Origin of the sequence: Rhodoblastus sp. 17X3 (genome assembly GCF_030056575.1) — a bacterium.
In the GTDB taxonomy this organism is placed as follows: domain Bacteria; phylum Pseudomonadota; class Alphaproteobacteria; order Rhizobiales; family Beijerinckiaceae; genus Rhodoblastus.
Window position 1 is genome coordinate 1 of record NZ_JASHHX010000023.1, and the last position, 57671, is coordinate 57671.

Consider the following 57671-nt stretch of genomic DNA (forward strand, 5'->3'; position numbering starts at 1 on the left):
GATGTCAAAGCCGAGATTTGCGATCAAACCCCAGTGGAAGGCCCAGTTTTCGCGCAACAATGGCGAGGAGTCGATATTCACCTGAACGGCGTAGCGCCCCATATGGCCGGGCAGATCGCCAAGCGGCGGGATTTTCGCAAACAGGAACGGAACAAAATAAATCAGCACGAACAGAACAAAGGCGATGTTGATGTTACGTCTGCCGAACAATGACAATTTGGACCCAGCCACATTTTCAGCCATGTCGACGCCCTGTCCTGCCGACGCGGACGCGGTATCCGCACGCTGCGATTCGCTCCCGAAAGCAGGGATCGAAGCCGCGCTTTCGGGCGGGATTTATTTCACGGACAGGGTTCCAATTCCCTTAAATTGATCGGGCTTTGCGACATCTGAAGCCAGAACCGAGCGCCTCGCGTCAATTCGCGGCCGCCTTGGCATGACGCCGGGCGCCCTGCCGGCCTGTGGTCAGATAGATCGCCATGCCGATGGCGAGCCAGACCACCAGACGGGCCCAGGTCTGCCAAGGCAGGCCCGCCATCAGGATGAGACAGGCCAGCACCCCGAGAATCGGCAAGGCCGGCTCCAACGGGACGCGAAACGGCCGCGGCAATTCGGGATGCCGGCGGCGCAAATGCATCACGGCCACGCAAACCAGCGCGAAAGCGGCCAGCGTTCCGATGCTGACCATTTCGCCGAGCAGGTCGATCGGCAGCAGGCCGGCGGTCGCGGCCACGGCAAGGCCGATGACCGCCTGACTGGCCGCTGGCGTGTGGAAACGCGGATGCAGGCGAGCGAAGACGTCCGGCAGCAGCCCGTCGCGCGCCATCGCGAACAGGATGCGCGCCTGTCCGAACAAAAGAACGAGAATGACCGTCGTCAGACCCGCCAGAGCGGCGATCTTGACCGCGACCGCCAGCGCCGGCATGCCGACCGCATCGATCACGGCGGAAATGGGATCGGGACGGTCGAGCGCGGCGAAGGGTACGACGCCGGTCAGCACCGCCGAGACCGCGATGTAAAGCGCGGTGCAGATCGTCAGCGAGCCGATGAGCCCGATCGGCAGGTCGCGCTGCGGATCGCGCGCCTCCTGCGCGGCGGTTGAGACGGCGTCGAAGCCGATATAGGCGAAAAACACCACCGCCGCCGCGCGCAACACGCCGCTATAGCCGAAATGGCCAAAATCGCCGGTGTTCGCCGGCACGAAAGGCGTCCAGTTCGCCGGCGCGATATGCAGCCCGCCGACCACAATCACGACCCCGACCACGGCGAGCTTGAATCCGACCATCAGATTATTGACCCGGGCCGATTCCCGCGTGCCCATCACGAGCAAGCCAGTGACCGCGAGGACAATGGCCGCCGCAGGGACATTGAACAGCCCGACCACGCCGGGCGCGGCTGTAGCCCCGCCATAGGAGGCGGTGAACTGCGGCGGCGGACTTAGGCCGAAGCTCGCCAGCATGGAGACGAGATAGCCGGACCAGCCGACGGCGACGGTTGCCGCGCCCATGGCGTATTCGAGCACCAGGTCCCAGCCGATGATCCAGGCGAAAACCTCGCCCAGCGTCGCATAAACATAGCTATAGGTGCTGCCGGACACTGGAATCAGGGTCGCCAGCTCCGCATAGCACAAGGCGACAATGGCGCAGGCGCAGCCCGCCAGCGCGAAGGAAAGCACCACCGCAGGCCCCGCGTAACGCGCCGCCGCCGCGCCGGTAAGGACGAAAATGCCCGCGCCGATGATCGCCCCGACGCCGAGCGCCATGAGCGAGAACGGCCCGAGCGCGCGGCGCAGGGCCGGCTCGCCGTCGGCGGAGACCTGGGAAAGCCGCAGGTCTTCGATCGTCTTGCGCGTGAAAATGCTCCGGCTCAATGAATCGTCGCCCTTCGCCTGCTCAGACCGACATGCTAGCGTCATTTTGCATCGCAAGAAAGCAGCGCCGCGCCAGCGTCGACGCCGCCGCTTGCCCGCGACAGGCTCAATCCCCATCTGCGTGGGAGGCCCTCGACAGGAAGCCCCAGAATATGCGCATCAACGATGATCTGAACATCCGGGCGGCCATTCACGCCGCAAAGATGGATTGGACACCGAGCCCCGCCAAGGGGGTCGACCGGCGCATGCTCTACCGCGTCGGCGACGAGGTGGCGCGTGCGACCTCACTGGTCCGCTTCGCGCCCGGCAGCAAGTTTCCGCTCCACACCCACGGCGGCGGCGAGGAAATCCTGGTTCTGGAAGGCGTTTTCACGGACGAGACCGGCGATTACGGGCCCGGCTCCTATTTGCGCAATCCGCCCGGCACGGCCCATGCCCCCTCCTCCGAACCCGGCTGCGTCCTTTTCGTCAAGCTGTGGCAGTTCAACGCGGACGACGACATCAGCGTCACCCGCCGCCCCGGCGAAACAGCCCTTGCGCCGGAGGCTGGCCGGACCGCCTCGGTCATTCTGTTCGAAAGCCCCTCCGAACGGGTGCAAATCCAAAGCTGGCCGCCGCATGCGGATATCGCGCCGCCCAATCGAGACGGATTGGAGCTGCTGGTTCTCTCTGGTTCTTTCAAGCAAGGGGGCGAGACATTCAATCCCCTGTCCTGGCTGCGGCTGCCTCCCTCACAGCCGCTGCGCGCGCGCTCGGGTCCCGCGGGCGTTCGGCTCTGGACCAAGGCTGGCCCCCTGATGCAGCCCAGAGCCTGCGTTTTGTAAGGGCCGCAGCCGGCGCGCCGGCCTGCGCGGCGCTTTACCCGTGGTTAACCCCGACCGCATCCTTCGGAAGCGTCGCAAATTCTTTAGCAAAGACCTTAATGAGTCAGCCAGCTTCGCCCGCTAGGTTGCTCCAGACGCACCCAGGCGCAAACCCGTCTTGGAGCAACGACTTTCCAAATGGAGTCTGCGATGAAATCGATTTTCACGCGCCTGATTCGAGATGAGTCCGGCACCACTGCAATCGAATATGCCGTGATCGCGACAGTCATTTCGGTTTTCTGCCTGACGGTGCCCACCTTGCTCGGCGGGAAGATGAATTTGAAATTCACCTCCGTCTCTAACGCATTGAACTGATTCCGAGCGATCTGCGGCAAGGCGACGCCCGCACCGGGGAACGGGGTGCGGGCGTCGCCTTGCGTTTGGACTGCAAGCGCCAGCGCCGCGCTTCCATCCGGCGGGCGTCAGCCCAGCCTCTTCCTGGCTTTCGGCGCCGGCTTGGCGCGCCCCTCCGCATCCGTCCCGGCCAAACCCATTCGCCACAGCATCAGCAGCGCGCCGAGCGAAGCCGCCAGACAGATGAATGACGCATAGATTGTTCCGCTTTCGCTTTCCGCGAATATCAGGTTCTTGGTGTTCATGCCGAAAAAGCCGGTGACGAAGGTCGCGGGCAAAATCAGAGCGGTGATGACGGTCAGCGTATAGAGACGATCATTGGTCTCGGTCGTCAGGATCGCGTTGATCTCGTCATGGAGCATCCGCGCGCGGTCCTGCAGGTTGGCGGCGTCGCGGGCGAGCGAATCGGCCCTTTGGCCGAGACTGGTCGCGACCTCGGCGAAATCCTTGTGATCGAACGCCTCGCTTGCCTCTTCGAGACGCTCCAGCGTGGATTGAAGCCCGTTGACCTGCCGCGCCAGCCGCACGGCGCTGCGCCGCGCATGGCCAAGGCCCGCACGCTGGTCGCGCCCGCGCCCCTCGATCACCACATTGTCCTCGATCCTGTCGAGCGACACGGAGATGTCCCGCATCATGCTGGCGGAGCATTTGCACAGATTCGTCACGATCAATTCGAACAGAGCGATCGGGCTATTGGCCTTCACGCCGTCCGCCAGGGCCCGCCGCGTCGCCTGGGCCGAGTAGATCGGGATGCGCCGGGCGGTGATGAGAAACCCCGGCCCGCAAGCGAAGCGAAGAAAATCCGTGTCTTCCTTCGGCCCGTCGATGGCGTGCTGATGATCGACGATGGCGCCGCAGATGGTATGGTCCGCATGTTCCACGAACTGGTGATTGGCGTCTCCGGCAAGCGCCTCGCGCGCTTCCGCAGTCAGCGTTTTCAAGTGGCGCAGGACATCGATGAAGCGGCGGTCGATGCAATCGAGATGCAGCCAGACATGGCCCGGCCCTGGATTGTCGATCTGGTCGAGGTCCGCCGCGGAACCCGCCTCGGCGTGGCCGTCCTCATCGAAACGCACGATCCAGTTGCAGCCCGGGACGCCGCTTTCGAACGCGGCCTTGAGACGATCGGTGGACATGGGATCCGCCATCGGAAAATTGGAAAAGACAAAAGCCCTTAAACGACGGTTAGTTTACGTTTTTTTGACAAGGCGCGAAGCGGCGACACAGTCCGACCGATAAGAGGGCGGCGATCCATCGGCCGCCGCGCAATTCGGTCAGCCTTCGAGTTTCCATTCGGGGCAAGGGAACGGCTCGCGCCAGCGCTTGTTATCCTTGGCGGGTGGGCTGACGAGGACGCGGAAATGGCCAGGAAAGAGAAATCCGAGACCGACGAAAAGCGGAAGCATGACGAGGAGAGCGATGAGCTTGATCGGGAGCTCGAGGATTCCTTCCCGGCAAGCGATCCTCCATCCTTGACCCAACCGAGCGAGTCCGGCTCGCCCGATCACAAGGGCGACAAGGCGAAATAGCCGCGCCATTTCTTATTGCGATCGCGCGGCTGGCCGCCTCGCATTGGTCCAGAGATCGCGCCCGCGCCGGGCCGCCGCTTTGTCGCGAAAAGCAGCAAGCGCCATCGCCGCTGGAGATCGGCCAAGGTTCCGCGGGGAGCCAAAACAGGTGCGGCCTGCCCGAGGTGACTCGGAACAGGCCGCTCCCCGTGGCGGCCCGTCCTTTTCAGGATCGGCTGGCGTTCTTTCGAACGCCATTGCGCCACTGGTGTAACAATGCGCCACGCCGATGAAAGTTCTGCTCGTTCGCAGATTTTTTTATGCGAGCCGCTCATCCGCGCGTCGGCCCCTCAATGATCGAAATCGACCTTAGATCTGATACCTTCCGACTAGGGGAAAGCCCTTAAGGGCGAGTGCGATCTTACCGAAAGCGGTTGCGGCTGGTACTGAAATCCAGGCGCCCCAGGCGGGCGGGCGCCCGTCTTGACCGCATCTCGATTTGGAGGAATCCATGGCCCTGAATGACGATCTCCAGTCTGTCTTCAACAACCAGTTTGATACCGCGGCGTCGCTCGCCGGCAAGCTCGCCGGAAACGCCAGCAAGATCGTCAGTGAAGTCCAGGATATCGCCGCGACCTCTGTGCAGGCTCAGGCTGCATTCCTCAGCAAGCTCGCAAGCGCCCGGAGCCCCGGCGATCTGATCCAGATCCAGGCCGATTATGCTCAGGCGGCCTTCGAGGCGACGCTCGAACGTTCGAAAAAATTCCGCGAACTGTTCGCCGAGCTTTCCCGCGATACGGTCATTTCCGTGACGGCGGGCGCGCAGCCGGCAAAGACCCCTGCGAAAACGCTCTCGATCGCCAGGAAGCTCCAGGCCGCAGAATAAAGCGCATCTTTTTGGTCGTCAGGCCATCGGCGCAGGTCAAGCCCTTCGACCTGCGCCGATACCGCAAGCTGAGCCCAGCGTTGCGCTTACGGCATGAACTTCAAGGAAAGCTGGAGACTTCGAACGAGCACAGGTTGGCGCTGTGGAAAATTACTTTTTCAAATTGCTGAAAGACGATGGCGCCATATTAGCCGTTCATTCGGCCACGCATCGCGAATTGAGGGCTGTCTGGACGCAGATCGCCCGTCTCGCCCGCCGCCCGGATATGATCGGCGGGCGGATCGTCGTCACCGATCAATCGGGAGAGATGGTCATTCTTGTCGGCGCGGCGACCGCCCGCTCATATCCCGTGGAGTCGAGAGACGCGAAAGCCGCCGCCACGCCCGGCCATTCGGCGCTCTCCGGACAGGCGCGCCCGGCAAAGGGCCGCCTGTTTGCGCAGGGTGTGAGCGCCGAACGGCGTGCTGGACGATTTCGCCAGGAGGGGAGCAATGGGCGCCAATAAACACAGAGACTTTCCGGAAGCTCTTGTTCCACCCTGGGGCGATGGAATTCCATCATGCGAGAAATGCAATCGCCCCGTCGATAGCATTGAGGTGGAGACGCCCTTCGAAAGCATCGACAACTCGCCTGCCGCGCCGATCCTGGTTCATACAGGGGAGCGAATTTACACGATCGGTTGTCATGGCGAATATTGGCGGTGGTCTAATTTCAGGGGCCGCCTTTAAAGTCCATCCACAAAAAACGCCGGCGTCGCGGCCCAGCGGCCTTCAGCTGAAATCCGGTCATGAAAGGCGGTCCTGGACGGAAATCGCCATCCGCACCAGTTCGGGCAGGCTGCTGGCCTGGGTTTTCTTCATGAGGTTGGCGCGATAGATCTCGACCGTCCGGAAGCTGATGCCGAGTTCGTTGGCGATGCTTTTGTTCGACTTTCCGACGACGAGCCCTTCGAGCACATCGCGTTCGCGCGAGGTCAGGGTCGCGAGTCGCGCCCGAACTTCATGCGGGGCCGCATCCTTCCCCGGGGCGGTGAAATTGCGCTGCAAAGCCTTGCGAACGGAGGCGACCAGTACGGCGTCCCCGAAGGGCTTCTCCAGGAAATCGACGGCGCCTTGCTTCATCGCATGCACCGCAAGCGGAACGTCGGCCTGGCCCGTTATGACGATGACCGGAAAATTCAGGCCTCGCGCCGCAATAAGCGCCAAAAGATCGACGCCGCTCATCCCCGGCAGCCGGACGTCGGTGACCACACATCCGCAATCGTGCGGCCCGATCGCGCTGAGGAAATCAGCCGCCGAGAAATAAGTCTTCGCTTCAATTCCCTCTATCTCTAACAGTAGCCGGATTGAATTGCAGACAACAGGATCATCATCAATAATATGAACTATCTTGGACATGGTCTTTACTATAGTTTCAAACTCACGGATCGCAAGCTGAACTTAAGTTTTCCGCGCGCCTTTGGACGTTGCGCGAGGCTTCGCCAATGTTATCGCCGTCTCGCTTGAACGACGGGCGCGCGGAGGCGATCGAGCAATGGGCCTGCGTCCCTAACCACCAAAAGCTGAGCCTTGTTCCGCAATTTCGTGAGGCAGGGGCATAAATTTATGTTCGCGTCCGCCAATCTCAAAATGCCTTTGCGCTTCCGCCCTTCGATGAAGCCAGCAGACATTTTATGGAAAATGGAGCGTGTTATAGTGGCGCTCGATCGGCAGAGATCCATGGAGCGCCCATGACGCGGGGCCGGGACGGCGACAAAGGCGGAGAAAAGCTCAGGCTTCGCATGACGGAGGATTCGCTGCGCGAAAGCGAGCAGCGCAGCCGATTGGCGACCGAGGCGACCGGCGTCGGAATTTGGGAATGGAACGTCAAAACCAACGATATCCGGTGGGATCGGCAGATGTTCGCCATTTATGGCATTCCGCCGACCCCGGACGGGTTCGTGAACTACGATATCTGGGCGGCCTCGGTCTTGCCGGAAGATCTGGCCGAGCAGGCTGAGCTGCTTCAAAGGCATGCGCGAGAGGGCGGCATCAACCGCCGCGAGTTTCGGCTGCGGCGGCGGGACAATCAGGAAATCCGGATCGTCCAGGCCGTCGAGACAGTTCGCGCCGACAGTTCGGGAGAGGTGGAATGGGTCGTCGGAACCAATCTCGACGTCACCGAGCGCAAGCGCGCGGAAGAGGCGCTGCACGAAAGCGACAAGCGCCTTCGCCTCGCGCTCAGCGGAGCGAAAGCGACGGCGTGGCAGTGGAATATTCCAGCCAACGAAATCGCCTGGGCGCCCGAACACTCTCAAATTTACGGGCGCGATCCCGAGCGCGAGCTGGCGCGATATGAAAACTGGCGCGATTGCCTCCATCCCGACGATCTGGAACGGATCGAGCGCCTGATCCGCGACCTAATTCGGCAAGGCGCGCCGGACTTCAGGGCCGAATATCGCGTTTTGCTGCCATCGGGAGAAATTCGCTGGCTCGCGTCCCTGGCCAGGATCGATTACGCCGCTGGCGGGGCGCCCTTGCAAATGTACGGCATTGATCTGGACATCACCGGGCAGAAGCAGGCGGAGCAGAAGCTCACCGAGAGCGAAACGCGATTCCGCGCGGCGCAGGAGGCTTCCCTCGACGGATTCCTGATTTTCGATCCCATCCGGGACGACGAGGGGCGGATCGCCGACCTCATGGTGGTCTATGTCAATCCGATGGCGGCGCAATATTGTCACAGCACGCCGGAGCGGATGGAAGGACGGCTGCTGAGCGAGACGTTGCCGGGCGCCAAACTTCCCGGCGGCATCATAGAAACGCACGGGCGCATCATCGAGAGCGGGCGACCGCAGGAATATGTTCTCGAATACGACGCCGATGGCGTAAAGGGCCATTTCCGCAATCTCGTCGCGCCGTTCGGGCGTTATACCGCGACGACCTTTCGCGACATCACGGCGCTGGTCGAAGGCAACAAGGCGCTCGCCACCGCGAAGGCCGAGGCTGAACGCGCAAATCTGTCCAAATCCCGATTTCTCGCGGCCGCCAGCCATGATCTGCGCCAGCCGGTGCAGTCGCTGCTGCTGCTGCTTGCCGTCATCGAGCGGCAAGTCGCCGACCAACCGAAGATCATCGAGGTCGCGAGAATGATGCGGATGGCGGTCGATGGCCTGCATGGTCTGCTGAACAGCGTTCTCGACATCTCCCGCCTCGACGCCGGCGTGGTGGCGCCGCTCGCCGAATGCGTGGATCTCGGCGAGATCGTCAGCAAACTCACGGCCGAATACGAACCGAAAGCCGTGAGCATGGCGCTCGAATTGCGTTGCGTCCCAAGGAATTTGCAAGTGCGCACGGACCCCGCGCTATTGGGCCGCGCGTTGCGCAATCTGATCGAAAACGCCCTGCGCTATACGCTGACAGGCGGCGTCCTTTTAGCCGTCAGGCGGCGGGGCTTTTTTGCCCGGATTGACGTCATTGACAGCGGCATTGGCATCCCCGCGGACAAGGTCTCGGAAATTTTTGAAGAATTTCATCAATTGCACAATCCCGGGCGCAATCTCGAGCAGGGGCTTGGCCTGGGGCTGGCCATCGTCCGTCGCCTTGCGGAACTGCTGGGCGCCGAGGTCGAGGTGACGTCGCGGCTCGGCCGGGGGTCTCGCTTTTCGCTGACCCTCCCACTGTATCAGCAGGCGGCGCCGCTCGCCGCAAGCAAGACGGGCGTCGACGATCCCGGCGGCCGCGTCCTCGTCATCGAAGACAACGCCATCGTGCGCCGTGGTCTTGAAATCCTTCTGGATCAACTCGGCTACGAGACGTTCCTCGCCAATTCCAGCGAACAGGCGCTCGAACTTGCTGCTGAGGAAAGATTGCGCTTCGACGCCATCGTCACCGACCAGCGCCTGGGCGACGGCCTCACCGGCATCGAAACGGCGCGGGAGATCCATCGCCGCGCCGCCCGCGCCATCCCCACTCTGGTGCTCACCGGCGACACCGGCCGCGAGCGCATCGCCGAGATCGAAGCCAGCGGTTTCCCAATCCTGCACAAGCCTGTCGCCGCAGAAGACCTGCGCCGTCATCTGGCGCGGCTCATTGGAAGGGCGGGCGTTGGCGTGTGAAGGATTTCAGGGGTCGGACAAAACAGCTGCAGTGGCGCGGCTCCGCGGACGGGCGCGTTGAGGCCGCCTTGCTGGCGACAGCCGACGGGTTCAAATGATGCAACGGATCCTCGTGATCGAAGACGAATTTTTCGTCGCCGCGCATATGGAACATGTCCTGCGGGCTGAAGGCGTCGAAGTCGTCGGGCCGGTGGGGTCGCTGAACGAGGCCAGGCATTTTGGCCAGCCATGAGGCGATCGACGGCGCGCTGCTTGACGTGAACATTGAGGGCGGCCGGATTGATGACGTTGCCGCAATCCTGGCTCGGAAGCACATCCCCTTCATTTTCGTGACGGGCTATGGTCAGGACAGCCTTCCCGCAGCCCATCGCCGGGCCGTCGTCATCGACAAGCTATTCAGGGACCAAGACCTGATCCGCGAGGTGCGACGGTTCGGACGGCGCCCATGACCGCAGCGTTCGCGCCGCCGAAGAGGCTATCTTCGCCCTCGTTCAGGCAAAGAAAGACTGGAACGCAATCGAGGCGGCGGACCCGAAATCCTGACGCTGACGGACCTGTCTTCACCGCGCAAATTCAGCCGGCGACATCCGCCGCCACTTTGCTGCGCTCCGCAAAGGCGGCGACAATCGCCTCGGCGACATCGACGAAACGGCTGCCCGGACCCTGCGGGCCAACCGTTTGCCAGCTGACGCGCGCGCCTTCCACCAGCAATGTCAAGGCGTCTGCAAGCAATTCCGGGTCCGTGAAGCCGGCGTCGCGGCAGATTCTCGCCAGACGGTCGCGGTGCGCGGACTTGACCTGGGCGATGACCTTGCGCGCAGGATGATCGGGTTCGGTGATCTCGATGGCGGCGTTCGCGATGTCGCAACCGCGAGGGTCTTCGATCGCGCAGGACACGGCGCAACCGATCCATTCATGCAGCTGGTTCATGGGAGCGTTGGGAAATTCCGCGTCCCATTCGTCCCATTCCTGCGCCGCCTCCTTGCCCGCTTCCGAAAGGCAGGCGGCGATCAGGTCGTCCTTCGAGCCGAAGTGGCGATAAAGCGTCATCTTGTTGGTGCCCGCCGCTTCGGCGATGGCGTCGACGCCGACGCCGCGCAGGCCATGCTTGCGAAAGAGATCGCGGGCAGTCTCTATGATGCGGTCCCGCGGCGGCGTCCGGGAGAGTCCGCCTTCCTTGCCGCCTTCCTTGGACATTTTCGCTTTTCCTCGAAATCGTTAACCAGCCACTTGACAGGGTGTTACCAGTCTGTAACATTCAAATGGTACTTACCGGTAACACCGCAATGGGCGCCGGTCAAGAAACAAGCTTTGAACCGCTACACGCTGAACTCAAGCGCTGCCGGTTTCAAGCGGAAAGGACCTGACCATGGACACGCAGACGCTGGACCGTCGCATCGACACACTGCTCAACGATCCCCTGGTTTCCCTGATGATCCGCGCCGATGGCGTCGATCGCGCCAAGCTCGCGAACCAGATGCGGCGCCTCGGCCGCCCCGTCGAGAAGCGGCAGGTCCGCGACGAAAGGCCGCAAGGCTTCTTCAGCCGCATGATGCCCGTCGCTTGCGCGGGCTGCGCCCTGTGATCGGCTTCTTCACCCTCCGCCCGGTCTTCGCCTCCGCCGTCGCCATCATCATGGTGATGGCGGGCGCGATTTGCTATTTCCTGCTGCCGGTTTCGCAATTCCCCGACATCACGCCTCCCCAGGTCGTCGTTCAGGCGATCTATCCCGGCGCCAGCGCGCAGGTGGTGGCGGATACGGTGACGACGCCGCTTGAACAGCAGATCAATGGCGTCGCGGGCATGGCCTACATGTCGTCGACCAGTTCGAACGACGGCTCCTCGACGATCACCATCACCTTCCAGGTCGGCTATCCGCTCGCCATCGCGGCGGTGGACGTGCAGAACCGGGTTTCGCAGGCGTCCTCCTCGCTGCCGGCGATCGTCAATCAGGCCGGCGTGACGATCAAGAAACAGAATCCGAACTTCGTACTCATCGTCAACCTGACCTCGCCTGATCATTCAGTCGATCCGATCGCCCTGAGCAATTACGCCACATTGCAGATCGTCGATCCCTTGAAGCGCCTGCCCGGCGTGGGCGACGTCCAGATCTTCGGCGAGCGCCGCTATTCCATGCGCGTCTGGCTCGATCCCGATCGGCTCGCCAATCTCGGCGTCACCGCCGTGGACGTCCAGAACGCCCTTGCCGAACAAAATGTCCAGGTCGCGGCGGGAAAGATCGGCCAGTCGCCCGCCCCCGCTGGCACGGCCTTCGAAATGCAGGTCAACGCCCTTGGGCGCCTTGGCAACGCCGAGCAATTCGGCGACATCGTCCTGCGCGCCGAGCCCTCGGCGGGCAAGGTCGTGCGGCTGCGCGACGTCGCGCGCATCGAGCTGGGCGCCTTGCAATATTCCTCCACCGCCTTTTTCGGCGAGGAGCCGACCGTCGTGCTCGGCGTGTTCCAGATGCCGGGCTCCAACGCCCTCGACCTGCAGAAAAGCGTGCAGGACGAGATGGAGCAATTGTCAAAGCATTTCCCCAAGGGGATCGCCTACGCCATGCATTACGACACCACGCGCTTCGTCGCGGCGGCCATGCATGACGTGCTGATCACTCTGGGCGAAGCGCTGGTCCTCGTCGTCGCGGTCGTCTTCATCTTCCTGCAAAGCTGGCGCGCGACGCTCATTCCGACGATCGCCATTCCTGTCTCGCTGATCGCCACGCTCGTGGTGATGCAGGTGCTGGGCTTTTCCTTGAATATGCTGAGCCTGCTCGGCATGGTCCTGGCCATCGGCCTCGTCGTGGACGACGCCATCGTCGTGGTGGAAAATGTCGAGCGCCAGCTCGAGGCCGGGCTGCCGCCTTTGCAGGCCGTGCGCAAGGCCATGGCCGAGGTCACAGGGCCGATCATCGCCACCACCGCCGTGCTGATGGCGGTTTTCATTCCCGTGGCGTTCATCCCCGGCGTCGCGGGGCGGCTCTATAACCAGTTCGCCCTCACTGTCGCCATTTCGGTCGGCATTTCCGCGTTCAATTCGCTGACGCTGAGCCCGGCCCTCGCCGCCGTGTTCCTGAAACATCGGCCCTCGGGCGAGTTCATCCTGTTCCGCTGGTTCAACGCCGGTTTCGAGCGGCTGCAGAACGCCTATGCCCGGCTGGTGCGTCGACTGATCCGGCTGCGTTGGGCCATGCTTGCGCTTTTCGCGGCCTCCATCGCCGGAACCTTCGTGGTCTGGCGGACCATTCCGTCCACCTTCCTGCCGGTGGAGGACCAGGGCTATTTCTTCGTCATCGTCCAGTTGCCGGACGGCGCCTCGCTGGAGCGCACCGACGCCGCGGCCAGGAAGGTCCGCGACGTGCTGCAATCCACGCCCGGCGTCGAGATCGTCGGCTCGATCAGCGGTCTCAACTTCCTGACCAATGCGGCGCAGAGCAATTCGGCGGTTGAATTCGCCATTCTCAAGCCGTGGGACGAGCGGCCGCCCGAACAGAACGCCTCGCGCATCGTCGCCGAGGTGCGGCCAAAGCTGCTTTCGATCCCTGACGCCGTCGCGCTGAGCTTCGATCCTCCGTCGATTCCCGGCCTCGGCGCGACCGGCGGGTTCGAATTCCAGGTCGAGGACCTGACGGGACGCGGCGCCCAGGCGCTGAACGATGTGACGCAGGCCCTTCTGGCGGAGGCGCGCAAGCAGCCCGAACTCAATCCGCATCAGCTGTTCTCGGCCTTCAGCACGTCGACGCCGCAATATAATTACGACCTCGACCGCACCAAGGCGAAATTGCTGGGGCTGAATCTGCCCGACGTGTTCAACACCTTGCAGATCTATCTCGGCTCGCTCTACGTCAATGACATCAACCTGTTCGGCCGCACCTTCCGCGTGACCTTGCAGGCGGACGAGGCCGCTCGCGCCAATCCGACCGATATTTCGCGCTTCTATGTGCGCAACGCCAGCGGCGGCATGGTCCCGCTCTCGACCCTCGGCTCGCTGCGAAACATCGTCGGCCCTGAGACGGTGACCCATTACAACAATTACGGCTCGGCGCTCATCAATGGCGGCGCGGCGCCGGGCTACAGCTCCGGCCAGGCCGTGGCGGCGATGCAGCGCGCGGCTGCGGCGGTTCTGCCGCGCGACTATTCCTATGAATGGACCGGCGTGACCCTGCAGGAACTCAAGGCCGGTTCGATCGCCTCGCTGATTTTCGGGCTGGCGATCGTCTTCGTGTTCCTGATTCTCGCCGCGCAATATGAAAGCTGGACCATGCCGTTCATCGTCCTGATGGCGGTGCCTCTGGCCCTTCTCGGCGCGGTGCTGGCGATCTGGACGCGGCAGTTGCAGATCGACGTCTATTCGCAGATCGGCTTCGTCATGCTGATCGGCCTCGCCGCGAAGAACGCCATCCTGATCGTCGAATTCGCGCGGCGGCGCCGCGAGGAGGGTCTCGAAATCATCGACGCGGCGATGGAGGCGGGCCGCCTGCGCCTGCGTCCGATCCTGATGACCGCCTTCGCCTTCATCCTCGGCGTCACGCCGCTGATGGTCGCGACCGGCGCGGGCGCAGCGAGCCGGCAGTCGATCGGCACGACGGTCTTCGGCGGCATGCTCGCCGCGACCATCCTGACGCTGCTCTTCGTGCCGGTCTTTTACTACATGATCGAGCGGCTGCGCGAGCGCGGCGCGCAAAGCGCCCGCGTCGAGGGCGAACAATATCCCCGGCCCAGCGCCGCAGAATAATCTGGAGATCAGACGTGAAGGCTCAAAAGCTCATTCCGGGCGCATTGGCGCTCATCGCGGTCGGCGCCGGCCTTTCCATTCTCGCCCATCAGCCTGGGTTGAAACTGGGCGAGGGCGCGGCTCATGCGGCGGCGCCCCCGCCGGCCATGCCTGTGCCGGTTTCGCCCGTGGTGAAAATGACGATTCCGGTCACGCTCGATTATTCGGCGCGCACGGAATCCCTGCAGAACGTCACGTTGCAAACCAGGGTCGCGGGCTATCTGATGCAGCAGGTCGCCGCCGACGGCTCCGACGTCAGGGCGGGAGACCTGCTCTACCGGATCGACCCGCGCGATTATCAGGCCGCGCTCGATCAGGCGCAGGCGCAGGCCCAGCGCGAGAGCGCGGCGCTCGACTATGCGCGCGCCAATCTCGACCGCGGCGGCAAGCTGGCGCAGACCGGCTTCCTGGCCAAGGATTCGCTCGATCAGCGCCAGAGCGCGCTCCAGCAAGCCACGGCCGCGCTCGCCGCCGACAGGGCCGCTGTCCGGGCCGCGCAGCTCAATCTGGAATATACCGAAATCCGCGCGCCCTTTTCAGGCCGAATCGGCCGCAATCAGGCCGCCATCGGCACGATGGTCAGCGTCGGCGGCACGATTCTGAACACCCTCGTGCAACTCGACCCCATTTACGTGACGTTCAACCCGAGCGAGACCGATCTTGTCGCCATCGAAGAGGCGCGCAAGGCCGGGCCGGTCAAGGCGGAGATCTTTGTCGCGGGCCAGGCGCAATCCGGGCATCCGGGCAAGCTCAGCTTCCTGAACAATATCGTCGACCAGTCGACCGGCACGATCACCGCCCGGGCCATGATCGACAATCATGATTTCTCGCTGCTGCCGGGCCAATATGTCCGCATCAGGCTGCATCTGCGCGACGATCCCGACGCGCTGATGGTTCCGCAGGCCGCGCTCGGATCGAGCCAGCTTGGGAAATTCCTTTATGTCGTCGGCAAGGATAATGTCGTCGAACAGCGCATCGTTTCGCTCGGCCCGGTCCATGACGGCCTCGTGACGATCGAAAAGGGCGTGACCGAAGGCGATCAGGTCATCGACGGCAATCTGCAGAAGATCGGCCCCGGAATGCCGGTCAAGCCCCTGCCCCATTCATAAAGGCAGGGCGGCGGATTCTTGTCTGTTCTAGGGTAAAACAACGCCCGCCGGAGCTATGCTGGCGGGCGTATTTTTCAAAGATTTCCGACACCCAGTCCTTATTCCGCAGCCATCGGCGTCACATTGGCGAGCAGGGCGTCATAGACATGGCGCGGCAGGCGGAAAAATCCGCGAGCGCCGGCAAAGGTCTGATAATAGCGGCCCGCCTCATTGAGAAGCAGATCGCGCCATTCCTGTGCGGTCAATTGAGGAGGGCATTTATCGATGGTCATGACTTGTCCGCCAGATAAATGCCGAACATGAATCAGAACTTCACTGCCAACCTGGCTATTTCGATCGTCAGACTGCACAAGTTTCAACATGGAGTTTCTCTCGCTCAATTTTAGTTTGCGCCGATGAAGCCTCTTTCAAATCTCATAGCCGAGCATGAATCATTTATAGTTTTGTTATTTTGCTTGATAAAGTTCGCAGTGAGGCCCATCAACTCAACTTAGTTTCAACAGAATTGTGATTATGTAATTGATTTATATCAATTCAATTGTCGTAATAAGATAAGGCCGCGGTGTCGGCCAAGGCCGCTTCGGCGAACAACGCGCGCCCGGGCCGGCGAGCCTTGAACCCGCGCCCTTGCAACGCCGCCCGGGAAGGATCAAATTTATCGGCGTTCGGTCGGTAGCCCGGGTAGGTCGCCATGCCGTATTCTCCGCGAGAATTTTGCATTTCGCTTCTGGCGATGGCGGCGATCGCGTCGCCGGGCCATTGTCAGGAGAGCATCGCCAAGAGTTTCGGCAGCGGCGCCGATCAGGGGAGCGTCGGCTTGTCGGCCGATGCGGGCGATGACGCCGAACTGGAAGGGCCGCAAGCGATTTATGCCGGTGACAGCGGGGAGATCTACCTTCTCGACCAGTTGAACGGCCGGGTGTTGAAATTCGACCCAGCCAAACCGGACGACAAGCCGCAATCGCTGGAGCTTCCCGAGGGCCTGGCGCCGACGGATCTCATCGTTTCCGACAGCGATATTCACGTCTGGGACGGAAAGGTCGTCACCTTGCAGGCGACGGGCCGGGAGGATGCGCCGGTCCGAGGGCTGTCGATCACCCGTTCCGCCGAACCGCCGGATGAAGCGATCACATCGACTTTCGCACAAATGGGCTCGACCGACCTGGCCGATGCGCCCGACCCCGCTTCTGGCGCGCCGCGCAGCCTGCAATCGACCGATCGCAACAAGCAGGTCATCGCCTCGCATGGGCGCGGCCCCGTCGTCGCCAGCTTTTCGGCGCTGGGCGGCGAATCCGGCGTGAAGATCGAAGTCGCCCCGCGCAAGGCGGGCGAGTCTCTGGGGCGGTTGGAGCTTCAGGTGCGCGACCGCCTCGGCGCGGTCGAATTGCTCGACATCGACCGACGGGGACGGTTTTTTGTCTTCGCGGAAAATATCCCGACAGTTGGATCAGATGCGCCAAATGTCTTCGTTGCGCGATTTTCGCCCGCCGGCCGGATCGAGGGCGTCTATGAATTGCCGCTGACGCAAAATGTCGGGCTGTCCCGCCGTTTCGTGGCGATCTCCCCGGACGGCGACGTCTATTTTCTTCGGAACAAAAAAGGCTCCAGCGACGTGCTTGGCGTCGGGTTCCGGCAAATTTCGAAGGGCAAGATCATCGACCTCGGCGGCGGAAGCGCCGGCTTCGACCTGAACGACGTTCCGAAGATCAAGGCGGCCCATGCGGGCGTCAGGCCGCTGACGCGCGAGCAGGTCATTCAGACCGGCATGGAATTCGCCAATGTGCGCTGGCGCGTCAATCCTTCCTCTTATGGAAACGATCCCGACACGTCCTGCTCAGGCTTCAATCGCATCCGCCGTCCGGGCTATCTACATGGGAAGGTCAATCAGCAGGTCGTCGGCGTGCCCTATTGCTGGGGATGCCACGGCAGCCTGGCCAATTTCGCCTCTTCGATCGGGCGAGGGAGGCTCGCCGGAAACGTCTGCACGCGCAACGACCCCCGCCCCGATGTCGCGGGTGTGGATTGTTCGGCGTTCGTCAGCGCGGCCTGGGGCCTGTCGACGCATTTCACAACAATCGCCATCCCCGCGATCACCCGGCAACTGCCGAGCGGCTGGGACATGCTGCCCGGCGATGCGCTGAACAAGCCCGGTTCGCATGTCATGCTGTTCGTGCGCTTCACACCCGACAAGAAGGCGGAGGTGCTGGAATCATCGACCGGCGGCTGCAATGGCAAGGTCTGCCGCAACGTCTATCCATTGGGGTCGCTTCTCGCCCGCGGCTATGCGCCGGTCCGCTATCGGGGGTTGATGGCCGATACGTCGGCCGCGACCGACGCCTCGAAACTTGACGCCGCCACGCCGCAGGGCAAGACGAAGGGGCGGTAAATGACGAATTCGTGATCGCGAATAGTGGCGCGGAGGCTTCAGGCCGCGCTATCAACATCGTTTTTCATTGTGTTTTCGCCCGGTTCGATTATCATTTCTGCTTGTACTCGAACTTACTTTTCAATGAGGGAATGAGATGCTCAGACCTCATTTGTTGCGTAGTTTCATTTGCGTCTTTTGCCTGTCCTTCCCGGGTTTTCTTGCGCTTGCGCAAGAACAGCAGCATAAGCGCGAACACGCTCCGCCGAACGCCAAAGTATTCTTCACCGGAATAGCCGACGGAGCGACAGTTCCGTCGCATTTCACGGTTCATTTTGGCGCGGAAAACATCGAGATTTCACCCTCCGGAACGGACAAGCCCAACTCCGGCCACCACCATGTTCTGATCGATAGCCCCCTGCCCGCGCTCGACGCCCCAATCCCGAGCGATCCCAACCACCTGCATTTTGGCCGGGGGCAATCGGAAGGCGAAATCATCCTTTCGGCCGGCGACCACACCTTGCAGCTTCTGCTCGGCGATAGGGCCCATTTCCCGCATGATCCGCCCGTGGCGTCGGAGGTCCTGCATGTGCATGTCGACGCCGCCTCCGTCGAGAAAGCGCGCACGCCCTCGCCGCCCAACGCCAGCGTCTTTTTTGTCGGCCTCGAAGATGGCGCGACAATTCCGACCAAATCCGTCGTGAAATTCGGCATTGCCGGCATTGGCCTGGCGCCTGCGGGAACGGACAGCCCGGGGACCGGCCACCATCATCTCATCATCGACGCGCCGCTGCCGCCGCTCGATCGCGAGATCCCGAGCGATCTCAATTACATGCATTTTGGCCGCGCGCAGACCGAAACGATGTTGACCCTCGCGCCCGGGCCTCACACGTTGCAATTGCTGCTGGGCGACTATCAGCATGTTCCTCATGATCCGCCGGTCATGTCGAAGGTCATTCACGTCATCGCCTCCGATCAGGGCGGCGCTGCGGGCGCGTCGCCAACCGACGCTGGCCGGACACCCTCGCCCCCGGACGCCGCCGTCTATTTCATTTATCCGAGGAATGGCGAAACGATTTACCCCTCATCGACGATCCGTTTCGGATTGCGCAACATGGGCGTTGCGCCCGCAGGCGTGATCAAGCCGAACACCGGCCATCATCATCTCTTGATCGACGCGCCGCCGCCGGCGCTCGACCAGGCGATCCCCAGCGATCTCAATCACTTGCACTTCGGGGCCGGCCAAACCGAGAAGAAGATCGCCCTGAAGCCAGGCAAACATACGCTCCAACTGGTCCTCGGCGACTATCGGCATGTTCCGCACGACCCGCCGGTCGTGTCGGAACGGATCGAAGTGATTGTCATGGGGCCAAAGCACAAAAAGCATCGGCGGAGATAATTTCTGGCCGCTACCCCGGTTCAGGAGCCAATTTCATGAACTTGCCAAGAATGAACTTGCCAAGGATTACAGCGCTCGCGATCGGCGTCTCAGCTATTTGCGCCTGCTCGGCCGTTTCATCGAACGCTGTCGCGGAAACGCCGTCCCCTCCGGGAGCGATCGCCTATTTCCATTATCCGCTCGACGGCATTCATGTGCCACAGCGATTCACTGTCCGCATCGGCCTGAAGGAAATGGGCGTGGCGCCAGCGGGCGTCGACAAGCCCAACACGGGACATCATCATCTGCTGGTCGATACGGAGATGGTCGACCTCACCAAGCCCATTCCATCGGATTACAATCACATTCACCTTGGCAACGGACAAACGGAAGTCGTGTTGACCTTGCCTCCGGGGCCACACACACTGCAATTGCTGTTGGCGGATCAACATCACATCCCGCATAAGCCCCCCGTCATGTCGAAGAAGATCACAATCTATGTGCGTTAGTTCGTCGGCGTTCATGAGGAACGTCATCATGGCGCTCCTTGCTCACATCCTGATTGCCGCCACCCTTGCGTCGACGTCTTGCGCTGCAGCGCCGCTTTCCGTCGCGGCCGGCAAGGCCCCGCACTCCGCCATTTTGTTGGCGCAGGCCAAGCCGGAAGATTCGCTGGAGGTTCGCTTCTGGAAAAACATCAAGGGGAGCGAATCCGCCGATGATTTCCGGATCTATCTCGACGCCTATCCCGACGGTCTCTTTGCGGTGCAAGCCCGGGCCCGTTTGCAGGAACTCCAGAAGAAGGGCCGCCGCCCGCCGGCTCAGACTACCCCTGCCAAACAGGAGCCGGAACCCACGGCGCCGCGAGCCGACGCGTCCTCTCCGTCCGCCATCGTCAGCGACTGCCCGCAATGCCCGCAACTCGTGCTCATCCCGCCCGGCGCCTTCAACATGGGGTCGACGGAGATGTTCCCGTTCGAGGGCCCGGTCCATCAGGTGACGATTCACAAGGCGTTTTATATCGGTCAGCGCGAGATCACGATCGACGAATGGGGCGCGTGCGTCGCGGATGGCGGCTGCGCCTATACGCCGCCACGCCAGGGCGGGACGTCGGGTTCGCTTCCGGTGACCAATCTCGACTGGAACGACGCCCAGAAATATGTCGCATGGCTGAAGCAGAAGACTGGCAAGGCCTATCGCTTGCCGAGTGAAAGCGAATGGGAATACGCCGCGCGCGCGGGAACGCGGACGACCTATCCCTGGGGCGACAAGATGGAGCCGAACCGGGCCAATTGCTCCGGCTGCAACGACCCGAAGAACAATGGCGTCGTTCCAACCGGCTCTTTCCCCGCAAATGGCTTCAATCTTTACGACATGGCCGGAAATGCGGCCGAATGGGTCGAGGATTGCTGGAACGATTCCTATAAATCCGCACCGACGGACGGTTCCGCCTGGACCAGGCCGCAATGCCAGGAGCGTGTGCTGCGCGGAGGCTCATTCAATAATGATCCGCGCTATCTGCGATCCGCCTCGCGTTTCAAATATGATTTTGACGTGCGTTATTACACCAATGGATTTCGCGTGGTGCGCGAGAAATAGCATCGCCGCGACTGGCGGACCGGGCCGGTAACCTTCCGAACAAAGCTCGCGCGACGCGAAATCATGGCGGCTATGCCGCGATCGGCTTTGGTAGTATTCTGAAACGTTTTCAATTCATCAGAATTTGAGGCGGAAACGGGACATTTGGGGACATGAAAGCGGGATTCAAAATCGCGCTGGCTGCCTGGAGCGTCCTGCTTTGGTCGCTTTTCAGCCTTTCGGCTTTCGCCGACAAGCGCGTCGCGCTCGTTCTCGGCAATTCCGCCTACGCCCACGTCACCAAGCTCTCCAACCCGGCCAACGACGCCCACGATCTCGCGGAGACGCTGCGCGGGCTGGATTTCGACGTCATTTCCCAGACCAACGCCGACATGCGCGCTCTGGACTCCGCGCTGGAGGAATTCGAGCGGAAGTCCCAGGGCGCCGACGTGGCGTTGTTTTTTTTCGCCGGGCACGGTCTGCAATTCAAGGGACAGAACTATCTTCTGCCGATCGACGCCAATCTCGAAGACGAAGTCAGCTTGAGATATAATACGTTGTCGATTGAGAAGGTGCGTGACGCGCTCGGCGCGGCAAGCGGCGTCAAGATCATGATTCTCGACGCCTGCCGCAACAATCCGCTGTCCGACAAACTGATCGTTCGTTCCGCCGGCTTGACCAGAGCCGTCGAGCTGACCCGCGGTCTGGCGCGGCTGGATCGCACCGAGGGAATGGTCGTCGCCTACGCCACCCAGGCGGATCAGGTCGCGCAAGACGGGTCCGGCCGAAATAGCCCCTTCTCATCGGCCCTCATTCGCCGCCTGAAGGAGCCGAATCTTGAAATCGCAACGCTTTTCCGTCGGGTCGCCCAAGACGTCTATGAACAGACCGGCGGCAAACAAAGGCCGGAATTGTCGATTTCGTTGCTGCAGGACTTTTACCTGAATACGCGCGACGACGATGCGCGATTTTGGCGTCGCATCGGCGCTAATGCGAGCGAATCCGAACTCCATGACTTCATTACGAAATTTCCGTCGTCGCCTTTTGTGAACGACGCCCAGAACCGTATCTACGCGCTCGAAGGCGTGCGGCGGGAACGCGAAGAGATGAACCGGCAGATCGCCGCTCTCGAGGCAGAGCGCCGGCGCTTCCAGGAAGTCGAAGCGAAAAGGCAGGCGGCGGAAAAGCGAGATCAGGAACAAGCCGAGCTCGACCGCCTGGCGATCGCCCGGCAGGGACAGGAGCGCCTTGAAGCGGAACGGCGGCAGGCCGAGGCGCAACAGGCGAAAAAGCGCGAACAGGAAGAGCTCGAAAAAGCGCGCCAGGCGGCTCAAGTTCTCGCGAACGAACGAAAGGAAGTCGAAAGAGTCGCCGCCGAACAGCTGGTCAAGCAGCGCCTGGCCGCGCTGAAACTTGAGGAAGACAAGAAGGAGGCCGAGCGCCTCGCCGCCGAGGCGCAGGAGCGGAAGCGGATCGACGCCGAACAGCGCGCCACGGACGAACGCGAGCGCGTTCGTCAGGAGGTGGAGCGCCTCGCCGTCGAGAAGCGCGCGGCGGAAGCCCAGGCCGCTGAACGCCTTTCCGGTCAGAAACCCGAAGCTGACAACCTCGAAAAAGTTCGCACGAGGCTGGCCGCGCTCGAACAGGAAAAGCGGCAGCAGGTCGAACAGGATGCGGCGCGGGAGAAACAGGATGAAAACTGCGCCCGCGAGACAGCTGATTTCCATCGCCTTTCGGCCAGGAAGCAGAAGGATGGCCTCGAAAAACTGAAAGCGCAGACCACCTGCCCCGGTCTCGCGCAATCGATCGACAAGATCCTCGCGGAGCTGGCGCCCACGGAGGCGAAGATGTGCGCGAACGAAAGTCAGGCCCTGGCCAGGATCGACAAGAACGACCTCGCCGCGTTGAAGGACTTCGCGTTGAAAGCGACCTGCGCAACCGCGCGCAAGAGCGCGGCCGAGCAGGTCGTCAAGCTCCAGGCGACCGGCGGCGGATTGCGCCCGTAACGGCGAGCCGCCACCGGCGCATGAAGCGCATGAGCTACCTGGGCGGCGGCCCCACCGCGCCGGGATCGGCAGGACGATTGGCCCGTCTTTCAATCAGCAGCACCCTGAGCTCGGGCGCCGGCGTGAAATTGTCACTTCGCATTTCAAAGGACGTCGTCGAGGTCTTTTTCAGATTGTTCTGACAGAAGGAGACGATACGCCGGTCCTTCGCCTTGTCGACAACGAGTTTGAAATGAGCCGCCGGCGCCGCGGCCGGATTCATCTTCAGCCAAATGCGCATTTCCGACACGCCGCTTGCGTTCGCCTCGTCGGCGCCGGCCAATTTGTCGAGACCGCCCAAAAATCCGTCGTCGACGCAATAGGTCGCGCGTTTCGCCTTGACCACGGCCTCAAGGCCCTTCTGCTCGCGCAGGGCTTTCCTGAGCGCCGTATCCGGACTCGCGCCAAGGCTGGTCCGGTACTTCAGATCGATCCTCGCCACGCCCATCGGCGGCACAACCGCCTTTCGCGTGGCGTTGGTCGTCACCGTCCAGGACGGGAAAAACAATGGCTTGCCATCGACGGACGCGCCGGATTCCACAATCAGCCCCTGGCCGGCAAGCTTTTCGCGCAAAGCTTGCGGCGTAGCGGAGAGTTCGTTTTGGAAAGAGCCGACCGGCGCGAGCGCGATTTTGGACTGACGCAAAACGGCTGTCACGTCCTTGCCGTCGAGCAGCGCCTTTTGGGTAAAGGCGAAACTCGCGGGCTTGCCGTCGATCTGGAGCGAAACCCCAAGGAAATTGACCGGATCCGACCCCGGGATCGCATATTGGGCGTCAGGATCCGAAAAATCGAGATCGGGGAAATGGAACTCGAGCACCATTTCGAGCGGCGCGGGGCCCTTGTTGGCGACGGCATAGCTGATGGCGACATTGGTCGGCGTGATGACGATATTTTCCGATTCCAGGGCGAACGACGCCGGGTCGGATAATTTCGAAAACGCAATCCCTCCGGTTGGCAATTCGATCAGGGATTCCGAACATGATGCGCTGCGCGCCGTCAGCAGGGCAAACGGTCCGACAAGCAGGAGCAGTCCGGCCGCAGTCAAATACCGCATCGTCCCTCCCGCGCTTTCGACGACCGCCAAACATGCCGCCGCCTCACGAATTCGGGAAGCAAGCGGCGCTACCGATCACCGGAATTCAAGGCTATGATAGGCCCACGCGCAAAGCAATCAGATCGGGTCAGATATGCCGCTTCAGGTCATCAACCAACTCGGCATGTGCTACTGCAGCATGGGAGCCATGCCCGCGCCGATCATCGTCACCAGCAACCAGACGGTTTTCTGCTCCAGCCAGCTGGCCGCGACCATCATGGATTTCGCGCCGATCGCCAATATCACGCCCTTTGGCGCATGCGCGACGCTCACCGCCGCCGCGTCGGGGGTCCCGACCCCTTGCGTCCCGGCCACAACAGGGCCCTGGTCGCCCGGATCGCCCACCAACACCATTCAGGGCTTTCCAAATTTGCGAGATTGCGACGTTCTGACCTGCGCCGTCGGCGGCGTCATCATGATTCAATTCGCCGGGCAGGCCCAGGTCGACGTCGATTAGCCGGAACTAGCGAATGACGTAATAGCGGGCTTCGAAAGAAAAGCTCGGATCCTGGAATCCTCCGGTTTGATCCGTGGCGAGAATCTTGAGCCCGTTGGCGGCGTCGCGGACAAATTCGGCCTCGCCGGCCTTGCCGGCGAGATCGGCGGGCACGTCGGGAAGGTCGACCAGTTCGAGCGGCGCCTCGCTGAAAATCGCCATCGCCAATCCAACGCCTCTTGGCGGAGAGGCGACAAATTCATAGGTTTTCGATCCTTCGGCGGGAATTCTGATTTGCTGGCCGGCGGGTATTTCATTCGTTTCGGGACTGCGCCCGTCGGTCTTGGCCAGCGACAGAACATTGGGAAAGATCTGCGTCAATTTCCCATCCGCCGCGACATCGACAAGGATCACATAGCCTTTCCTTCTCGCGCCGACTCGGAAACTCATACGGGTTCCAATGGACGCAGGCGCACCGGGCAAGATCTCGAACGTCAGGCCGGCGCGATTGGCCAGTCGCGGCTGTTCCGGCGGCGTCGGGACCGGCCCTTCCGGCGTCCCGTCGTCCAGCCCCTTGGGCTCCGGCGCGATCACGCGGACGGCGCGCGTGAGGCCCTCCGACTGCTCCCCGGCGACCGACAGCGCCGGCGCCAGACCAAACAATAAGACGAGCAAGGATGAGCGTTTCGACATGGCGCGGCTTCAGGGTGAGGTGAAAAGACCGACAAATCCAAGTCGAAGGCCTTGCGATTCGTCCCTTGAAAGAACATCGGCGAGTTTCTGCGGGCTGATCCTGCGCGATGACTGGCGTAAAAGGCGCTCGAGTTCGCTTAGCCGTTGATTGGCGGTGGCGGCCACGATCAGATCGGCGCCGAAAGGCTCCCGCACCTGTAACGCGACGGAATATTTTGGGTCTATGCGCTGGGGCGGATCCGATCCGAGCGGATAGAGCAGCTGCACATTTCCGTTGCCGGAAAGGTTGAATAACACCAGATAACGCCCTGTTAACTTGCCAACTTCAATTTCAACATGCGTGCCCTTCGCATGCAGATTATCGCCCGGCAGCAGCCTGACAGTCTGCGCTCCGCTGGCGACCCGCTGTTTCAACCATTCGAGAACCATCGTGCGCTCGACGACGCCCGAAAGGTCCGATGTATCGATATTTCGCGCGATGATGTCGGCCCCCGCAAGGACGTCATGCGTGCGCGGGTCCCAGACCAGATCCGGATTGGCGTTCGGCGCGACGAGCGCGACCTGCCCTTGTTGCGCCACGGCGACCAGCGCGGCGTTCTGGCCATCCAGCGCGGCCACCCGGATCATGGCGCCGGGCGGCGCGCGGTTCGGACCGGGCCGCGACGCAACCAGGGCGACCGCCGGCAGACCGGGCGCCGGGGAGCTGGCCGGGACCGGCGCGCCGGCGCCGGCTGTTGGCGTAATGTCGTCCTGATCAGGATCCGCCGGCGAAATCACAAGGCCTTCGCCGGGCGACACCGCAGCCGCGAACGGGCGAACCGCAATGCCGCGCGTCAGTTCGGCGACCACATATTGACGAGGGTCCTGCTGGGCCGGGCTCTCCAGCACAACGACCTGACGCTGGTCGCTGAGCTGGTGCGCGACCTGCCGGACATAGGCGAATATCTCGTCAGCCGTGATCCTGCCGTCGCCATCAACATCCGCTGCGCCCTCGAGCGCGCGCGAAAAGGCGTAGGAAAGCGCGCCGCGATAGCCTTCGCCCGCGATCTTCAGTTCCGCAACGCGCGACTTCTTGTCGACCGCGGCGAGAAAAATCGAGTGATGAAAATCATTCACGGACGCGAACGCGTCCTCGCGGTCGGCGACGCTGACAAGACGGTCCTTGAGCGGCTCATATCTGACCGTTCGATAGACCATCTCGGCCCCGCGCGGATCAACCTCCCGCGCCAGTCCACCGCCCGAACAGCTGTCCGCCACAAAGACAACCCGCCCGCCGGCCGCTTCGATTTTCCTGATGTAATGATTGAATTCTGTCGCCAGAATTTTTTCCGACGCGCCATCTGGGTCTTTCGGGTCGAAGGATGGCAGCAGAAAAACCGCATCCATTCCGTCGGGTTCCGATCCCTTGATGCGCTCAGGCTCCTGCGCGCCATGACCGGCCAGAGTGATGAAGATCGTGTCGCCCGGACGGGTCGCCGTGGCGAGCGCCTCGAAAGCAGCAAGCACGTCCGCGCGGCTGGCCTGGCGGTCCAGCAGGAGATGAAGGTCCTCGACGCCGATTCCGCGCAAGGCCTTCTCCACGTCGCGCGCGTCGGCGACCGCGCCACGCAGGGGCTGGACATGCTGGTAAGCGTCGACGCCTATCACCAGTCCGCGCGTGGCGGCCCTTGCCCCGGAGGCCAAGACGAGGCAGGCAAGCGCCAGACACCAGATCGTCGCCAATCCCCGAGCGCGCGTCGCCACGCCTCCGGCGCAAAGGGCGATTTGAATGAGCGGCTTCATGGCTCGGTCCTGGTTTCGTCCTCGTCGATGCGTCCGTCTCGCCCTTCGCCGGACGGGCGGCCCTATTCGATTTGAAAATAAGCCATCGTCGCCTTAACGCCCGTCGAACCCGCGAGCTCGGAGGCAGCCGATGCAAAGAAAGCCTTGGCCTCCATCGGCTCCTTGATGGCGAGCGATGTCAGCGGCGTCGGACTCGCGATCGCAAGGAGCAGCATCGGATGGACGCGCGCCGCCGCCGCCTTTTGCAATCGCATCGCGAAACTGCGGTTCACGCCACCTCCGCGCATTCGCGACGTGACATTATAAACCCGTCCGTCATCATCGACGATGACAAGTTCGAGATAAGGCTGGTCGCTGGCGATTTCGCCCGTCAACACGTCGCCGCTTCGTATCGACGCCTTGAGCAACGAGAGTTTCGGTCCATCCATGTCGCGGCCGCCGCTGCGCGTCAGAAAATCGACCGCCGGGCATTGCGCGGGCGCGATCGCCCGGACGGCTATATCCGCCTCCACCCGGGTGACGGTCTTGAAGGCCTTGTCGAAGGCGACGAAGGCCTTGTCGTCGACGCCGACGCCATCGACCTGAGCCCCGGCGTCCGTCACCTTCACCGGCGCAAGAAATGTGCAGTCGCCGGAAGGGTAATGCGCGATGAAGTCGCGGATTTCCTCGGCCGAGGCGGCCCCGGCGAATTGCTGTCCCGGCGGCGGTGGGGGCGGCGTGGGAGCAGCGGCCTCATCATGTTTCTCCGTTTCCGGAACCGCCGCAATGACAGGCTTCTGCGCGGGCCCCGTTCGACCGAAATGATAGGCGAGACCAGCTGCAGCGATTGCGAGCAGCAGGGCGCCGCCACCGAGGACGCGCGCCCTGTTCGGCCAAAGATTGTCGCCGCCAAGGGCGATCGCCAGTTGAGGCGAAGATGACGATCCGAGCTTGTCCGCTCCCTTCGCCGCCGCCGGCAGCTTGATCATGGTCCGCTCGTCGGGCGCCGTCTTGGCGCGGGGCGCCCAATCCGCGACCTCGCGCATGGTTTGCGGACGAAGGGCGGGATCGGGGCTGAGCATGCGCGCCAGCAGCGGCCGCATCTCGGGATAGACGCCCTGAAGGTCAGGAACGGCGCGACGTTTTTCGATCACTTCAACCTGCGACCCGCCCATGTCGATCCGCTTGCCAAGACAGGCGTAAGCCAGGACGAGGCCAAAGGAATAAATGTCGGAACGGGCGGTGACCTCGCCATTGTACAGGCCAAGCTGTTCGGGCGAGACGTAATTGAATTTGCCGGCGAAGCCGCTACCAATGACCGTGGCCTCGCCCGGCCTGGTCGAGCGGGCAATGCCGAAATCAATGATCCGGGCGGATGAAAAATCGTGATTTTTCACGAGAATATTATCTGGCGCGATATCGCGATGAACAATTCCCGCCAGATGCGCGGCGTGAAGCCCGGACGCGACCCGCGTCTTCAGAGACAGAACATCAGCCAGCGCAAGGCGGCCGTCGCGCAGAATATCGAAAAGCGGCTCGCCCTCGACGAACTCCATCGCCAGATAGGGCCGCTGCAAGGTTGGATCGATCGAAAAGACGAAATAGCGGACGATCGCTTCGTGATGGATGCTGTGCAAGGCCGACGCCTCGCGGCGAAACAAGGCCAGGGCGGCTTCATCCTCGGCGAGCTCGGCGCGGATCAGCTTGATCGCGACCTTGTCGCCGGTCTGGATGGCGTGGCCGCTATAGATCTCGCCCATGCCGCCGGTCGCCAGCGGCTCGTCGATCTCGTAAATCCCGTTGAGCTGCGTGCCCCTCGGCAGCGCCGAGGACGACCCGAATGCCATGCTCATTCCGCCCTTGCCTGCGCGGCGCCCAATTGTCCGGACATCCTGCGCGTGCCGTCCGGATTATATTTCATGACGATGACCGTCACATTATCCTTGCCGCCGCGAGACAGGGCCAGATCGATCAATTCATGGCAGGCCGATTCCGGCGGCCGGCGGCTCGCGATCCCCAGGATTTCCTCGTCTTCGACATGCGCCGTCAAGCCGTCGCTGCAAAGCACGAAAACGTCGCCGGATTGCAATGCGCCATCCTTCATCTCGGTCTCGGGCTTTTCGAACACCCCGATGGCGCGCGTCAGGACATTGCGATTGGGCCAGTTTTCGGCCTCGTCTGGCGCCAGCGCGCCGCGATCCATCAGTTCCTGGAATTCCGTGTGATCCCGCGAGATCTGTTCAAGAACGCCTCCACGGACCAGATAGACGCGGCTGTCGCCACACCAGACGCAGGCGAAATGCTCCGGGAAGGCCAGCAGGACCGCGACGGTGGTTCCGACGATTGCGCCGCCGTTACGTTGCGCAAAGCTTCGGATTTCGTCATTGGCGAAACTGATTTTTTCGTCGCAGGACCGCAATAGAGCCGAAGCGCTCGCCGGTCGCTCGACCTCGCTCAAGGCGCGGGTGACCGCCCGGCTGGCGAAAGCCCCCGCCACGTGACCGCCCATGCCGTCGGCCACCGCCCAAAGCCCGACATCGGGACGCAAGATGAAATCGTCCTCGTTCCTGTCGCGCACATGGCCGCAATGAGTGGCGCCGCCCGTTTCGAACACGGACGCAAGATCAGTTTCCGGCTTCAACGCGCGGCGCTCCCTGCTGGAAACGCCCCGTGAGCATCGCGGAGAAAAGATGGGGCGACGGCATGTTCAGACAGGCGAGCGCGCAGGGTTGGTAACCCTCCCCGCCCGCCGTCCACCAGAATGTCGAGGCGGCGGCGGCCCGCGCCGCGTCGGCCTCGCGGCCCGAGGCGAAACTCCGTTCGAACGCCAGGTCGTCCAGGGCGTCGTCCACCGCGATCATGCTCGCGGCGCAGCCAAGCCTGACCAGCCGCTCTCGCGGGGCGTCCGTGGCCACGACCTTTGGCGGCGCAACGTTTCTGAACGACAGAAGCAGCGCGTCGTGATCGCGGCTTTCCAGCGTGGACAGGAGGAATTTCTCGACCTCGTCGAACCAGAGCGGCTGCGCGTCCGCCTCCGGCGGCGCCAGCGTCGCTTCGGCTTCCGCGAAGGCCGCATAGGTCAAAGGAAAATACCGGCCGACTCCATCCATCGACGGCATGATCGCGCCCATGACCGTCGCGCCGCAAATATTCTCGCCGAGCCAGAACCGCCAGATCGGCGCGGTCAGGAAGGCTTCGTTCCAGCCGCCCGACAGGGCCTCCCGGCTCGCCGCGACGCCATTTTGCAGCCATTGCTCCCAGACGGACAGAAAGGCGCGCGGCGTCTCCACCGCGATGAAGTCGCGGCGCGTCTGCACTTTGCCAAAGAGGGCGCGGCTTACCGGCATGTCATAATCCCGTCGGGCAGCGAAACTCCCGCAAGGCGGGCAAGGTGAAGGGATTGAGGTTCGTTCCGACCGCAAACTGATATTGGAGCTCCCGGCCTCCGACGATGAAACTGGCGACCAGACGATCGCCCCGCTGGGCGGCGCCCCCGACATCCAGCAATCGGAACAGCGCCCAGGCGCCAGTCTTCTCCAGCACGGCGGGAGCCAGGCTCGCCGTTGGTGTCGCCGGCTGACCCAAAGTGGGCGTTTGGGCGACTTGCGGCTCCGTGCTCAAGGTGACGGCGGCGCGCCCGCCGGCGGCGGCGCCGGGCCATTGAATGGCGCCCGGCAGGACCGAGGCTCCCGCCTGCGTCACGACCGCCGCGCCATTGACCTCGAACCGCGCCGAGACGCCGGCTCCGCTCAGCACGGGCGGGAAGATCTGCATGTTGATTACGGGCATGTTGCCGCCGGTGGCGAAGAAGGCATCCCTGATCTGCGCCGCCCGCTGAAACTGGATCAAGGTCGTCGCCGAAAGCGAGCTGCTCAAGGCGCTGTCGGCGCGCCATTGCCAGTTTTTCTTCGAAACATCCGCATATTTCGCAAGGTGTTGCTGAAAGAAGCGGTCGGCGACCCCATTGGGGCCGAACATTCGTCCAAAATCCGCCAGCGCGATTTCGCTGCGCGCCATCCGATCGAACGGGTAGCGCCCGGTCACGATCTGCTGGCAAACACCAGTCACCTGATCGCTCAGGGCGCGATTGAGTTGCGAAAGCTCGGAATTATTCACGTCCGCCTCGAATGAGGCGGCGGCGCGCGTCATCATTGCGTCGAACGGCGCGGGCAGCCGCGCCGATTGGGCTCGCAAGGCCTGCACCTGCGCCTGAAGACTGGCGTTGGCCTGACCGGCCTGGCTCGGCACGCTCACTGACACGACCAGATTGTCCTTGATCTCGTTGAGACGCCCAATCAGCTGATCGATCGGCCGCGCGGTCGCGCCGCCTTCAAGCCATTCGTGATAGGGCCGGAACGTCGCTTCGATCTGCGAACCCGGCGCGCCGATCTGCGGCTGGTTCAACAGCACGGCGCCCGGCGCGGGCTCGCCCTCTTTTTTCTTCAGGCTCGGCCGCTCGCGCGTCAGCGCGGTCTCGTCGCGGATCGATTCAAACAAGGCGCGCAAAGGCGAAGAGGGGCCAGCGAGGGTGGAAAGCGTCGCATAGCGCGGTTTGTCGGCGGTCAGGCGCCGCAGCTGAATCTTCGCCAGCGCGCCTTGCCAGCTTTTGATGAATTCCGCGGAATAGAGCTGATAAATATCGACGCTCAGAGTGTCATATTGCGCGGCGACGGCAGATTGTTCGCCATCCTTGCCGAGAACCCATTTTTCCGCCCGAACCTGATCGGCGATGCTTCCCAGCGGCTGAAGGAGCGCTTTCTGGAAACCGACATAGGTGAAAAAGCCCGGCACGCGGATCGCGGCAAGATCGCCGCCATTTTTTGTCTCGAACACGGCTTCGGAATCGAAGCCGGCGGCGGTCTTGACGTTCCAGTCCGGGATCTTGAGCGAGCGGGCGTCCGATTTGAGCAACTGATAGGCGCGTTGGGCGATGCTCATGCGCGCCAGCAGGCGTTGGCTGTTTTCCAGCACCGAGCTTGAGAGATCGACCAGCGGCGGGCGGCCGTCATCGAGATCCAGCATCGCGCGAAGCTGTTCTTCCAGCGCCATGCGGCCCGAAGCCTGCCCCGCGCCCGGATAGAGATTGTCCTCCCAATCCTGACGCATCCACGAAACGATGAATTCCTTGTCCGGCGTGTGAAGGCCGCCCAGCATCATATAGACCTTCAGCGCCTCATAGACGTAATCGGCGTCGTCGCGTTTGGCGTCGATCGCTTCCTCGAGGCGATACAACAGCCGGGGCCGGTACAGGCGCTCCAGCCCCATGCGATAGGCCTCGACGGCGCTCGACGTCAGCCGCTCCCGCTGGCTCAACCCGAAGGTCTCGGCAGCTGGAGTCGCGGCGTCCTTCTGCGCATATCCCGCCGGCATGAATCGCAATTTACGCAGCAGCGGCTCGATTTTCTGGAAGTCGCGATCGGCCACCTGGTCTTCGTTGCGCAGCCCCCCGGCCGCGACGCTATATTCCTTGTCCGCATCGGCCAGCGATTGCGCCAGCGCCTTGTTGCGCGAGTAGGAAACCCACCACGCGGCGCAGGCCCCCAGGCCAAAACAGAGGGCCAGACCGATGATCGACGCTTTCAGCAGCAGGCGCCTGAACACGGCCCTGGCGTCGGTCGAAACCCAGGCGGCTTCGCCGACGATGACCTTCTGCAGCAGGTCGGTGAGAAAGAAGCTCTTGCCGAAGCCCGAGAGCATAGCGCCGCGCACCTCCTGCGCGCCGAAATTGCGGCTCAGGGCGACGATGAGCTGGTCGATGGGCGTGCCTTCCTGCGTGCCGGAAGCGAAGTAGAAACCGCGCAGGGTCGCATTGGCGTGATAGCGGGTGGGCTCGAAGATCGCGGTCAGAAAATGATGGATCGGCTTCTTCAGCGTCGCCATCTGGGCCGGCAGTCCAAAAAGCGCCACGCGCGGCCCCGGCGCCGGCTCTTCCTGCAGCCGGTCGAGCATCTTCTCGTTCAGCCGCGTGACCAGCAGGTCGAATTCTTCCGGAATCTGGCCGACGAAATTCCGGGTCTTGTCCCTGGTCTGGAAGGTCGCGCCCCAGACCTGCCGGCGTTCGCCCTCGTCGAGATTGGCGAAGAATTCGAGAAAGCCCGCGACCAGATCCGCCTTGGTGAAGAGGGCGTAGACCGGAAAGGCCACTTTCAGCTCGTCGTAAATTTCCACAAGACGGGTGCGTATGGCCCGCGCATGAGCCGCAATCTCCTCCTGCGGCAAGGTGAGAAGATCATGCAGGCTAATGGCGATGATGACGCCATTGATCGGCTGCTTCGGCCGGCTTTTCTTCAACAGCTGAAGGAAAGACAGCCAGCTTTTCCTGTCCGCCCGCGCATCTGAATCCTGGGTGGTGTAGCGGCCCGCCGTGTCGATCAGCACGGCGTCCTCGGTGAACCACCAGTCGCAATAGCGCGTGCCGCCCGCTCCGGCCACCGCCTGAGGCGTCGCCCCCTGCGCCAGCGGAAAGCGCAGGCCGGAATTGACGAGGGCTGTCGTCTTGCCGGCGCCGGGAGGACCGATCATCACATACCAGGGCAGATCATAGAGAAAATCGACCTTGCCGCCGCTCGCGGCTCTGAGCGTCGCCAGCGCATCCTTCATGCGCTCGTGCAACGCTTCGGAATCATCGGCGGCTTCCTCTCCAGCGATGCCGGAGGCCAGCGCCTCGGCGCTCTTGCGGCGGCGCCAGAAGGTAAAGCCGCTGATCCCGGCGAAGACGGCGACCAGAAGAACGATGACGATCTCGCGCGCCAGCTCGTTTTCCAGCGGCCTGAAATCGCCAATGGCGATATGGGGACCGGCCAGCCAGACGACGGCCGAAATCGAACCCAGTCCCGCGCCGTAAAGCAGGATCCGGAAGACATCGCCGCCGACCGCCGATTTGTTGAACATTTCTCCTGATTGCTCCTGCGGTTGAAATCGCTCTAGTCGGTGCGCGAGACGAGAATATCGACCCTTCGATTCCTGGCGCGGCCCTCGGCGGTCGCATTGGAGGCGATCGGATCGTCGGCGCCCTTCCCTTCGACCATCAGGCGGTCAGGCTGCGTCAAGGCAGGCTGCAGCAAGGCGGCCACGGCTTTGGCGCGCTCGATCGACAATTGAAAATTGGACTGGAACCTGTTGGCGGCGTTCAGCGCGACATTGTCCGTATGCCCCACGACGCGGACCGGCCCGACCTCCTTTTCGACGACCTGGCCGATGCGGCTGGCCAAGGGCTGAAACTGCGGGAGGATCTTCGCGTCGCCCGATTTGAAGAGGATGAGGCTGCCGACGCGTATCGCGATCCATTTGCCGATCGGCTCCACGGTCACGGCTCCCGATTGGATCTCGGTCGCCATTGCGTTCTTGATCCGCTCCAGCTGGCCCAGTTGCGCCGGCGACGCCTCGACCCGGGGCGGCGGAGACGGCAGGCGCCGCTGCAAGGCGATCTTGGTGTTGGGATGCAGCGCATTGGTCTCCAGCGCCGTCGCTTCGGCGGTCTGCGTCAGCTGGGTCCGCAGGAAAATGAAGAAGCCGAACGTCAGAAACAGGATCAGCCCGACGAGCGCCCAGGTTGGGGCGCGAAATTTGCTGGTCGTCAGAGCGAGATTCTGGCCCTGCCAATGCGGAGACAAGGCGCTGGCTCCGCGCGGACGAATGCGGCGGAGCGTTTCATAGAGGCTGCGCTGACGGTTCTGCACGGTCGCCGCACCCGCCGCGCTGGCGCGATACATGCCCTGAAAGCCGAGCGCGAGGCAGGCGTGCTGCAATTCGAGGACGTCGAAATTCCTGGCCGGCTCGGCTGACAGCCGATCGAGCTCGTCGAAGAATCGAACGCCGCCGACCCTTTCGCCGAAGAAACGGCTCAGCATCGAATATTGCGTCCAGACATGACGATCTTCGGTCGGAATATTCTGGACGATGTCGTCGGCCGTCGCGCAGATCAGATATTTCGCGACATTGACCGTTTCAGGCGCCACGCCCGCCGCACGTACGTCAATTTCGAAGAATTTCACGGCTTCCGCGACCTGCTCCATCAGGCTGGCGAAAGAGGCCCGCAGGGCGGCCACGCGCAATCTCCCCAGCAACAGCAGCAGAGGGCCGGCCGAGCGCATGATCGGATTCGGATTGGGCGCCGCCAGATCGTCGAAGCGCAAGCCCTGCGCCTGCGGCAAAGGCGGCGGATCGGCGCCGGATGAAGCGGCGGGCGGCCGCGCTGCGATCCAGTCGTCGCTCCCGCTCGCCGACGCGGGCGAGGACAAGGGCGGGGACGGGTCGCCATAGGCGGGCGCGTTGGCGTAGCTGAAAGGAGTCGCGGGCGGAGGGACCGCTGGCGGCTCGGACCCGGCGGCCGGCCCGGAATTGGCCGGCGGCCCGGGATTGGCCAGCGGCCCCTTGGGGAGCCTGCGCCCCGGATTGGGCCGGAACACGGTGCGCTCATTGTCCTCTGGCCCGGGATCCTTCTTGTCGCTCATCTGGAATCCTCCAGAACGGCCCAGAGTTCGAGTTCCAGTTCAGGCCAGTCGCCGGAAAAATGCATGCCGATCGAAGCGGCGGAGCTGAATTCCGGCCAGAGCGGCGATTGCCGATCGAGAAAGAAATAGACGTGATCGGTGATCGCGCGAATTTGCGGGGGCGGCGTGGGCAGATGCACCAGCGGCACACCCGGCAAATGCGCGTGCACGATCTCGTTCATCTTGGTGTTCGGGCCGATCTTGAACAGCTTCGGAAATTGCAGCTGAATTTCCGTGAGGGGCCGCCGCGCCGCGACTTCGAGAACGAAACTGGCGTTGCGGAACAAGGCGCGGTCGCGGATCGGCGAAACGAAGGCGTTGTCGGCGCGCTCGATCAATTCGAGACGAATGGCGCGCCGCCCGAGGCGCGCGCTGAGAAAGTCCTGCAGGTCGCGCAGAACGGGCTCAAACGTCCCTTCGAGATCGTCATGATCGTAAGCTGGATAGCGGCGCGCCCGGCGATCCGTCGCGCCGAAGGTCGCAAGCTCGCCCGCGAGCGCGACAAGCGTCACGAACAGGCGCTCGGGATGGACGTAGCCCGAAGAGCGCAGATGCCGCAGCACCGGGATTGTGCGGTTGAGCAGTTGAAGCACGAAATAGTCGACGCTCTGCAAACCGCCGCCCGAGGTCGGATCGGCGGCATAGCGCGACAATTCCTCCAGCTTGTGCTCCACCCAGCCCGAAATCCGGTCGATCCAGCCGGAAACGACATTATGGGCGCTGCAAACGAGCACGGGCGGCGCATATTTTTCGTCGAAGACCAGCGATTTGTCCTGGACTTCGAGGACGCGCGCGACGCCGAGATTGAAATAGCCGGGCTTGGGGGTGCGCCGCAATTCATAGGTCAGGCGCGGATAGGCGATATCGAGCTCCTGCTCGACGCGCAGTTCGGACGTGGAATCGATGAAGGTTTCGGCGCCTTCGAGGAAGCGCGACGCGCTGTCGCTGACGCGGTGATCGACCTCCCGCACATTGGGCGCCGGCGCGGGAATGCAGAGCCAGACGATCTGATTGGCCGCATCGTCGGGGATGTCGATCGGGAGCGGCGACGGGCTGTCGCCGGGGAAGTTGAAAGGCGTTCCGTCCGGCATGATCCCGGCCGCGCGCCGCACCGCGAACTTGCTTTGCTGCGCGACGTCCCTGTCGATCTCGAGTTCGGAAAAGCCCCATGGATAAGGAGAGATGTGACGCGTGCGGCTATCGACGCGCCGCTCGTGATAGCGATCGCTCTGCTGAAAATGATGCGGGCGAAGGAACAATCCTTCCCGCCAGATGACCTTGCTGTACCAGGACATCATTCCCCCTAGCGCCCGCCGCCGAAAAGCGACGCGATATGCGGACCGGAAAGCACGCCTCCGCCAGGAGGCGGTCCGCTTCCTCAGCCGTCGCCTGCCCGATCGTAGAAACTCCCGAAAAGCAACATGAACTGGTTGATGACGCCGTCGGACTGGCCTTTCGTCTGAGCTTTCCAGGCCGCCAGGAACGCGTCCCAGAGTTGCGCCTTGCGCGCCTTGAACAGAGATTCGGCCCCATGAAGTTTGGGCGCGTTCTTGTCGAGCTGCTCCGGATCGAGAGCGTCGAACAGGCTCTTCACCGCCTGCTGCATGGCCGCATAAGTCTGGAGCTGATGCCGCTTCAAATCCGCGAAGCTCGCTTCGAGCGCGTCGAGCGCGTCGAGATAGCTGCGCGTCGGCGGCCCGAACATGATGCGCAGCGCATCCTGCGGCGTCGGCGTGAATTTGAGCGGATTGTTTTCCTGCGGCTGGATCAACGTATATTCGCCGCTGCGCGCGATGCGCTTGGCTTCGACCCGCGCCTGCAGCAATTGCTGCAATTCACCCGCGACAATCAGCGCGAATTTTCCCATCAAGGCGCCCAGTTCCTCGGGGCTTCTGCTGGAAAGCAGATCCTGCGGAATGCCCGCCGCCGATGCGAAGGCGTGCATGAAGAGGTCGGAGCCTCCCCGCAACGCGCCTTGATCGCCCCTGACGGGCGCGAACGGCGGGTCTGAGCGATCCGGCGAGGCGACCGCGGACGCACGCCCGGCCTGGGCCTCAGGCGGCGCGTGCGCGGCCATGTCCGGCGGCGCGCTCCAGCCGTCTTCGTCGAAACTTGCGCGCCGGCGCGGCTCGGGCGCGCGGGGGGACTCCTCTCGCGGGACGGGCCTTGGCGCCAGCGGCGCCCAATCCAACGATTGTTCCACCGGAATGAATTGCGCCGCTTCCCCGATGCGCGGGGCGTCGACCGTCTGGGACAGGAAATCGCCAAAAACGGGGCTCGGCCTGCCCCGTGGCCGCAATTCCCTGGGATCGATGGGCGGCGCCACTTCGCCGCCGACGTCCCACAGCGATTCATTCGATTGGGGCCGGTCGATGGTCGGCCGCGCCGCGCCGGGCTCGGCGTCGGAGGCGCGGCGCGCCTCACCCGTGATTGAGACGCCGATCAGATAGTCGCCAATCTGAAGCCGATCGCCGTGTTTCAGGCGATAGGGCGATTGAACCCGCGTCAGCGCGCCATTCACGAAAGTCCCGTTGGTCGAGACGTCGATGAGCATGTATTCGCCGGAATGATATTTGATTTCGCAATGCTTGCCGGAAATGAAACGCTGCGGGTCCGGGAGACTCCAATCCAGATGCTGGTCGCGCCCGATATCGGCGCTCCTTTGACCGTTGAGCGTGAAGGAAAGCGGCCCGCCGTCGGGCAGGCTGGAATGGTTCTCGATTTTCAACGTCAGCGCCATTGCGGGGTCCCTCAATTCGGCGCCTCAGGCGAAATCCATGCCCTCGTCCAGAGATCGCAGAGCAAATTCGACCCAGGCGGTCATAATAGCCGGTCTCCTGTCGTTAGCCAGTCTTGTTGAAGCGGAAAGCAAGGCTACACGGACCGCCTGCGCGGTCGCGGCGGGCGACGGCGCCATTGGCGGCCCCCCGGCCGGCGCAATGCTGCCGCCCGACCATGCCGCGGCCAGGGCGATCCATCCTCCTGAAAGTTTGGCGCTCGTCTCAAGGCCGAGATCGAGCGCCTTCCGGCGCGCCGCCTCGTCCGGACGCAGCGCCCATTGCCGGGCCGCCGCCACGCATGCGCGCTCGCTCGCCGTCAGCTCCTTCATGTCGCGCATGGCGTGACATCCCCACCAGACCGCTTCGCGACGCGGCAACAGATAGGCGCAATAGGAGATGGCGGCGTCACGACGCTGCTCGGCCAGACATCGGCGGACGAAGGCGACGGACTCCTCGGCGCTCGCCGCCTCCTCCCCGGTCTCGATGGCGGCTGTCGAGAAGGATGCGAAAAGATCCTTCAATGTCGCAAATCGAATCCTGTTCATGGACTCAATTCCAGTCGATCTTCAGCGCCGAGAAAGCGATGTGGCCGGACGTCACCTTGATTTCCGTCGGCGTGATTTCGATGACGCTCGCGCCGCAGGTCAGTTTGATGCTCTGGTCGGCCGTCACGGCCTGATTGCCCGAAATCTTTATGATCTGGTCGCCCGCCTGGATCGTCAGATGGTCGCTGCCCTTATCGAGCGTCGTCGTGCGCGAGGCGCTCGTTCCGCCTTCGAATTTTTCGCCGATCTCGTTCGTCTCCGTATTCAGAACCGTGACTTGATGATCTTTCTGGGCGTGCATCCGGATCAATTCGGAATCCTTGGCGTCGTCGAACATCAGCTCGTTGTATCCGCCATGCCCGAGCGTGCTGTCCGACTTTATCCCCGACTGGGTTTTCTGCTTTGGAAGCGTGTATGGAAATTCGTTGTCGCCATTATAGACGGCGCCGACGACCAGCGGGCGATCGGGATCGCCTTCGAGAAACTCGACGACCGCCTCCATTCCGATGCGCGGAATGAACTGGCCGCCCCATTGCTTGCCGGCCCAGACCTGGGCGACGCGAACGCGGCAGGATTTCATTTCCTTGCGGTCCCAATGGAACAGCAGGAGCACTCGGCCATATTTGTCGACGTCGATTTCCTGGCCCTCTTCGCCGACGACGCGCGCCGTCTGCGGCCCATGGATCAGGGCCTTCGGCGTCAGCAGCGGCGGCCGATAGGGAATTGACGCGTCATGGAGCTCGTAATTTCCCGAATAATCGGCCTCGCCGGAGCCGCCCGAACGATAGCTTTGCGCAACAAAGGAATGCTTCGCCCGCAGGATCAAATATTCAATCTTTTCCGCCGGCAGCGGATGGCGATCCAGCGTCGTGAAGCCTCCCGGAAACAGACTGATCGCGTTTCCCCTCGCATAGCGGCGTTTGTCTTGGGCCTGATCGGCGTCGAGACGCACTTTGGCGTTTTCCTCGCCATCCTGCATTTCCATATACAGCCCGGGATAGTCATAAATCTCCATCTGACCCTTGCTATATTTTGAAGCAGATTCCTTTTCCGTTTGCAGCTTTTTCGTGGGCTGCTTAAAATCGTAATCGTTCAATTTATATTTACCGGACCGGAATTGCCGCTCGCTGCTCCAGCTCCTGAAATATTCGACGTCATGTCGCGCCTGGAGATCGTCAAAATACGAAATTGTCGCGTGGCCGGGCACGGCTTCATGGGACGACTTGGAATCGGCCAATTTAAGCATATGCGTCCCGGCAGAATGTTCGAAAAAATAATAAATCCCGAACCTTTCCATCATTCGGCAGACAAAATTCAAATCTGTCTCGCGATACTGAACACAATATTCGATCTTGCAATAAGGTTTTGTCGTGACGGATTTAAAGTCGGTAAAACCGCGATCGCGGAACACCTCGTCGATGATCTGGATGACTGTCTTGTCGTGCCAGATCCGACAGTCCGAGGTGCGTGAAAGCAACCAGAGCCAGGGGCGCAGAACGATCCGATACAAGAAGAGTTCGTGATATGCCCCGACTGCCTCGGCTTCGACCATCACGCCGTTGAAATGGCGATCGGGACCGTCGGGAGAACTGAAGGTCACGCAGCAATTATGGCCGAGCGCCTGGTCAAAATCGATGTGATCCGAAGCGCTTAGAGCCTCAACGCGAAATTCGAAAAGCTCGCTGACGCCTTCCGTGGCGTCGAAGCGCGACAGGGCCAGTACGTCCTTCCCCAAAGGGCTTGTAAACGCGCTCGGGCGGCCTTCCTGTAAAAGCTGAGACATTCATCCACCTATACTTGCGCCATTCTGCAAAAACTTGACGATATAAAACATGTCCCCCATAGTCGGGCGGCGCGCCTTGGCGCCTGCGATCGATTTTGAAATCGTTTAGACTTTTCGAGCGTCACAATCGGCTAAACACAATCTTGGCCCATTTCGTTCCGCCCGATGCCGACGGAAGAAGGAGCGCGCGAGGAGCAACATGGCCATCTTGCCGCTGGATCAGTTGATCAATCCCGTTTCGGACGACAGCGCATGCGGCCCCGATCTGGACCTGCAATTTGATCCCGATTTCATGAATTTCCTTGCCCGGGTCGAAGGCACCCTGCCCGGCCAGTTTTTCACGCGCGATCAGGGGAGCGGGAATGAAAAGCCGTTCGAACGCGGCTCCCTGAGCTTTCAGAGCGAGATCGCAGCGGCGGAAGAACTGCTGCTTCGAACCCGTGACATTCGTCTCCTGGTGGCCCTTGCCAAATTCGCCGCCCTCGATCGCAAGCTGCCGGATTTCGTCGATCTCATGGAGACAATCGCGAGCCTGCTCGAAGCGCGGTGGGACGAGGTCAATCCTTGCGCGGAGGACGACGATTTCTCCTTGCGCCTGGCGTCGCTGCAGGCGCTCGACGACATGACCCATATCGTCCTCCCGCTGCAATTCACGCCGCTCATTCGACATCCGCGCGCGGGCGCCATCACTTTTCGCCACAAGCTCGTCGCCGATGGCCTGTCTCCGCGCGAAGGCGAGGAGGTCCCGGACGCGACGGTCATCGACCGCGCCTTCATGGAAATCCCGACGGAGGATCTGATCGCGCAGCGCGACCGGTTCGCGCGTCTGGCGGCCGCCGCCGCGGCGATCGGCGCGACAACCGCCGGTCGCCTCGGCGCTCAAGCGGCCGTTCGCCTCGATTTGCTGGAAGGCTTGAGCAAAAAGATCCTCGCCTTCCTCGACGGTTTTGTCCGCCGCAGGGAACCGGCCCTCGCCGCCCAGTCTGATCCCGATGCGGCGAACGGCGACGCCGCCCAAGGCCCCGCGACGCTCGCCGGCCCGATCGCGACGCTTGACGATGTCTCCGCGACCCTGGCGGGAATCGCCGCCTATTTCGCGCAATCCGAACCTTCGAGCCCGGCGCTGCTGCTGGTCAAACAGGCCTCCAGTCTGGTCGGCAAGAACTTTCTCGAGGTGATCCGCATTCTCGCGCCCGATTATTTCGATCAGGCGCGGATTGGAGTGGGCAGGAACGAAACTTTGGACCTGCCGCTCCATCGGTTGTCGGAACTGTTTGAAACAGAAGTCACGGAGCCGCCCTCGCCCGACGCCAGCATGGTGAATATCGCCGACAAGTCCGCCGCCGTCGCCGCATTGCTGCAGATCGAGGCCTATTACGCCCGCAACGAACCATCGAGCCCCGTTCCATTCATGTGCGAGCGGGCGCGCAAATTTTCATCGGCTGATTTTCTGACAATTTTAAAGGAAATACTTCCGTCCGATGCATTCACACTGCCAGGCTCAAGCTATTAGGCTCACGAGTGGAGCATTGACGTTAGCCAAAATTGCAGTAATGCTTTGGGTTCTGACCGATGCAGAGCATAATCGGCCCATGGTCAGCTTTTAGAAGGACTGTTCGCCATGAGTTCGGACAGCGGCCAAAAATTCATCCGTCGAAATCGCGTCCCCCGCGTTCACATCAGCTACGACGATCCCTACGACGCCGAGCGGAAAATCGAGTTGCCTTTCGTCATGGCGGTCCTGGCGGATCTTTCGGGGGATTCCTCCGATATCGCCAAGCCGGAAGTGGGCGATCGAACGTTCCTCGATATCGACATGGACAATTTCGAGCAGCGGATGGCGGCGATCGAGCCCGGCACGAGTTTTCGCGTCGCCAACAAACTGGGCGAAGCCGACGAAAAGCTCTCGGTCAAACTGAAATTTCAGAAGATGGAAGACTTTTCGCCCGCCGCGGTGGCGAGGCAGGTTCCCTCGCTCGCAAAATTGCTGGAGGCGCGTGAACAACTCGCCAACCTCATGCGTTACATGGACGGCAAAGCTGGAGCCGAAGAGCAATTGAAGAAGCTGTTGAAAGATCCAGCGCTCATGGCCGCCGTTGGCGAAAAACTCGCGAAAAATCCATCTGAAGGCGGCGCGGAACAGTAAACCGGAAGGACTGCGAAATGTCGACAGAAGTCAACCCGGTCCCTCAAGGCGCGCAAGTCGAGACGCGCGAAATAGATGAATTTTCAGCCCTGCTGAAACAAAGCTTCCGGCCGCGCACCGAGCGCGCGGCGACGGAGGTCGAGAACGCCGTCGCGACGCTCGTCAAGGAAGCATTGGCCGACGAGTCTGTCGTCAAGGAGGACGTGCTCGATACGATCGAGAGCATGATCGCCAAGCTGGACGCCATGCTGACGGCGCAGGTCAACGAGATCATCCACGCGCCTGAATTTCAGAAGGTCGAAAGCGCCTGGCGCGGGCTGAACTATCTGGTCTTCAACTCCGAGACGGACGCGCAGCTCAAGATCAAGGTGATGAACGTCTCCAAGACGGAGATTTACAAGAACCTTCGCCTCTATCCCGGCGCCCGATGGGATCAAAGCCCCCTGTTCAAACGGATCTACGAAGCGGAATTCGGCCAGCTGGGCGGCGAGCCTTATGGCGCAATCGTTTGCGACTACGCCTTCAGCCATCAGGCGCCGGACGTGCAGCTCATGCGCGACCTCTCCAAGATCGCGGCGGCGGCCCACGCCCCGCTTTTCGCGGCGGCCGATCCCGTGCTGATGGGCATGGACAGCTGGAACGAACTCATGAACCCGCGCGATTTGTCGAAGCTGTTCGACACGCCGGAATACGCCGCGTGGAAGGGCGTTCGCGATCAGGCGGATTCGCGCTACCTCGGCCTCTGCATGCCGCGCGTGTTGGCGCGTGTGCCCTATGGGGCCAAGACCGAGCCGGTCGAGGAATTCGCGTTCGAGGAAGATACCGACGGCCACAAGGGCGAGAAATACGCCTGGATGAACGCCGCCTATGCGATGGCGGTGAACGTCAATCGCGCCTTCAAGGAATATGGCTGGTGCACGCGCATCCGCGGAGTCCAGTCCGGCGGCGAAGTGTTGAATTTGCCGACGCATACCTTCCCGACCGACGATGGCGGCGTCGACCTGAAATGCCCGACGGAAATCGCAATCAGCGACCGCCGCGAACACGAACTCGCCAAATCGGGGCTTATCCCGATGATTCATCGCAAGAATACCGACAAGGCGGCCTTCATCGGAGCGCAATCGGTTTACAAACCCAAGGTTTATGAAGGCAAGAACGGGGTGGAGGCGACCGCTTCCGACAATCTGTCGGCCCGCCTGCCCTATATGTTCGCCGTCTCTCGCTTCGCGCATTACCTGAAATGCATGGTGCGCGACAAGGTCGGCGCCACGAAAGAAAAAGAAGGTTTACGGATCTGGCTGCAGGAATGGATCATGCAATATGTCGATGGCGATCCATTGCATTCCAGCGAAACCACGAAGGCCAAATTGCCGCTGGCCGACGCGCGTGTCGAAGTGTTCGAGGACGAGACAAATCCTGGCTATTATAGCGCCCGGTTCTACTTGCGGCCCCATTATCAGCTGGAAGCGATGGACATCGGATTGAGCCTCGTGTCGCGTTTGCCCGGCGCCAAGATTTGATGTCGCCGAATTGTTTCCAGTACCTGTTCTGTTTTCATGGGAGGGTGCGATGGCTGTACTAAAGGCGGACATTTTCATCAAGCTCGACGGCATCGAAGGCGAGTCGCAAGACGACAAGCACAAGAACGAAATCGAAGTTCAGAGTTTTTCCTTCGGGGTGACCAATACGGGCTCTCACGCCACCGGCGGCGGCGGCGGCAGCAAACATTCGCATATCGGGGATGTCCATTTCACGAAATTCGTGGACAAATCGTCACCCAAGCTATTTTTGGCCTGCGCTACAGGAGATACGATCAAAAAGGCTGAATTGACCTTCCGCAAAGCGGGACAAAAAGCGGGGCAGCTGGAATATTACAAGATCACTCTCAGCGATTTGCTGGTATCCTCTTTCCAGCAGTCCGACAGCAGTGGGCATGATCTTGGAACAGAGCAGGTTTCGATCAATTTTGCGAAGATAGAATTTGATTATAAAGAGCAGAAGCCGGATGGATCGCTCGGCGGCTCGGTCAAGTCGGGGTATGATATCAAACACGCGAAGCCCCTTTGACGTGATCAGTTTCGGGCGGACGGCATGGCGCCGTCCGCCGAACTTTCCGAGGCTTCGAAATGTCGAGCGTCGCGCAGAAGAACCGGCTTGGTCCGCCGTTCATGTTCGCCTTCAGAAGCGCGCATGAGCAGAAGGACTCCAGGCGCGTGCTTGATTTGCGCGACCAGAGCGGCGAGCGCGTCATCGCCGCCCGGCGCAGCTCCGTCCGGCTGGCCGTGACCGAACCCGTTCTTCGCAAGGAAGTCGCGCACGATCTCGAACAATTGATGAATTCGATCGCGCTCGAATCCACGCAGGATCTCACGTCCTGCCCCGAGGTCAGGAAATCCATTCTCAACTACGGCTTTCCGGACATGGCCTATCGCTCGCTCGACGAAGCGAACCTGTCGGATGTGGCGCGTGAAATCGAAGATGCTCTGGCGCGTTATGAGCCTCGCCTCGTCCGAAGCACGATCAAGGTCTATCGGGACGAAAAGGCGGACAAGGTCGCCCTTCGACTACGGTTCGTCGTACAGGCGGACCTGTTCTGCCGTCCCGTCAATGTGCCCGTCGAATTCATTGCCGACGTCGAATATGACAGCGGCAAAGTCACGCTCAGTCGATTTTAACGCGCATGGACCGAGAGTTCCTCGAACATTACAATCGCGAACTGCAGTTATTGCACGAGCAGGCCAAGGAATTTGCCGAAGAATATCCCGGCATAGCCGACCGCCTCGGCGGCCTCGTCTCGGAGCGAACAGACCCGATGATATCGGGCCTTCTCGAAGGCGCAGCCTTTCTCGCGGCGCGCGTTCAATTGAAGTTGAAGCATGAGTTTCCCGAGTTCTGCAACAATCTGATCGAGCAGCTTGTCCCGAACTACCTGGCGCCGACGCCGTCCTTCATTCTGGCGCGCGTATCGCCGCCGTTCGGCGACGCCGCTCTTCGCGAAGGCCGCAAGATTGCGCGAAACGCCTATCTCGAAGCGAATTATCGTGAACTCGACCGACAGATCGCCTGCCGCTTTCGCCTCGCGAACGAAATCATTCTTTGGCCGTTCGAACTGACAGAGGCGCAATATTTTCCTGCGCCGGGTCCGCTGCAGGCGCTCGGACTTTCGACTGGTCCAGGAGTGCTTTCCGGGATGCGTCTGACTTTGGCCCATCGCAGTTCGGCCAAGTCCGAGGACGAAAAATGGGATGCGGAGACAGCCAAAAAGCCCGAGTTCTGGTTCGCCGGCTGCAAGACCGATGAGCTGACCTTCCATCTGATCGGCGGCGAAGCGGACGCCATCGCGATTTACGAACAAATATTCGCACACCGCGTCAGCGTGCATTTTCGCTATCTCGACGCATTCGGCGATCCGGTCTTCGTCGCCGCGCCGCCAGACTGCCTCTCCCAGATCGGCTTCGACCCCGACGACGCCCTTTTTCCAAACGACAACCGCATATTCACGGGGTTCGAATTCCTGCGCGAATATTTCGCGTTTCCGCGTAAGTTCCTGGGCTTTCGCCTAAGCGGCCTGCGCAAGGTCTTCGCCAATATTCGCTCGCGTTCGGTCGATCTCTTGATCACATTTGACGAGATCAATGCGCGTCTTGCAGCGGCGGTGGCGCCGGGCATGTTCGCGCTCTATGCCGCGCCTGCGATCAATCTGTTCGAAAAGACTCTCGATCGCATCCCCGTGCGGCGCAACCAGCATGAATATCATGTCGTGCCGGACCGCGGCCGCTATCTCGATTTCGAGCCGCATCGCGTGCTGGAAGTCTATGGCCACTTCCGGGCCGGGCGCGACAAGGTGCAGGTTTACCCGCTCTATTCCGCGGCGGTCGACAGCTTCGCCGAGCCGGAACTGGCCTATACGGTCAGACGCCTTCCGCGCCGGCGCTCACATGAAGAGCGGCGGCGCGGCGGGGCCTCAAATTATACCGGCACCGACATGTTCATCTCGCTAGTGGAACGCGCCGGTCTCGCAGACGAGCGCGCCGTGGTTGAACTGAGCCTCAAGGCGCTTTGTTCAAACCGTCATCTCACTGAGCATTTGCCGGTTGGCCAGGGCGGCGCCGATTTCCGGCTGCTCGATCAGTCGGAATTGATCCTGACCTGCGTTTCGGGGCCGACGCCGCCGCGCGAGCCGGTCGTCAAGCAATTGCGGAGCCGCAGCGAAACGGCGGGCGCCGGCGCCGTCACATGGCGACTGATCAACATGCTCGGGCTCAATCACCTCGGGCTGGTCGAACGCGGCGCCAAGCAGAACGCCCACGCCTTGCGCGAACTCCTGTCGATGTTCGCCGATATTTCCGACAACGCCATCGAGCGCCGCATTCGCGGCGTCAGCAGCGTGGATTCGCGGCCGATCGTGCGGCGCATGCGGCAAGCAGGCGGGGTCGGCGCCGCACGCGGCGTCGAGATCACGGTGACAATCGACGAGAAAGCCTTCGAAGGCAGCGGCGCCTTCCTCCTTGGCGCGGTGCTTGAGCGTTTCTACAGCGAATATTCCAGTCTCAATCATTTCACCCAGACCGTCGTTCGCAGCCTCGATCGGGGCGAGATCGCGCGCTGGCCGGTGCGCGCGGGGGCGAGGAGGCTGCTATGACCGATCCGAAGGAGATGGAAAAAGAGCCGTGGCGGTTCGATTTTTTCGACACTCTGCGACGCATCGAACGCCAGGGCGCCCTGCCGGGCACTGGCCCGCTGCCGCGGATCGGCGACGCCAGTTCGCGCCGCGAAGAATATGTCTTGCTGGGCCAGGACCCCTATTTTGATTTCCCGGCCTCCAATCTGAGCAAATTTCGCACGCGGCCTGACGGCCGGGTGGAGATCCTGGTCAAATTTCTGGGACTGCTCGGCCCGCAGGGCGCCTTGCCGCTCGCGACGACCGAGGAAGCCTTTCATTGGAGTCTGGCGCGCGACGACGCCTTTCCGCGATTTCTCGACCTCATCAACCACCGCTTCCTGCAGCTATTCTATCGCGCCTGGGCGGATTCCCGGCCTGCCGCTCAACACGACCGCCCCGATGACGACCATTTCATCGCCTATATCGGGTCGACGATCGGGATCGGTTCGGCGCCCTTCCGCGAGCGGGATAGCGTGCCCGATTGCGGCAAGCTCGGCTACGCCGGCCTGCTCGGCGCCAAGGCGAAATCGGCGGCGCGTCTGCGCGGCGGACTGCGCGGCTTGTTCGCTGTCGAAATCGACATCGAACAATTCGTCGGTTCGCGTCTGGAGCTGGCGGCGGACGATTGCACCCGGCTCGGCGCGGCCTTTTGCGGCCTTGGCGTCGACACCATGCTCGGCGGCGTGTTCTTCAGCGTGCAGGACAAGATCCGCATTCGAATCTACGCGTCCGATATGGCCGAATACCGCAGATTCCTGCCGCAGGGCGACCGTTGCGAACCGCTGGTCGACTTCATCTTCTTCTATCTGGGCGACGAGCTCGACTGGGACGTCGAACTGGCGATCCCGGCGCCCAAGGCGCAGCCCATCCGCCTCGGCGAAGCGGGAGAACTCGGATGGACCACCTGGCTGTCGCCGGATCTTTCCTGCGCGGGCCACCGCTCCGACGCCTTGTTTCATCCGGCGGAGCGACTGCGGCGAAAACGTAGCGAGGCGGCTTCAGCCTGAATTCACAGGGATGCGGCGGGGACGAAAATGACCGACATCAGTCTGGAAGCCGTCACGGGCAAGCTGAACAGGATCGGCTACGACGCCTTCATCAAGGCGTTGAGGCAGGCCAAGAGCCTCGGCAATCGCCATGTCGAACTGGCGCATTGGCTTTTCCAGATCCTGCAGAATGATCGAACCGATCTGGCGCTGACCTGCGATCATTTCAAACTGGATCGCGCCCGGCTTGCCGCGGATACGTCCCGCGCCATCGAAGGCCTCAGGAAAAACGAGACGGAAATGCCGGGCGTGTCCAACACGATCACGGACCTGCTCGATCGCGGCTGGCACTATGCGACCCTGTTGTTCGGGGAGACGCAGATCCGCACCGGCTATGTGCTGGTCGGCGCCTTGAAGTCGCTGGAGCTGCGCCGCGCCTTTGTCGCGATCTCGCCGGAATTTTCCAAAATCCCTGTCGATCAACTCACCGCTGAATATCCGAAAATCTGGAGCGGCTCCGAGGAAGAAAATCTGCGCCCCCTGGATGGATCAGGCCTGCGGGGCGAGGGAACGCCGGGAGCGGCGGCGGCGGGCCAGAAAGGCCAGACCGCGCTCGACCGCTTTTCACAGGATCTGACCGCCAAGGCCGCCGCCGGCGACATGGACCCCGTGCTCGGCCGCGACGAGGAAATCCGGCAGCTGATCGACGTGCTGATGCGCCGGCGCCAGAACAATCCGATCCTGACCGGCGAGGCGGGCGTCGGCAAGACCGCGGTGGTCGAGGGCTTCGCCCAGAGGATCGCCGCCAATGACGTGCCCCCGCCCCTGCGCGGCGTCCGCCTCTGCGTTCTCGATGTCGGCCTGATGCAGGCTGGAGCCTCTATGAAAGGCGAGTTCGAGCAGCGCCTGCGTTCGGTCATCGACGAGGTCCAGAACTCGCCACAGCCGATCATCCTTTTCATTGACGAGGCGCACACGTTGATCGGCGCCGGCGGGCAAGCGGGCACGGGAGACGCGGCCAATCTGCTCAAGCCGCCGCTGGCGCGCGGAACCTTGCGAACCATCGCCGCGACGACTTGGTCCGAATATCGGCAATATATCGAAAAGGACCCTGCCCTGACCCGCCGGTTCCAGCCGGTGCAGATCGACGAACCCGATATCGACCGCTGTTGCCGGATGTTGCGCGGCATTCTGGGGCCGATGGAGAAGCACCACAAGGTGCGCATCTCCGACGCCGCCATCGTCGCCGCCGTCGGGCTCTCCAGCCGCTACATTCCGGCGCGGCAATTGCCGGACAAGGCGGTCAGCCTGCTCGACACCGCCTGCGCCCGTGTCGCCATCAGCCAGAGCGCGACCCCGGCGGCCATCGCGGACGCCCGCGTCGAGCAGGCGGCGCTGGCGCAGGAGAAGGCGGCGCTGCTCGCGGACCGCGACCTCGGGCCGACCAACGAGGCGCGCATCGCGGAAATCGACGAGCAAGCAAAGACCGTCAGCGAGAAGCTCGCCGCACTTGAGACGGCCTGGGGAGGCGAACAGAAGATCGTCGATGAAATCCGATCCCTGCGCGCGATCCTCGCCACGCCGGAAGACGGCGCCGATCTCGACGACGCCCGTTCGAAGCTCGACGAAAACTTCCAGGCGCTCGAAGGCATCGAACCGGAAAAGCGGATGATCTACGCCCATGTCGACGCGCAGGCGGTCGCCAGCGTGGTCGCCGATTGGACCGGGGTTCCGGTCGGGCGAATGGTCAAGGACGAGATCGAGAACGTCCTGCGTCTGCCGGAAATCCTGAACCGCCGCGTGATCGGACAAAGCCACGGCCTCGCGATGATCGCCAAGCGGATCGAGACCAATCGCGCCAGGCTGGACAATCCGAACAAGCCGATCGGCGTGTTCATGCTGTGCGGACCGTCAGGCGTCGGCAAGACGGAAACCGCCCTCGCCCTGGCCGAGGCGCTCTATGGCGGCGAGACCAACATGATCACCATCAACATGTCCGAGTTTCAGGAAGCGCATACCGTCTCGACGCTGAAGGGCGCGCCTCCCGGCTATGTCGGCTATGGCGAGGGCGGCCGCCTCACCGAAGCTGTGCGGCGCAAGCCTTACAGCGTCATCCTGCTCGACGAGGTGGAGAAGGCGCATCCCGACGTCCACGAGATCTTCTTCCAGGTCTTTGACAAGGGCGTCATGGAGGACGGCACGGGGCGGCGGATAGATTTCAAGAATACGCTGATCATCTTGACTTCGAACGTGGGGACAGACCTGATCATGGAACTGAGCAACGACAAGGCCTTTGTCGAAAATCCGGAATCGCTCGCCGCCGCCATGCGCCCGGAACTGCTCAAGGTTTTCCCGGCGGCGCTTCTCGGGCGCATCGTCGCCATCCCCTATTTTCCGCTGTCGCCGGACATGCTGGCCGGCATCGTGCGCTTGCAGCTCGACCGCATCGGCAAGCGCATCCACGAAAATCATGGCGCGGCGTTTTCCTATGAGGAGGCAGTCGTGGATCACATCGTCTCGCTTTGCAACGATCCCGATTCCGGCGGCCGCATCATCGACAACATCATCACCAACACGCTGCTCCCCGCCCTTTCGCGCGAGTTCCTCAAACGCTCGCTGGCGAAGGTGGAACTGACGGAGGCGCGAGTGGGAATCGCGGATGGCGTCTTTCGCTATCACTGGGGCGGCGAAGCCGCCGAGCGCGACCAGAGTTCCGCCACGCCGGAGGTGACGGAAGACGCGAGGACCTAACCAGGGAGGCGGCTATGACAAGCAATCGCTTCGAACAGGTTGACGAATTGCAGGATGACGCGCTGAACCTGTCACTGGCGCAGACGCGCGAGGGCCAGACTGGCCGCGTGCGCGTTCCCCTCTCCGCCGCCGAGGGCAAATTGCCCGGCGGCGTCGACAGCGGCGACATTCCCGCACGCGACGCCTTTCGCGGCGCGATCAAACTCGCCAATGATCTCAAGCTGGCGATCGTCGTGATCGATCCGGACAATATCTGGCAGAAGGAATGGGGCGAGCTTTACCGCGATTGAATTTTTCACGCGGGGCGACGCGACGCCGGAAGCTGGGAGAGGACGATGCCGGTAGCCCTTCAGGAATCCACAGCGACCATGACAGCCCATTACGCCGGCGCCCGGCCAGCCATAAGCTATGCAAGACGCGGCTCCGTCGCCATGGCCGTCCTGCACCAGGGCCGCTCCAGCGGCCCCATCGTTTCCGGCAGAATCCAGAGCGCGGCGCGGGCCAGCGCGATCAAGCTCACCGCCAGCATGAACGTCCTGGCGGACAGCATCGCCGACATTCAGCAACACTATGAATTCCACCTTCTCCAGCTGGCCTGGAAGCCGATCGACTATGCCTTGTATGCCGGGATGACAGCCTCTGACGGCAGCATGAAACTTGATTTCGCCGCGCCGCCGCTGTTTCCGGGGAGCAGCTCGTTCCTGCTCGACGCCGACGAGAACGGCGCGCCTCCGTTTCCATTCGTCGAAGCTGGCGGCGTCGCAATTCGCAGCGGCGGAAGGCCCGGCGCCTGGGTGGCGTCGCTGGAGTTCCACGATCATCCCTTCACGGATCGCCCGCTGGCCCTTCCCAATTTCGCCACGCGATCCGCCCGGGGCGGCGACGACAAGATGAACTATCTCTACCAGGTCGAGCGATCGCTTTTCTTCTTCAACACATTCGTCGTCAAAGACCTGAACACGGGGGTCATCAAGCCGATCGGCTTCATCAACTGGAAAAGCCGGATCGTGGCCAGGATCCGATGGCGGATCAACGCCGACGGCGCGCCCGAAGCCCAGCCCGCCGAATTGATCACATCCTATTTCACATCAGACGATTATCTGACGGGAACGCCCAACAGCGCGGCGGAGAAAATGGTCGTCAACCCGCCGATGGATCCGGCTCAAACCTATAACGCCCTTGAGACGGCGACGTTCGGCGCCGTATTGTTGAGCCTGTCGAATTCCCCGAACATTCAGGCGAGCGGCGGCTGGTCCGCCTCGGTCCCGGCTACGCATTTTGCGCCTTGACGGCGTCCATCAAGAGTCTGTTGCCTGCAACTTCTTGCAGCGCCGCCGGAATCAAGCGCCGCGACTCATCGATGGTCTTTCCCGTCGATCCGGCGACGAATTGCGCCAGTTCCTCGTGGTCGTGCGTTCCATCCAGCTGCTGCAAAAATGAATTCCAGAACGGATCGATCATCCGCACCGGCTTGTGATGCAGAGCCGCCAGCACCTCTTCGCCACGTCGCGCCTGCGCCCGCGCCAAGGGGCTAGCAAGCGGCCTGTCGCCCGGCGTGCGCGAATAGACCGGCGGCGCCGTAGCGAGAGTGACGGCTGTGTTGACGAAAAGCCGCAGCACACTTTCGACGATAGCGGGGGAGTCCGCATATTCGTCCAGAAGAACCGCTGGCTCCGTCGCCAGTCGTCCCAGCAGGCCGCCAAGCGCGGGATCGTCGGTCTCGAATTCCACGCCCGTCCTGGCCCGGAATGCGTAAGTCTTCTTGCCCGGGCCCGACGCCGGCGTGAGGTCGGCGGAGGCATAGAGCCCGACCACCCGCTCCGGCGTCGCGATCCGCTGAATTTTCTCACCCGCGCGACAGAACAGGGACCAGCGAAAAGGGCGCATGTCGGTGAAATCGAGCAATTGCTCGAACTTCACCCAATCGCCTCCCGTATGTTTCTTTGCGGCGTCGAAACGGATCGAAGGAAACAGCCCGTCGTTGAGAACGGAGGGATGCGCGTCGGCGAGATAATCAAGCCCCTGCGCCTGTGCGGCGGCCGCCACGTCGCTCAGGAATTGCGGCTCCCAGACCTCCCCCATTTCATCATGAAAGAGCACTTCGATCGGCCGATTCAGATTGTCCTGCGCGGCTTCGAGCAGGGCCTTCTGAAACGGCTTCTCGGCCGACCAGCCCGACATCTGATATTCCAGCGCGGCCCGCGCCGCCTCCATGCGCTGCTGCGGGTCTCGGGCGTCCCGCAGAACATAGACGAGATAGTCGCGAATGGTTTCGCGGACCCTGCAACCGGGAAAGGCGTTGTAGCTGATGAAAGCGACGCCGTCAGCGGACAGCTTCTTGCCGACCATCGCCATCAACGCCGCGCGGACATCGGCCGAGACCCAGGAATAAACGCCATGGGCGATGATATAATCGAATTCGCCCTGAACGGCCTGTTCGTCCCTGATATCGGCCAGGCGCAGCCGCACATTGCCGAGACCGGCCCAGCGAATCGTTTCCTCGCCGCGTGCGATCGACGATTCCGCTATGTCAATTCCGAGAAATTCCGAGTTCGGCGCGCCGACCGCCATATTTGCGATGTTGACGCCTTCGCTGCACGCGACTTCCAGAACGCGGCACCGGCCAAACGGCGCGCTGGGCCGCCCCAGCAATTGCGCCAGCGCGCCAATCGTCGCGGGATGCGTCCGCGTATTGGGCCAGTTCGGGTAGCGAACGCTGTCGTAAACAGTCGTCATCGGACTCCATCGAAGCCAATGTTGATCAATTGCCGCCGCGCCGCGAGTATGTCCGCGACGGCGCTCAATGTCACCTCGCTTTTGCCCGTGACGCGGCGCCTGGCGCGCGCCGTCTTGCAGCGCTCAAGCGCCTGCATTTTCAGGCCGGACGGACGACAATCGCAACTCGCCCTAATCCTGCCAATCCAAGCGGCCGGTGTCAGACTGCCAGCTGTTCTCGCGGCATTTGGCATGGATCGCAAATCGATCGAGCGCGGCGATCCAGGGTCGCCCTCGATCGCCCTGTCGCCATCGTCAAGACGCCCTGCACACATCACTTGGCTCGCGCCTACCCGCGATCCGCGGCCAAATCGTACTTCCAATCGGTCGATTGGACGCCTACTATTTCTGCCGGCTCGATCGGCGGACGGGAGGAATTCCAACATGCAAAATTGGCGTGGATTTTGTTTAAGTCTTGTCGCTCTGGTCGTGGCGATCGGCACAAGCGTTTCATCCCCGGCCTACGCTGACAGCGGCTTTATCCGCATGTCGGTGGTCAAGGGCGGCTGGTTCATCGGCGCGCACGGGGGATCGGGCACGCTGATATTTCATGGACGGCGATATCCATTGTCGATCGGCGGCGTGGACGCGGGTCTCGTGTTCGGATTGTCCGAGACAGAATTTCATGGCCGGGTTAGCCGCATCCGCACGGCATCGGATGTCGCAGGCGTCTACGGGGCTGGTGGGGCTGGCGCGGCCGTCGTGCTTGGCGCGCGGGTGATCGCGCTTACAAACAACAAGGGCGCGCTCCTGGAGCTGGAAGGTCGGCAAGTCGGATTGATAGCCAATCTCGACCTGAGTGGGCTCGTAATTTCCCTGCGATAGACGGCAGGGGTATCTGAAGTGGCATTTGAAAAGTGACCTAAACGAAACGGGCTTCTGATTTTTCCTCATCTCATCGAGATGCGCCTTCGCCTCGATGAAGCAGCCGGTCCATCCCATCAGCAGTTGGCCGCCAACCTCGTCCGTGAAGTCAAAGAAGGACCTGGAGCGGAAACTCGCAATAACGTGGCTGCCGTCCTGGGAAGTTCACCCATCTGGTCGAATGAGCGAGAAATCGTCGGCAATCGTCGGCCGTCGACGACCAGCTGGCGTGCGAAACCCGCGGCGAGGCTTTCAGTGCGGTGGCGACGGCGTCGAGTTCACCTGATTCGATAGAGGTGCTAACCAAGGTGGCCGCGAATTCGGTTACATCTTCGGATCGTTCGCTGACCTCGACCTCGCGAATGGGATAGCTCGCGTTCTCCAGCGCCGCGATCAGTTGATCGCGGCCTGATTTGATCAAAACGGCCTCCGGTAAACCCGGCGCGGTTCAGTTCGCGTCCGTATATTAAAAATTGCATTGTAAAGTGGCGCACCGCTCAGGATAAAACTGCGAACACCTATTTATTTTAAATATATATAACTTTATCGAATTCATCAGCTGTTTCCTGCCGCCGACAATTCATGCGCGAGGTTGGCGAGGTCGATTTCCGCGTCAAACACCCCTTGCGCAGATGCGCGCTCCAACCAAAGGCGCGCTCTGGACCGATCGCACTGTCCCGCCGCCCCGATCGCCAAATACCTGCCAAGCATTAACTGGGCCTGCGCATGGCCCAGCTCCGCCGCCGCCTGGAACCAGCGCTGGGCGGTCAGACGGTCCGTCGGCATCCCGTGACCGCCCCCGTAGATTGCGCCCAGCCCGAACATCGCGCCGCTATGGCTTTTGGCCGCAGCTTTCGCGAACAAATCCATCGCGGCGGAAAGATCGCGCGGGCCACCGCGGCCATTCAACATCATTTCGGCGAGAGAGACCTGTGCATCTGCGACGCCGGCGTCGGCGGCGAATTTGATCCAGGAACGCGCCGCCTCGATGTCAGGCGTCACGCCTTGGCCCTCGGCGAGCATACGACCGTACATGAACTGAGCTTCCGGCACGCCCTCTGCCGCCCGCCTTAACCAGGATGCGGCCTGTATTTCATCCCGGGCCACGCCGATGCCCTTGGCAAGGCAGACGCCGAGATTGAACGCGGCGACATGGTCGCCGGACGCCGCCGTTTGCTCGAACCATCCCACAATTCTGGTCGCGTCTTCCGGGCTTCCTTCGCCTTCCAGAACCATATTGGCCAGATCGGTCCGGGAGGCCTGATCGCCGGAGTCCGCGGCAATTCGAAGCCAGCGGATTGCTTCGTCATTGTCCTGCGCAACGCCGGCGCCTGTCAGGTACAATGATCCCAAGGCCCGCGCGGCGGCTTCGCTGCCCAATTCGGCCGCTTTGCGATACCAGTTTGCCGCCTCCGAATAATTCGCCGGCAAGGCGCCATTTCGACTGTACAAATCCCCGATCAGCGTTGCCGCCTCTGCGTCCCCCGCCTGCGCCGCACGACGCAGCCAGGACTCGCCATTGATCAAATCCTGAGCGACATGGCGTCCCTCAATCAGAGCGAGCCCCCAACGCAGCTGCGCGGCGCGATGCCCGCCTTCGGCCGCGCGCCGGTAAAGTTCTGCCGCCGCAGCGGGATCGCGCGGCAATCCCATGCCTTGCTCGACGATCGCGGCCAACAGATAGATTGCTGTCGGCAGCCCGCACTTGGCCGCATGCAGAAGCTGTTGCGCGACGCGGCGCTGGCTCGTCTCGTCCGTGGCGCGGCGCGCCAGCGAAAGCGCATAACCGAGGCTTCCCTCGGGGCAATTTTGCGCAGCGGATTGCGCGTAACATTGATGAGCCGCCTCCAGGTCGCGCATTTCCTTCGGGCCATGCGTCAGGATATAACCGAACAGCGCTTGACCTCTGGCTGAGCCGGACCTGGCGGCTTGGCTCGCCCAATGCAAAGCGGATTCGTAATCCGGCTCGCCGGTTGCGCCAGCAGCAAACAGCCGATTTGAGCGCGGCCTGTCCTCAGCCGGGGCTCCATTCGCTGCATCGGCCAGACCGTGCAAGCAAAGCGAGCCCAGAAGCTCCTGCGCTTCGACCCAGCCATTCGCGGCCGCGCGCCGCAGCCAGACCACGCCCTCGGCCAGACAGATAGGGATCCCTGAGCCTTCGAGATAGGCGAGCGCGATCCGGTATTCGCCTTCCGGAACGCCAGCCTTCGCCGCAAGCGCCAGAAGCGGGAACGCTTCCGCGAACCGCTTCTGCTCGGCCAATTCATTGGCCCGGCGCAGCGCGGTTTCGGGTGATAAACGCCCGATCAGCCGATCAACAAACGCCATTCCCTTCATGAAGGATTTCCGATGTTACGGCTCGCGCATCGCCTCATTCGCCACCGGCGCCACAAGACCGAAAAGATATTGCAGGACCGTGCGTTTGCCCACCTTGATGTCCGCGGTCACGGGCATGCCCGGCACGATGTGAAAGCCGGCGGGCGTATCATGGAGCGCGAGACGTTTGATGGCTATGCGGGTGCGATAAAAGGGCTCGGAACTCGTCGGCGTCGCTGGCGCCGCGCCGGTAGGATTGCGCGCTTCCTCTTGCGCGGCGAAACTGTTGGGGCTGACGATCTTCACGACGCCCTCGGCCACGCCATATTGAGTGTAAGGGAAGGTGTCGAATTTGATCGACACCTGGTCGCCGAGGTGCACGAATCCATTTTCGGCGCCGGAAATATTGGCCTCGATTTCGAGAATTGCGTCGCCGGGAACCAGCGTGATGAACTGCTGGCCGGATTGCAGCACCGAGCCAACGGACACTTTGGCCACCGACTGCACGATAGCGTCATGTTCACTGCGGAACTCCACCAATTCCCGGCGCAGCTTCGCCTTGTTCAATTGCTCACGCGCATTGCTTGCCTTTTCGGCTGCGGCGGACAGTTGCTGGGAGGCGTCGCCCCTCCAGCCGCGAACGAAGGCGTCGCGATCCGAGGCCAGCGCTTCCCTGTCGAGCTCGGCGCCTTTGGCGGTCTGTTCCGCATTCGTCAATGCCCGCGCCATCTCCGCGCGACTGTCCATCGCCAGCAGCGTGTT

The 57671-nt window shown here is 62.3% G+C and carries 50 protein-coding genes and 1 pseudogene (1 of these 51 running past the window's edge); 28 read left to right on the top strand and 23 right to left on the bottom strand.

The genetic code is table 11. The annotated features are described in order from the left end of the window. A pseudogene (locus QM467_RS17005) lies at positions 1 to 243 on the bottom strand (hypothetical protein); the annotation flags it as partial. 172 nt (positions 244 to 415) lie between these two features. After that, the gene (locus QM467_RS17010) at positions 416 to 1915 is read right to left on the bottom strand and encodes an amino acid permease (RefSeq protein ID WP_446737795.1); all 1500 of its coding nucleotides are present in this window, start codon (positions 1913 to 1915) and stop codon (positions 416 to 418) included. Between the two features lie 107 nt (positions 1916 to 2022). Between QM467_RS17010 and QM467_RS17015 the strand changes: the two genes are divergently transcribed. Continuing rightward, the gene (locus QM467_RS17015) at positions 2023 to 2694 is read left to right on the top strand and encodes a cupin domain-containing protein (RefSeq protein ID WP_283367531.1); all 672 of its coding nucleotides are present in this window, start codon (positions 2023 to 2025) and stop codon (positions 2692 to 2694) included. Between the two features lie 189 nt (positions 2695 to 2883). Further along, the gene (locus QM467_RS17020; protein ID WP_283367532.1) at positions 2884 to 3048 is read left to right on the top strand and encodes a Flp family type IVb pilin; all 165 of its coding nucleotides are present in this window, start codon (positions 2884 to 2886) and stop codon (positions 3046 to 3048) included. A 107-nt stretch (positions 3049 to 3155) separates the two neighbouring features. Here QM467_RS17020 and QM467_RS17025 read toward each other — a convergent pair whose 3' ends face one another. After that, a complete protein-coding gene (locus tag QM467_RS17025) occupies positions 3156 to 4223 on the bottom strand; it encodes a CorA family divalent cation transporter (protein WP_283367533.1) in 1068 nt (355 codons plus the stop codon). A gap of 225 nt (positions 4224 to 4448) precedes the next feature. On the opposite strand from QM467_RS17025, the gene QM467_RS17030 reads away from it, so the two are divergent. From QM467_RS17030 to QM467_RS17040, 3 genes are all read left to right on the top strand, one after another. Next, positions 4449 to 4616: a hypothetical protein gene (locus QM467_RS17030; RefSeq protein ID WP_283367534.1), complete on the top strand. Its 168-nt coding sequence runs from the start codon at positions 4449 to 4451 to the stop codon at positions 4614 to 4616. Between the two features lie 490 nt (positions 4617 to 5106). Continuing rightward, positions 5107 to 5481, top strand: a complete 375-nt coding sequence (locus tag QM467_RS17035) for a phasin family protein (protein ID WP_283367535.1) — start codon at positions 5107 to 5109, stop codon at positions 5479 to 5481. Positions 5482 to 5623: 142 nt separating this feature from the next. Continuing rightward, a complete protein-coding gene (locus QM467_RS17040) occupies positions 5624 to 5986 on the top strand; it encodes a hypothetical protein (protein ID WP_283367536.1) in 363 nt (120 codons plus the stop codon). 280 nt (positions 5987 to 6266) lie between these two features. Here the strand turns inward: QM467_RS17040 and fixJ are convergent, their stop codons facing one another. After that, on the bottom strand, positions 6267 to 6878 hold the full coding sequence (gene fixJ / locus QM467_RS17045) for a response regulator FixJ (RefSeq protein ID WP_283367537.1): 612 nt from the start codon (positions 6876 to 6878) through the stop codon (positions 6267 to 6269). A 332-nt stretch (positions 6879 to 7210) separates the two neighbouring features. Between fixJ and QM467_RS17050 the strand changes: the two genes are divergently transcribed. The 3 genes from QM467_RS17050 (at position 7211) to QM467_RS17060 (ending at position 10023) form a co-directional block, all read left to right on the top strand. Beyond that, positions 7211 to 9574 (top strand): PAS domain-containing protein, encoded by a 2364-nt coding sequence (locus tag QM467_RS17050; protein WP_283367538.1) that lies wholly within the window; start codon positions 7211 to 7213, stop codon positions 9572 to 9574. A gap of 97 nt (positions 9575 to 9671) precedes the next feature. Continuing rightward, positions 9672 to 9806: a hypothetical protein gene (locus QM467_RS17055; protein WP_283367539.1), complete on the top strand. Its 135-nt coding sequence runs from the start codon at positions 9672 to 9674 to the stop codon at positions 9804 to 9806. Next, positions 9793 to 10023, top strand: coding sequence for a hypothetical protein (locus QM467_RS17060; RefSeq protein WP_283367540.1), 231 nt, complete (start codon positions 9793 to 9795; stop codon positions 10021 to 10023). Before QM467_RS17055 ends, QM467_RS17060 begins: the two co-directional genes overlap by 14 nt. A 124-nt stretch (positions 10024 to 10147) precedes the next feature. On the opposite strand, the gene QM467_RS17065 is transcribed toward QM467_RS17060, so the two are convergent. After that, positions 10148 to 10771 (bottom strand): TetR/AcrR family transcriptional regulator, encoded by a 624-nt coding sequence (locus tag QM467_RS17065; protein WP_283367541.1) that lies wholly within the window; start codon positions 10769 to 10771, stop codon positions 10148 to 10150. Positions 10772 to 10943: 172 nt separating this feature from the next. Between QM467_RS17065 and QM467_RS17070 the strand changes: the two genes are divergently transcribed. The 3 genes from QM467_RS17070 to QM467_RS17080 are packed head-to-tail and all read left to right on the top strand — an operon-like array spanning position 10944 to position 15456. Next, entirely contained in the window at positions 10944 to 11159 is a 216-nt protein-coding gene (locus QM467_RS17070; RefSeq protein WP_283367542.1) for a hypothetical protein, read from the top strand. Beyond that, positions 11138 to 14308, top strand: coding sequence for an efflux RND transporter permease subunit (locus tag QM467_RS17075; protein ID WP_446737796.1), 3171 nt, complete (start codon positions 11138 to 11140; stop codon positions 14306 to 14308). Before QM467_RS17070 ends, QM467_RS17075 begins: the two co-directional genes overlap by 22 nt. A gap of 14 nt (positions 14309 to 14322) precedes the next feature. Next, on the top strand, positions 14323 to 15456 hold the full coding sequence (locus QM467_RS17080) for an efflux RND transporter periplasmic adaptor subunit (RefSeq protein ID WP_283367543.1): 1134 nt from the start codon (positions 14323 to 14325) through the stop codon (positions 15454 to 15456). A 98-nt stretch (positions 15457 to 15554) separates the two neighbouring features. Here the strand turns inward: QM467_RS17080 and QM467_RS17085 are convergent, their stop codons facing one another. Together QM467_RS17085 and QM467_RS17090 are read right to left on the bottom strand one after the other, a co-directional pair. Continuing rightward, positions 15555 to 15728: a hypothetical protein gene (locus tag QM467_RS17085; protein WP_283367544.1), complete on the bottom strand. Its 174-nt coding sequence runs from the start codon at positions 15726 to 15728 to the stop codon at positions 15555 to 15557. A gap of 262 nt (positions 15729 to 15990) precedes the next feature. Beyond that, on the bottom strand, positions 15991 to 16149 hold the full coding sequence (locus QM467_RS17090) for a hypothetical protein (protein WP_283367545.1): 159 nt from the start codon (positions 16147 to 16149) through the stop codon (positions 15991 to 15993). Here QM467_RS17090 and QM467_RS17095 point away from each other — a divergent pair. The 5 genes from QM467_RS17095 to QM467_RS17115 all read left to right on the top strand — a co-directional run bounded on the left by QM467_RS17095 (position 16148) and on the right by QM467_RS17115 (position 22783). Continuing rightward, positions 16148 to 17842, top strand: coding sequence for a hypothetical protein (locus QM467_RS17095; RefSeq protein WP_283367546.1), 1695 nt, complete (start codon positions 16148 to 16150; stop codon positions 17840 to 17842). The genes QM467_RS17090 and QM467_RS17095 overlap by 2 nt on opposite strands. A 154-nt stretch (positions 17843 to 17996) precedes the next feature. Beyond that, complete coding sequence (locus QM467_RS17100) at positions 17997 to 19220, top strand: DUF4399 domain-containing protein (RefSeq protein WP_283367547.1); 1224 nt, start codon at positions 17997 to 17999, stop codon at positions 19218 to 19220. A 35-nt stretch (positions 19221 to 19255) separates the two neighbouring features. Further along, a complete protein-coding gene (locus tag QM467_RS17105) occupies positions 19256 to 19708 on the top strand; it encodes a DUF4399 domain-containing protein (protein WP_283367548.1) in 453 nt (150 codons plus the stop codon). Between the two features lie 28 nt (positions 19709 to 19736). Then, positions 19737 to 20798, top strand: coding sequence for a formylglycine-generating enzyme family protein (locus tag QM467_RS17110; protein ID WP_283367549.1), 1062 nt, complete (start codon positions 19737 to 19739; stop codon positions 20796 to 20798). Between the two features lie 152 nt (positions 20799 to 20950). Further along, the gene (locus QM467_RS17115) at positions 20951 to 22783 is read left to right on the top strand and encodes a caspase family protein (RefSeq protein ID WP_283367550.1); all 1833 of its coding nucleotides are present in this window, start codon (positions 20951 to 20953) and stop codon (positions 22781 to 22783) included. Between the two features lie 34 nt (positions 22784 to 22817). Here the strand turns inward: QM467_RS17115 and QM467_RS17120 are convergent, their stop codons facing one another. Beyond that, the gene (locus tag QM467_RS17120; protein ID WP_283367551.1) at positions 22818 to 23879 is read right to left on the bottom strand and encodes a DUF4424 family protein; all 1062 of its coding nucleotides are present in this window, start codon (positions 23877 to 23879) and stop codon (positions 22818 to 22820) included. 133 nt (positions 23880 to 24012) lie between these two features. On the opposite strand from QM467_RS17120, the gene QM467_RS17125 reads away from it, so the two are divergent. Beyond that, complete coding sequence (locus QM467_RS17125) at positions 24013 to 24375, top strand: DUF4280 domain-containing protein (protein ID WP_283367552.1); 363 nt, start codon at positions 24013 to 24015, stop codon at positions 24373 to 24375. 6 nt (positions 24376 to 24381) lie between these two features. Here the strand turns inward: QM467_RS17125 and QM467_RS17130 are convergent, their stop codons facing one another. The 11 genes from QM467_RS17130 to QM467_RS17180 all read right to left on the bottom strand — a co-directional run bounded on the left by QM467_RS17130 (position 24382) and on the right by QM467_RS17180 (position 40408). After that, positions 24382 to 25047, bottom strand: coding sequence for a DUF4384 domain-containing protein (locus tag QM467_RS17130; protein ID WP_283367553.1), 666 nt, complete (start codon positions 25045 to 25047; stop codon positions 24382 to 24384). Positions 25048 to 25056: 9 nt separating this feature from the next. After that, positions 25057 to 26829, bottom strand: a complete 1773-nt coding sequence (locus QM467_RS17135; protein ID WP_283367554.1) for a caspase family protein — start codon at positions 26827 to 26829, stop codon at positions 25057 to 25059. A gap of 62 nt (positions 26830 to 26891) precedes the next feature. Next, the gene (locus QM467_RS17140; protein ID WP_283367555.1) at positions 26892 to 28661 is read right to left on the bottom strand and encodes a serine/threonine-protein kinase; all 1770 of its coding nucleotides are present in this window, start codon (positions 28659 to 28661) and stop codon (positions 26892 to 26894) included. Then, positions 28658 to 29449: a PP2C family protein-serine/threonine phosphatase gene (locus QM467_RS17145; protein ID WP_283367556.1), complete on the bottom strand. Its 792-nt coding sequence runs from the start codon at positions 29447 to 29449 to the stop codon at positions 28658 to 28660. The genes QM467_RS17140 and QM467_RS17145 overlap by 4 nt, the downstream gene beginning before the upstream one ends. Then, positions 29433 to 30155: a type VI secretion system-associated protein TagF gene (gene tagF, locus QM467_RS17150; RefSeq protein ID WP_283367557.1), complete on the bottom strand. Its 723-nt coding sequence runs from the start codon at positions 30153 to 30155 to the stop codon at positions 29433 to 29435. The genes QM467_RS17145 and tagF overlap by 17 nt, the downstream gene beginning before the upstream one ends. Position 30156: 1 nt before the next feature. Continuing rightward, positions 30157 to 33699, bottom strand: a complete 3543-nt coding sequence (gene tssM, locus QM467_RS17155; RefSeq protein WP_283367558.1) for a type VI secretion system membrane subunit TssM — start codon at positions 33697 to 33699, stop codon at positions 30157 to 30159. 32 nt (positions 33700 to 33731) lie between these two features. Further along, a complete protein-coding gene (gene tssL, locus QM467_RS17160) occupies positions 33732 to 35261 on the bottom strand; it encodes a type VI secretion system protein TssL, long form (protein ID WP_283367559.1) in 1530 nt (509 codons plus the stop codon). Beyond that, positions 35258 to 36595: a type VI secretion system baseplate subunit TssK gene (tssK, locus tag QM467_RS17165; protein ID WP_283367560.1), complete on the bottom strand. Its 1338-nt coding sequence runs from the start codon at positions 36593 to 36595 to the stop codon at positions 35258 to 35260. Before tssK ends, tssL begins: the two co-directional genes overlap by 4 nt. A gap of 83 nt (positions 36596 to 36678) precedes the next feature. Then, positions 36679 to 38040, bottom strand: a complete 1362-nt coding sequence (gene tagH / locus QM467_RS17170) for a type VI secretion system-associated FHA domain protein TagH (RefSeq protein ID WP_283367561.1) — start codon at positions 38038 to 38040, stop codon at positions 36679 to 36681. A gap of 24 nt (positions 38041 to 38064) precedes the next feature. Then, positions 38065 to 38625: a DUF6931 family protein gene (locus QM467_RS17175; protein WP_283367562.1), complete on the bottom strand. Its 561-nt coding sequence runs from the start codon at positions 38623 to 38625 to the stop codon at positions 38065 to 38067. A gap of 4 nt (positions 38626 to 38629) precedes the next feature. Continuing rightward, positions 38630 to 40408 (bottom strand): type VI secretion system Vgr family protein, encoded by a 1779-nt coding sequence (locus tag QM467_RS17180; RefSeq protein WP_283367563.1) that lies wholly within the window; start codon positions 40406 to 40408, stop codon positions 38630 to 38632. Positions 40409 to 40607: 199 nt separating this feature from the next. Here QM467_RS17180 and QM467_RS17185 point away from each other — a divergent pair, with 199 nt between their 5' ends. The 10 genes from QM467_RS17185 to QM467_RS17230 all read left to right on the top strand — a co-directional run bounded on the left by QM467_RS17185 (position 40608) and on the right by QM467_RS17230 (position 52243). Next, complete coding sequence (locus tag QM467_RS17185) at positions 40608 to 41921, top strand: type VI secretion system protein TssA (protein WP_283367564.1); 1314 nt, start codon at positions 40608 to 40610, stop codon at positions 41919 to 41921. A 108-nt stretch (positions 41922 to 42029) separates the two neighbouring features. Continuing rightward, complete coding sequence (gene tssB, locus QM467_RS17190) at positions 42030 to 42554, top strand: type VI secretion system contractile sheath small subunit (protein ID WP_283367565.1); 525 nt, start codon at positions 42030 to 42032, stop codon at positions 42552 to 42554. A 17-nt stretch (positions 42555 to 42571) separates the two neighbouring features. Further along, complete coding sequence (tssC, locus tag QM467_RS17195) at positions 42572 to 44074, top strand: type VI secretion system contractile sheath large subunit (protein WP_283367566.1); 1503 nt, start codon at positions 42572 to 42574, stop codon at positions 44072 to 44074. Positions 44075 to 44123: 49 nt separating this feature from the next. Next, positions 44124 to 44621 (top strand): Hcp family type VI secretion system effector, encoded by a 498-nt coding sequence (locus tag QM467_RS17200; RefSeq protein ID WP_283367567.1) that lies wholly within the window; start codon positions 44124 to 44126, stop codon positions 44619 to 44621. 59 nt (positions 44622 to 44680) lie between these two features. Further along, on the top strand, positions 44681 to 45229 hold the full coding sequence (tssE, locus tag QM467_RS17205) for a type VI secretion system baseplate subunit TssE (RefSeq protein ID WP_283367568.1): 549 nt from the start codon (positions 44681 to 44683) through the stop codon (positions 45227 to 45229). A gap of 5 nt (positions 45230 to 45234) precedes the next feature. Continuing rightward, a complete protein-coding gene (gene tssF, locus QM467_RS17210; protein ID WP_283367569.1) occupies positions 45235 to 47196 on the top strand; it encodes a type VI secretion system baseplate subunit TssF in 1962 nt (653 codons plus the stop codon). Next, positions 47193 to 48224: a type VI secretion system baseplate subunit TssG gene (gene tssG, locus QM467_RS17215; RefSeq protein WP_283367570.1), complete on the top strand. Its 1032-nt coding sequence runs from the start codon at positions 47193 to 47195 to the stop codon at positions 48222 to 48224. Before tssF ends, tssG begins: the two co-directional genes overlap by 4 nt. A 27-nt stretch (positions 48225 to 48251) precedes the next feature. Further along, entirely contained in the window at positions 48252 to 50954 is a 2703-nt protein-coding gene (gene tssH / locus QM467_RS17220) for a type VI secretion system ATPase TssH (protein ID WP_283367571.1), read from the top strand. Between the two features lie 14 nt (positions 50955 to 50968). Next, the gene (locus tag QM467_RS17225; RefSeq protein WP_283367572.1) at positions 50969 to 51244 is read left to right on the top strand and encodes a hypothetical protein; all 276 of its coding nucleotides are present in this window, start codon (positions 50969 to 50971) and stop codon (positions 51242 to 51244) included. Between the two features lie 45 nt (positions 51245 to 51289). Beyond that, the gene (locus QM467_RS17230; RefSeq protein ID WP_283367573.1) at positions 51290 to 52243 is read left to right on the top strand and encodes a hypothetical protein; all 954 of its coding nucleotides are present in this window, start codon (positions 51290 to 51292) and stop codon (positions 52241 to 52243) included. Here the strand turns inward: QM467_RS17230 and QM467_RS17235 are convergent. Beyond that, positions 52224 to 53690 (bottom strand): methyltransferase regulatory domain-containing protein, encoded by a 1467-nt coding sequence (locus QM467_RS17235; protein ID WP_283367574.1) that lies wholly within the window; start codon positions 53688 to 53690, stop codon positions 52224 to 52226. The two genes, QM467_RS17230 and QM467_RS17235, sit on opposite strands and share 20 nt — an antisense overlap. A gap of 423 nt (positions 53691 to 54113) precedes the next feature. Here QM467_RS17235 and QM467_RS17240 point away from each other — a divergent pair, with 423 nt between their 5' ends. Continuing rightward, positions 54114 to 54554: a hypothetical protein gene (locus QM467_RS17240; protein WP_283367575.1), complete on the top strand. Its 441-nt coding sequence runs from the start codon at positions 54114 to 54116 to the stop codon at positions 54552 to 54554. A 148-nt stretch (positions 54555 to 54702) separates the two neighbouring features. On the opposite strand, the gene QM467_RS17245 is transcribed toward QM467_RS17240, so the two are convergent. The 3 genes from QM467_RS17245 to QM467_RS17255 all read right to left on the bottom strand — a co-directional run. Beyond that, positions 54703 to 55014 (bottom strand): hypothetical protein, encoded by a 312-nt coding sequence (locus tag QM467_RS17245; protein WP_283367576.1) that lies wholly within the window; start codon positions 55012 to 55014, stop codon positions 54703 to 54705. A 134-nt stretch (positions 55015 to 55148) separates the two neighbouring features. Beyond that, the gene (locus tag QM467_RS17250; protein WP_342395139.1) at positions 55149 to 56930 is read right to left on the bottom strand and encodes a tetratricopeptide repeat protein; all 1782 of its coding nucleotides are present in this window, start codon (positions 56928 to 56930) and stop codon (positions 55149 to 55151) included. 15 nt (positions 56931 to 56945) lie between these two features. Further along, positions 56946 to 57671 carry the 3' portion of an HlyD family type I secretion periplasmic adaptor subunit gene (locus tag QM467_RS17255; RefSeq protein WP_283367577.1) on the bottom strand. 573 nt of this gene lie beyond the right edge of the window, so only the last 726 of its 1299 coding nucleotides appear in the window; its start codon lies off the right edge, out of view — the gene reads right to left on this strand; its stop codon occupies positions 56946 to 56948.

Coding starts and splice junctions, on each gene's coding strand:
- QM467_RS17050 (WP_283367538.1), top strand. CDS start 7,211: ATGACGCGGGGCCGGGACGGCGACAAAGGCGGAGAAAAGCTCAGGCTT.
- QM467_RS17015 (WP_283367531.1), top strand. CDS start 2,023: ATGCGCATCAACGATGATCTGAACATCCGGGCGGCCATTCACGCCGCA.
- tssM (WP_283367558.1), bottom strand. CDS start 33,699: ATGTTCAACAAATCGGCGGTCGGCGGCGATGTCTTCCGGATCCTGCTT.
- QM467_RS17030 (WP_283367534.1), top strand. CDS start 4,449: ATGGCCAGGAAAGAGAAATCCGAGACCGACGAAAAGCGGAAGCATGAC.
- QM467_RS17035 (WP_283367535.1), top strand. CDS start 5,107: ATGGCCCTGAATGACGATCTCCAGTCTGTCTTCAACAACCAGTTTGAT.
- tagF (WP_283367557.1), bottom strand. CDS start 30,155: ATGCCGGTAAGCCGCGCCCTCTTTGGCAAAGTGCAGACGCGCCGCGAC.
- QM467_RS17235 (WP_283367574.1), bottom strand. CDS start 53,690: ATGACGACTGTTTACGACAGCGTTCGCTACCCGAACTGGCCCAATACG.
- QM467_RS17085 (WP_283367544.1), bottom strand. CDS start 15,728: ATGACCATCGATAAATGCCCTCCTCAATTGACCGCACAGGAATGGCGC.
- tssE (WP_283367568.1), top strand. CDS start 44,681: ATGTCGAGCGTCGCGCAGAAGAACCGGCTTGGTCCGCCGTTCATGTTC.
- tagH (WP_283367561.1), bottom strand. CDS start 38,040: ATGGCGCTGACGTTGAAAATCGAGAACCATTCCAGCCTGCCCGACGGC.
- QM467_RS17090 (WP_283367545.1), bottom strand. CDS start 16,149: ATGGCGACCTACCCGGGCTACCGACCGAACGCCGATAAATTTGATCCT.
- QM467_RS17010 (WP_446737795.1), bottom strand. CDS start 1,915: ATGACGCTAGCATGTCGGTCTGAGCAGGCGAAGGGCGACGATTCATTG.
- QM467_RS17175 (WP_283367562.1), bottom strand. CDS start 38,625: ATGAACAGGATTCGATTTGCGACATTGAAGGATCTTTTCGCATCCTTC.
- QM467_RS17180 (WP_283367563.1), bottom strand. CDS start 40,408: ATGTCTCAGCTTTTACAGGAAGGCCGCCCGAGCGCGTTTACAAGCCCT.
- tssF (WP_283367569.1), top strand. CDS start 45,235: ATGGACCGAGAGTTCCTCGAACATTACAATCGCGAACTGCAGTTATTG.
- QM467_RS17240 (WP_283367575.1), top strand. CDS start 54,114: ATGCAAAATTGGCGTGGATTTTGTTTAAGTCTTGTCGCTCTGGTCGTG.
- QM467_RS17250 (WP_342395139.1), bottom strand. CDS start 56,930: ATGAAGGGAATGGCGTTTGTTGATCGGCTGATCGGGCGTTTATCACCC.
- QM467_RS17120 (WP_283367551.1), bottom strand. CDS start 23,879: ATGCGGTATTTGACTGCGGCCGGACTGCTCCTGCTTGTCGGACCGTTT.
- QM467_RS17225 (WP_283367572.1), top strand. CDS start 50,969: ATGACAAGCAATCGCTTCGAACAGGTTGACGAATTGCAGGATGACGCG.
- QM467_RS17140 (WP_283367555.1), bottom strand. CDS start 28,661: ATGAGCATGGCATTCGGGTCGTCCTCGGCGCTGCCGAGGGGCACGCAG.
- QM467_RS17130 (WP_283367553.1), bottom strand. CDS start 25,047: ATGTCGAAACGCTCATCCTTGCTCGTCTTATTGTTTGGTCTGGCGCCG.
- QM467_RS17025 (WP_283367533.1), bottom strand. CDS start 4,223: ATGTCCACCGATCGTCTCAAGGCCGCGTTCGAAAGCGGCGTCCCGGGC.
- QM467_RS17115 (WP_283367550.1), top strand. CDS start 20,951: ATGAAAGCGGGATTCAAAATCGCGCTGGCTGCCTGGAGCGTCCTGCTT.
- tssH (WP_283367571.1), top strand. CDS start 48,252: ATGACCGACATCAGTCTGGAAGCCGTCACGGGCAAGCTGAACAGGATC.
- QM467_RS17200 (WP_283367567.1), top strand. CDS start 44,124: ATGGCTGTACTAAAGGCGGACATTTTCATCAAGCTCGACGGCATCGAA.
- QM467_RS17125 (WP_283367552.1), top strand. CDS start 24,013: ATGCCGCTTCAGGTCATCAACCAACTCGGCATGTGCTACTGCAGCATG.
- QM467_RS17230 (WP_283367573.1), top strand. CDS start 51,290: ATGCCGGTAGCCCTTCAGGAATCCACAGCGACCATGACAGCCCATTAC.
- QM467_RS17055 (WP_283367539.1), top strand. CDS start 9,672: ATGCAACGGATCCTCGTGATCGAAGACGAATTTTTCGTCGCCGCGCAT.
- QM467_RS17095 (WP_283367546.1), top strand. CDS start 16,148: ATGCCGTATTCTCCGCGAGAATTTTGCATTTCGCTTCTGGCGATGGCG.
- QM467_RS17185 (WP_283367564.1), top strand. CDS start 40,608: ATGGCCATCTTGCCGCTGGATCAGTTGATCAATCCCGTTTCGGACGAC.
- QM467_RS17070 (WP_283367542.1), top strand. CDS start 10,944: ATGGACACGCAGACGCTGGACCGTCGCATCGACACACTGCTCAACGAT.
- fixJ (WP_283367537.1), bottom strand. CDS start 6,878: ATGTCCAAGATAGTTCATATTATTGATGATGATCCTGTTGTCTGCAAT.
- QM467_RS17065 (WP_283367541.1), bottom strand. CDS start 10,771: ATGTCCAAGGAAGGCGGCAAGGAAGGCGGACTCTCCCGGACGCCGCCG.
- tssC (WP_283367566.1), top strand. CDS start 42,572: ATGTCGACAGAAGTCAACCCGGTCCCTCAAGGCGCGCAAGTCGAGACG.
- tssK (WP_283367560.1), bottom strand. CDS start 36,595: ATGTCCTGGTACAGCAAGGTCATCTGGCGGGAAGGATTGTTCCTTCGC.
- tssB (WP_283367565.1), top strand. CDS start 42,030: ATGAGTTCGGACAGCGGCCAAAAATTCATCCGTCGAAATCGCGTCCCC.
- QM467_RS17110 (WP_283367549.1), top strand. CDS start 19,737: ATGGCGCTCCTTGCTCACATCCTGATTGCCGCCACCCTTGCGTCGACG.
- QM467_RS17105 (WP_283367548.1), top strand. CDS start 19,256: ATGAACTTGCCAAGAATGAACTTGCCAAGGATTACAGCGCTCGCGATC.
- tssG (WP_283367570.1), top strand. CDS start 47,193: ATGACCGATCCGAAGGAGATGGAAAAAGAGCCGTGGCGGTTCGATTTT.
- QM467_RS17135 (WP_283367554.1), bottom strand. CDS start 26,829: ATGAAGCCGCTCATTCAAATCGCCCTTTGCGCCGGAGGCGTGGCGACG.
- tssL (WP_283367559.1), bottom strand. CDS start 35,261: ATGAGCGACAAGAAGGATCCCGGGCCAGAGGACAATGAGCGCACCGTG.
- QM467_RS17020 (WP_283367532.1), top strand. CDS start 2,884: ATGAAATCGATTTTCACGCGCCTGATTCGAGATGAGTCCGGCACCACT.